The following is a 57671-nucleotide window of genomic DNA, read 5'->3' as shown; positions in this document are numbered from 1 at the left end:
CGATTGGTCGGGATGGATTGATGCGGTTTTAAACATCGAAGGACTGAAAATGGCCGACGCGGCTTTTTCACCACAAACCGATCCCGGGGCAAGCGACAAACTGGAGGCTTTTCATGCATTTGCCAATACCGGGGTGGTTTTAAATGCCCGTATTGTGGGTGATGTTGAAACCATCGAACAGCAGGTGAAAAGGTTGTGGGTGCCGGGTATGAAACTCATTGTGGTTACTTATTGCGAAACTCCCGAAGAGCAGGAAACAGCTTATCAAAGAATAAAAGAAATCTGCATTTAATTTGATGACAATTAGTATTTAGCATGCTTACAGCAGAAAAACAAAGAATTGGAAAATACAGATGGCGCATAGTAGTTTTGCTTTTTTTTGCAGCAACCATTAACTACATCGACCGTCAGGTGCTCGGTATTTTGGCACCTGAACTTCAGGAAACCTTTAACTGGTCCGAATCCGATTACGGCTTCATCATTATGGCATTCCAAATGGCTTATGCCATTGGTTTGATTACCACCGGAACCATACTTGACCGGATTGGTACCAAAAAGGGTTTTTCCTTCGCGGTTATTTTATGGAGTATTGCGGCCATGGTTCATGCTGCGGCCCGCACTGTTTTTGGTTTCGCAGCATCGCGTTTTCTACTGGGAATTGGTGCATCAGGCAATTTCCCGGCATCGGTTAAAACGGTGGCTGAGTGGTTTCCCAAAAAAGAACGTGCACTGGCTACCGGTATTTTTAATTCAGGAACCAATGTTGGTGCTATTCTTACGCCCCTGCTTGTTCCGCTTATTGCCCTGACCTGGGGCTGGAAATGGGCTTTCATCAGTACTGGTGCACTGGGTTTTATATGGTTGGTTTTTTGGCTTTATTTCTACGTACGACCCGAGAAAAACAATAAACTGACCAAAAGCGAAAGGGAATATATTCTGCAGGATAGCAGTGAGCCCGAGCAGGAACGGATTCCCTGGAAGAAAATTATCCGTCATCGTCAAACACTGGGTATTTGCCTGGCAAGGTTTGTTACCGACCCGATATGGTGGTTTTTTCTGTACTGGCTCCCAAAATTTCTATATTCAAACTACGGCATTGATCTCACAAACATTGGTTTGCCTTTAATCACCATTTATGTAATTTCAATCGGCGGCTCAGTTTTCGGTGGCTGGTTGTCGTCACGCCTGATTGAAAAAGGAAGGGAACCGGTTTCGGCCCGGAAATTTACCATCCTGATTATGGCTGTTCTGGTGCTTCCTGTATTTTTTGTGTCAGGAATTTCCAATATGTGGGGAGCCGTAATTTTAATAAGCATGGCAACTTTCGCCCATCAGGGGTATGCTGCCAATATCTTCACCATCGTGTCCGATATTTATCCTAAAAATGCAGTGGGCTCGGTTATTGGCCTTTCCGGTTTTGCAGGTGCCATGGGCGGTGTAATTTTTTCAGCCGCAGTTGGTTTAATTTTGGAATTTACAGGAAGCTATTACAGCGTATTTGCAATTGCCAGCATTGCCTACCTGCTATGTTGGCTGGTACTGAAAATATTTGTTCCTGATAATAAAACAATTACAATAAATAGTTGAGATGACTAAACTACAATTGCTCTATTTTGTCCTGATTAGTACTTTGGTAGCTTGTGAGCCTGCCGGACAGGATCATGAGAACCACGATGTGCGAAACAATCTTCTTCTGAATGAGGGATGGTCAACCATTGCTGATGATTCCGATCAGCAGGCTTACGACGGATTCGAAGCAGCAACTTACAACACCGATGGATGGTTGGACGTAAATGTTCCGCATAACTGGGACGATTATGGAGGTTACCGCCGCTTAATGCACGGAAACCGTCATGGCTATGCCTGGTATCGTAAAAAATTTATGGTTGAAAATCCCGATGTCGATAAGCAATACTTTTTGTTTTTCGAAGGGGTTGGCTCGTATGCTACGGTCTGGCTCAATGGCGACTCGGTGGGATACCACGCCGGTGGTCGCACCACCTTTACACTCGACATTACGCCTTTTGTTCATCTTGACCAAGAGAATATTCTGGCCGTGCGTGCCGACCATCCGGCCAATATACGCGACCTTCCATGGGTTTGTGGGGGTTGCAGTCCCGAGTGGGGCTTTTGCGAAGGCAGTCAGCCCATGGGGATTTTCCGTCCGGTACATCTTGTCGCCACCAATAAAGTACGGGTTGAACCTTTTGGGGTACACGTATGGAACGATGAAAGCACCAATGCCGAAAAGGCCGTGTTGAATTTCACCGCTGAAATTAAGAACTATCACAGCGAAGCTGCAGACCTTTTGATTAAAAATATTCTGAAGAATGAAAACGGGAAAACGGTCGTTTTATCCGAAATATATACGACCATTGCGCCCGGTGATACCGATACGCTAAAAGGCCAGCTTCCAGTGGTGAAAAATCCGACGCTCTGGTCGCTCGAAAATCCATACCTATATACCCTGAATACCGAAGTCTGGCAAGATGGCAAATGCATCGATCGCCTGGAAACACCTTACGGAATCCGAACCATCAAATGGGACATCTTTGGCGAAAGCCCCAGCAACCGCTTCTACCTGAACGATGAACCGGTGTTTATCAACGGAACCTGTGAGTACGAACACATGCTGGGGCAGGGACATGCCTTTAGCGAAGTTCAGGTTCAGGCACGGGTTGAGCAGATGCAGTCCATGGGTTTTAATGCTTTCCGCGATGCCCACCAGCCCCATAATTTCCGTTACCACGAGCAGTGGGACAAAACTGGCATGTTGTGGTGGACACAAATGACTGCCCACATCTGGTTCGACAATCCAGATTTTCGAAAAAACTTTAAGCAATTGCTGCACGACTGGGTGAAAGAGCGCCGCAACAGTCCTTCGGTTGTTTTGTGGGGACTTGAAAATGAAAGTACACTGCCCGAAGATTTTGCACGCGAATGTACCGAACTGATTCGTGAACTGGATCCTACATCACCATCACAGCGCCTGGTAACTACCTGTAACGGGGGTAGCGGTACCGATTGGAATGTAATTCAAAACTGGTCGGGAACCTACGGTGGAAACCCCGATATTTACGACGAGGAACTTTCGGAACAGCTCTTAAACGGTGAATACGGAGCATGGCGCAGCATCGATTTTCATACCGAAGGTGGCTTTGTGCAGGATGGACCATGGAGCGAAGACCGCATGGCTTTGCTGATGGAATCGAAAATATTTTTGGGAGTGAAAGCTTCTGAACAAAGTTGTGGCCAGTTTCACTGGTTGTTCAATTCACACGATAATCCCGGCCGGGTGCAGAGTGGCGAAGGCTTTCGCGATATTGACAGACTTGGTCCAATCAACTACAAAGGGGCAGTTACCATTTGGGGAGAGCCGCTCGATGTTTTCTACATGTTCCGCTCAAATTATGCCCCCAAAGATACCGAACCCATGGTTTACATTGCATCGCATACCTGGCCCGACCGTTGGATAGAACCCGGTATGAAAGATGGAATTCGCGTGTATTCAAATTGCGACGAGGTGGAGCTGTACAACAGTGTCGATGGTGAACCGCTTGGAAAACTACAACGCGGACCAATCGGAACCCATTTCATCTTCGACAATATTGACGTTCAGTATAATATTTTGAAGGCCGTTGCTTATGTTGATGGCAAAGAAGTGGCAAGCGACATCATAATGCTGCATCATTTACCCGAAGCACCGGATATTGAAAAGCTGGCTGGAAATATTTCTCCACTCACAAGCGATGATGCCAATTACATTTACAGGGTAAACTGTGGTGGTGCCGATTATACCGATGCCGATGGAAATGTTTGGATGGCTGACCGCAAACAAAGCAGCTCCCATAGTTGGGGCTCGCGTTCGTGGACCGATGATTATGATGGGATGCCTGCCTTTTATGGCAGTCAGCGCCAAACGTACGATCCTGTTGAAGGAACAATAGATTGGCCACTTATTCAATCGTTTCGTTATGGCCGCCACAAATTGTCTTACCATTTTCCCATACCCGATGGCGAGTATCAGGTTGAACTTTACTTTGTTGAGCCCTGGTACGGAACTGGTGGTGGTCTTGATTGTGATGGCTGGCGCATGTTTGATGTAGCCGTCAACAATCAGTTGGTGATTGACGATTTGGACATTTGGAAAGAAGCCGGACACGATCAACTGTTGAAGAAAACCGTAAGCGTTGAGGTGGAAAATGGAGAACTGATCATTTCATTCCCCGAGGTAAAATCGGGACAGGCCGTGATTTCAGCCATTGCAGTTTCAACATCCGGCAAAACGGTTCAGCCGGCACCGGCTTCCGATGGACTTTTAACCGGGTTGGAAGCTCCCGAAGGTTGGAAGCTGAAAACCTGGCTGAATACTGGTGATCAGCAATATTCGGACAATAAGATTGCATTTTCGGGCTTGCTGCCTGTTTTGTATGGCGCCGAATGGATACAAACTTCCGCTGTAAATAATACAAATGCCAGCGTTAAGCTGAATGGCAGTGCAACTGTTTTTGCCGGAATTCACAGTGAAGTTAAAGAACTTCCAACCTGGCTGACCGACTGGGTGAAACTGGAAGGCAACATTTCGAACAACGCAGGAGAGGTGTTTACGATATACCAAAAAGATTTTAATGCCGGTTCAGTGCTTGAAATAGTACCCTATCAATGGAATAATAAAAATAGCGTGCCAATTATCGCAGCTTTGCCTGCCACTACGCTCGACGATCCCATCGATATGCGCACGGCAAAAACCTGGCAGGCTGAAGACGGGGTGGTGTTTGGCAATGCCCGCAAAACGACCTGGCTCGATAAAGAGGTGCTGATGGTTCCCGATCAAAAGGGTGCTATTGGTCCGCAGTTTAGCGTTGGCCTGGCTTCGAAATATGGCTTGCAATTCCGGTTTGTCAATTTAGCGGGAAAAAACCTCGAAGCCGATGTTGAAATACTGGCAGCCGATGGGCGCTTGATGTGGAAGGGCGAGTGGGTATTTCCGCCTACACCGCCCAATTGGAAAAGTTATGTGACCAACACTCAAACGGTAATCAATGCCGGTACTTATACCATTAAGATAACTCCCCGCGAAAAGGGGCCGCTTTATATCGACTGGGTGAAAGTGCAGTAAAAAAGATATGAGATAATAGATATTAGATGTTAGATTTTTGGGTGATGCGAGTTTCGACTCACAATTTATGAGTGTTCGTCTCCAATATTTAGTTGAGATTTTGAATTAAAATGATCGAAATTATGAAAGTAAGTTCAAAGCTTTTTCCCCCTTCAGGGGGAACTAAAGGGGGTTCTTTTCCCCCTTTTGGAGGAACTAAAGGGGGTGTTTTTCACTCTTCATGGGGAATTAAAGGGGGTATTTTATTTCTACTGGTTCTCTTTTTTGCAGCCTGTACTGCCGAGCTGCCTAAAACGGTTGCTCCCGAAGTGATGCAGGAGATTTATGAAGAGGTGAAAACACCTCATAAATATGGACTTATTTTGGTGCCCGACAGCAACAAGTATAAAATGGATTGCCCCACCATTTTCAGGCACAATGACCGATGGGTAATGACTTACATTGTTTTCGACGGTCGTGGCTACGAAACCTGGCTGGCACACAGCGAAAACCTGATTGATTGGGATGTGCAGGGACAAATTATGCAGTTTACCGATACCACCGACTGGGATTCGAACCAAAAGGCCGGATATCCTTCATTAATCGATTACGAGTGGGGAGGCGATTATGCGATAAACACATACGATGATAATTACTGGATAAGTTATTTTGGCGGTAATACCCGCGGCTACGAAAAAGGACTCCTTTCGCTGGGAATGGCTTATACCAAAAATGATCCCGGAGCCTTGCACGAATGGAGTCGCCTTGAAAAGCCGGTGCTGATGTCGACCGACGAGGATGCAGGTTGGTACGACAACAGCACCATGTACAAAAGTTTTATCATCGAGGATAAAGAAAGGCATACCGGCCATCCTTTTGTGATGTACTACAATGCACGTGGCGACAGTATTAATCCCAACAGGGGAGCTGAACGCATCAGCATGGCCGTTTCCGACGACATGGTGAACTGGCAACGTTATGCGAATAATCCTTTACTGAATCATCACAAAGGAATTACAGGTGATGCGGTGATCCAGAAAATTGGTGATGTGTATGTTATGTTCTACTTCAGGGCATACTGGCCCGAGGGTCGCACCGTGGTGTACAACAGTTTTGCCTGCTCGTACGATTTGCAAAACTGGACGCAATGGGACGGGCCGCATTTAATTGAACCGTCCGAAAGTTACGACAACCTTTTTGCACACAAGGCTTATGTGATCAAATACGACGGGATGGTTTATCACTTCTATAATGCCGTTGATCAACTTGGAAACCGTGGCATAGCGCTCGCTACCTCAAAAGATATTGGCAAAAGCAATATTGAATTTAAATCGAAAGAAGAATCGGAGATAAAATAGCAGAATGAAGAAAGAAATGTTTGATAGGAAGTTGAAAGCAATAAGACGAAATATGAAAGACAGAAGTCAAAACCTCTTCGGATGGATATTGGCTTTTGTGTTGCTTTCTTCAATTCAGTTCTCGTGTAGTTCACCTCAAACGGGACGCCGGATTGCTGATTTTAACGCTGACTGGAAATTTTATTTGGGCAACGATTCACTGGCTTATCAGCGCGATTATGACGACTCCGACTGGCGGGTATTGAACCTCCCACACGATTGGAGTATCGAGGGCGAGTTCAGCAAAGATCATTCAACGAGGCACAATGGTGGTTTTCTTCCGGCAGGAATTGGCTGGTATCGTAAAGCATTCACCCTTGGTGAAAATGAGCGGGATAAAAACTTCTACATCGATTTTGAAGGGGTCTACCGCAACGGTGAAGTGTGGATTAACGGTAATTACCTGGGCAAACGACCCTTTGGGTATATGGGTTTCAGACACGAACTGACCCCGTACCTTCATTTTGGCGATTCGTTGAATGTGATCGCCGTTAAAGCCGATAACAGCCTCCAGCCCAATTCGCGCTGGTACACCGGCTCTGGAATATACCGCAATGTGTGGCTGGTGTCAACCGGCGATGTGCATGTCGATCAGTGGGGTGCTTTTGTGCATTCCGAAAAAATAGATGAGCAGAACGACCAGCTTACAGTTGAAGTGGAACTTATCAATAAAACCAAACAAGCTCATGAGGTAAGTGTACAGGTCAAAATTGAAGAGTCGGGACAGGTGATTGCTCAAAATACCGGCGGACTTATCGTTGAGGATGAAGCGCTTTACAAGACTGATTTTACGATCAAAAATGCTAAACGCTGGTCCTTCGATCATCCATTGATGTATAAAGCGCACATTGAAATAAAGAATAAGGCCACAGGTGAAATCACCGACAACTATACCGTGGATTTTGGTATTCGCGATTTTCATTTCGATAGCGAAAAAGGCTTCTTTTTGAATGGCGAGAACATTAAACTTCACGGTGTAAACAACCACCACGATTTGGGGGCGCTGGGGGCAGCGTTTAACCGGCGTGCGGCTCAGCGTCAGCTCGAAATTCTGAAAGAAATGGGCTGCAACGCCATACGTATGGCTCATAACCCACCCGCTCCTGGCTTGCTCGATTTGTGCGATGAAATGGGCTTTTTCGTAATGGACGAAGCTTTTGATGTTTGGGCCAAAAAGAAAATGAAACACGATTATCACGAGATATGGGAAGAATGGCACGCAACCGATCTGCGCGACATGGTGCGCCGTGGACGAAATCATCCGTCGGTAATGGTGTGGAGCATTGGCAACGAAATACGCGAGCAGTTCGATAGTACCGGTCTGACCATTACGCCCGAACTGGTGAAAATAGTGAAAGAAGCCGACCCTACACGGCCTGTAACCTGCGGGCTTACCGAGAATATTCCCGAAAAGAATTACATCTGGCAAAGCGGGGCGCTCGATGTGTTGAGTTTCAATTATAAACATAAAGATTACCCCGATTTGCCCAATCGCTTTCCCGGAGAGTCGTTTATTGCCAGCGAAAATATGTCGGCATTTGCTACACGTGGCGTCTATAATCAACCTTCCGACAGTATCAGGGTTTGGCCCGAGGCATACAATGTGCCCATCAAAGATCCGAATCCCGATTACACCTGCTCGGCTTACGACCATGTGCATGCCTACTGGGGTGCCACCCATGAGGAAACCTGGAAACTGGTTAAAAAGCTCGACTTCATGTCGGGAATGTTTATCTGGTCGGGTTTCGATTTTATTGGCGAACCCGAGCCGTTTATGGAATGGCCTGCCCGCAGCTCCTACTATGGTGTAATCGATTTGTGTGGTTTCCCCAAAGATGTGTATTACATGTATCAGAGCGAGTGGACCGACAAAACCATGTTGCACCTGTTTCCGCACTGGAACTGGACCGAAGGCGAAACCATTGACGTGTGGGCTTACTACAATAATGCCGACGAAGTGGAACTTTTTCTGAATGGAGAGTCAATGGGCATAAAAAGAAAAGAAAATGACGATTTGCATGTAATGTGGCGTTTGGAATATACCCCGGGAGAATTGAAGGCCGTATCACGAAAAGATGGAAAAGTAGTCCTTGAACGCATCATCAACACCGCCGGAAAAGCAGCCAGGGTTGAGCTTACTGCTGATAGGACATACATTAAGGCCGATGGCAAAGACCTATCGTTTGTTACGGTGCGTATTTTAGATAAAGAGGGTAACCTGGTGCCGCTGGCCGACAACATGGTGAATTTTGAGATTGAAGGAGAGGGTTTTATTGCCGGTGTAAGTAATGGTTATCAGGCAAGCCATGAGCCATTCAAAGCCAGCTACCGTAAAGCATACAACGGCATGTGCCTGGCAATTGTGCAAACCAACGGGAAAAAGGGAACCATCAGGTTAAAAGCCACCTCCGATGGGTTGGCTGCTACTGAAATAGAAATAAATGCAGAATAAAATAGTCATTGGTCATTAGTCATTAGTCAATGGTGATCAGTCACAAATGAGTTCATGACTCATTAGCCCCAACGGGGCAAAAGCAACAGCATAGGGCATCGCCCTATGGTAATATAAAACAAAAATAATGATTAGATATTTCTCCCCCTTGGGGGGAGTCAGAGGGGGCCATTTATGAAACAAACCAATTATCAACCAATAGATTTTCTTGATCTTGATCCGTCGTTTTCGGGTGAAGAAAAAATATGGAAAGTGGGAAAACCAAGCCAAATAGAGGTGAAAGGCACAGATGCTGTTCTTACCATTCCTTTTCAAAAACAGCTGTGCCAGTTAGAATATGCACCCGATATGGATGTCCCTCGTCGCGAATTTCAATTGGTAATGAGGGCCTATGGCGATAAAATCCTTCGGGTGGCTGTGGCTTTCGATGGTCAGGCAATGCCCAATTCGGTAATGCTCGAAATGGATGCCAAATTATCGGTAACGCAACTATTGGTTGAAAAAAATGATGAAGAGTGGCTGGTAAAAGACAATTCGGGTGTTGTACGCGCACGTTTTATACGGAAAGACAACAAAATCGATCACTGGAGCGACCTGCTTCCTGAACCGCAGGATTCACTTGAAGCTATTTTCTATCCCGACGGTGAAAAAGCCATCGAAATCAGTGCCTGGGACCAGTTCTTCCCGGCGCGTATCGAAGCGCTGGCCATGGGGTATATCGAAAATCAGCAAGGCATTGACCGTAGCACAGTTTCATTTCATGCACAGCCCGATGAAGTATTTGTTGGAACCGGCGAACGATTTGCCAAAATGGATCTTTCGGGTCGTACTTTTCAGCTTAAAAACCAGGACGGGCAGGGCGTAAACAACCGGCGTACCTACAAGAACATACCTTTCTTCATGTCGAGCCGTCTTTATGGCATCTTCATGCACACGTCGGCATTCAGCAAAATATCGCTGGCCGACCACTCAAGCCGTTCGGTACAATTGCTTATTGAAGAACCGGCAATCGATCTTTTCCTGTTTGGTGGCAATACCTTCGAAGAAATTTTATACAGTTATCGTCAGGTTACTGGTTTTCCATCTATGCCCCCGTTGTGGAGTTTTGGAACCTGGATGAGCCGAATGAGTTACTTCTCAGCCGACGAGATTGATACCATATGCACCCGTCTTCGTAAAGAAGATTACCCCTGCGATGTAATTCACATCGATACCGGCTGGTTCCGTACCGACTGGCTTTGCGAATGGAAGTTTAATCCTGAGCGTTTCCCCGATCCGCCGGCATTTATTAAAAACCTGCGCGATAATGGTTTTAAGGTGAGCTTATGGCAAATGCCTTATGTAGCTCAGGAGGCCGAACAACTGACCGAAGCAAAGGAAAACAATTACATTGCCCCGCTAAAAGCTTCGAAACAACAGGGCGGTTCAAACTTTAGTGCCCTCGATTATGCCGGAACCATCGATTTTACTTCGGAAAAAGCGACCGCATGGTACAAGAATCTTCTGAAAGAATTGCTCGATATGGGTGTGCTGTGCATCAAAACCGATTTTGGTGAAGAAATTCACATGGAGGCTGAATACCAGTCGATGAGCCCCGAAAAACTGAACAATATTTATGGCTTGCTTTATCAAAAGGCAGCCTACGAAATTACCAAAGAAGTTACCGGCGACGGCATTATTTGGGCCCGTGCCGGATGGGCAGGCTGTCAGCGTTACCCCTTGCATTGGGGGGGCGATGCCGCTGCTACCTGGGATGGCATAGCCGGATCGCTTAAAGGCGGATTGCATCTGGGACTATCGGGTTTCGGGTTTTGGAGTCACGATGTTCCGGGATTCCATAGTTCGCCCAATTTTATGAATTCAGTAGTGCCCGATGATTTGTATGTGCGCTGGACCCAGTTTGGTGTGTTTTCATCGCACCTTCGTTATCATGGAACTTCAAAACGCGAGCCATACGAATACCCTGCTGTTTCGGGTATTGTGCGTAAATGGTTGAAGTTGCGCTATGCCCTGATTCCATATATTGTAGAACAGAGTAAAAAATCTACTCAAACAGGGTACCCGGTTTTGCGTGCCTTGCTCATGCACTATCCCGGTGATAAAATGTGTTGGCACATCGATGATCAGTATATGTTTGGCGATGATATTTTGGTAGCACCGGTAATGAACAGCGAAAACCAACGCGATGTTTATCTCCCCGAGGGTCAGTGGATAAATTTCTTCACAGGCGAAAAGCAAAAAGGTGGAAAATGGATGAAAAACGTTGAAGTTCCACTTGACGAAATGCCTGTTTGGGTTAAAGCCGAAGCTGAAATTTCGGTTTACCCGTTACCTGTTCAAAGTACCGACGATATGGATTGGAATAGAATTGAAAAAATGAAATTTAATGATTCGTACCATGGCTTAAACAACAGTGTGCTGGGTGAGCTGCTTGGTGAAAAAAAATAGGAGTTTGATATGGATACCTGGAAATTGAATTGGGAAGAATCGAAGAAAAATTACATCGATTGGTGGAATAATAAAGGCATGGTGTTGAGCATGTGGGAACATCTTTATAAAAAAGGTGACCCACACGCTGGTGTAAAAGCACCAGCCGAAGCTAAAAGCCTTGAACAACAGTGGTTCGATCCGGTATGGCGTGTAAAATATTTGCACTATCAAATGTCGCTTTATTCGTATAAAGCCGATATTCCGCCGGTTGCCAACACGCAATTAGGTCCCGGGTCGCTTTCGGCTATTTTAGGCTCTGAGTTGGGTGCCGGCGAGGATACCATCTGGATTAAGCATATTGAAGAAGCGGGCCATGAATTGAAACTCGATCCCGACAACAAGTGGTGGAAATTGCATGTCGATTTGCTTACCGAGTGCAAAAAGTTGTCGAATGGCAACTACTACGTTGGCATGCCCGACCTGATCGAAGGGCTCGATACCCTGGGCGGGCTGTATGGATCTGATAATGTTTTGCTCAAAACCATGATGGATCCTGACGGCTTAAAACAACAGCTTCAAACCATCAACGATATCTATTTTGAGGTGTTCGATACCCTTTACGACATAATTCGAGAAGGCGATGAAATGGCTTTTTGTTACTTTTCACTTTGGGGACCGGGCAAAACCTCAAAGTTGCAAAGCGATATCTCGGTCATGGTTTCCGAAGAAGATTATAGAGAGTATGCCTTGCCCTACCTGCGTGAGCAAGCTCAAAAAATCGATTATACCTTGTATCATCTCGACGGGGTTGATGCCATTCGTCACCTCGATGCCATTCTCGAAATTGAAGAGCTGAATGCCATTCAGTGGACTCCGGGGTATGGCGAGCCTCAGGGCGGCGACCCTAAATGGTACGATTTGTACAAACGCATTCTGGCTTCCGGTAAATCAATCATGGCCAACTGGGTAACACTCGACGAATTGAAGCCTTTGCTCGACAACGTAGGCAATCAGGGTTTACATATCAATGTTGATTTCAAAACAGAAGATGACATTGAAAAAGCATTGAAGATAGTTGAAGCGTATCGATAAACGAATATGAAAATAGGAATTTTAGGTTTAGGAGAAGGACGCAGCACCATGTCGGCTGTCCTGGCGAGCGACAAGCTGGAATTGCAAAGAGTTTGTGATTTGAACGAAGATTTGTGCCGTAAACGTGCCAAAGAATTCGATTTTCATCATTACACCACACGTTACGAAGATTTACTCGAAGATGCAGCCATCGACATCATTGCGATTTATACCCCCGACCATTTGCATGCGCAACACATCAAAATGGCGCTTGAGCATGGCAAACACGTGGTATGCACCAAACCGCTGATCGATGATTTATCAGTGGCCAACGAGCTGCTGCAACTCAGCAAAAAAAGTGGAAAGAAGGTCTTTGTCGGGCAGAGTTCACGTTTTTTTGAACCGGCAAAACGCCAACGCATCGATTATGAAAAGGGGATGATTGGCGAGCTGGTAAGCATCGAAACACATTACAATGCCGACCATCGCTGGTTTCTGGGAAAAGGTTGGTCCTTAAGTGCTTCGTTTAGCTGGTTATATGGCGGCTTAAGTCATCCGGTTGATTTTATCCGCTGGTATTTGCCCGATATTGAAGAAGTGATGGGCTATGGAATGCTAAGCCCCAATGGCAAAGCTGGCGGCTTGAAAAACCCCGACACCATGCATTTCATCTTTAAAGCAGCCGATGGGCGCATTGCCAGTACCAGTGGTACCTATAGCTGTCCCGTACAACCTACTCAGCGTGATAGCGAAATGACCTGTATCCTTCGAGGGACAGAAGGAGCCAGTCAGGCCGATTATCAGGAACTGCGCTATGCCATTACCGATAAAAGGGGTGAAGAACGCATCCACACCTTCGATCACCTGGAAAAATATTATTTCCGTTTTGAAGGGCGTACACATCATGCCGGTGAATACCAAAACTACCTGGAATATTTCGTTTCATGCATCGAAAAGGGAGAAACTGCTTTTCCCGATTTGCGCGAGGGAATAGGAACCATCGCCGTTTTGCATGCCATGAACGAAGCCCTCAAACTGGGTCGCCCTGTAAAAGTGAAGGACATACTTGGGAAATATGGATTGAAGGGATTGATAAAGATTGAAGAGGATTGATGACCTATGACTTTTTCCTTAATGACTATTTTTAATGACTAATGACTTTTTTCTAATGACTAACTAAATACTATGGAAAGCATACACAGTTTTTTACAACCTCTCGATTTTGCAGTAGTCGGACTCTATCTGATTGTACTGGTTGCAATTGGCTACTGGGTCAGTTTCATGAAAAAGAAGGACGAGAACGAAAACCTTTTTCTGGCCAGTCGTTCTCTTAAATGGCACAGCATCGGATTAACCATGTGGGGAACCAATGTGGGACCGTCGATGTTGATTGCATCGGCCAGTATTGGCTATACCACCGGTGTGGTGGCCGGTAATTTTGCCTGGTATGCCTTCCCTTTTATCTTTTTGCTGGCGGTGGTTTTTGCACCGCGCTATCTTAAGGCCAATGTACAAACGCTTCCCGAATTCATGGGAAAACGCTTTGGACAATCCACCCGGAATATTCTGGCCATGTACACCCTGGCAACCATCCTGATTTCATGGCTGGCACTAACCCTTTTTGCAGGAGGAATATTGGTGAGCCAGATTCTGGCACTTCCACTTTGGCTTTCAGTAATCATTTTGGTGACCATTGCTGCTTTCTTCACCATGGCCGGCGGATTAAAGGCCATTGCCTATACCAATGTTTTTCAAATGATTTTGCTGATCGTTGTTTCCTTTGCCTTAACCTGGGTGGGAGTGAGCAAGGCGGGTGGTATAATGGCCATTTATGAAAATACACCCGGAGAATATTGGAACCTGTTAAAACCAATGAGCGATCCCAACTATCCATGGCTGGCCATTGTGCTGGGCTATCCCATTATGGGCATTTGGTTTTGGTGTACCGATCAATCGATGGTGCAGTCGGTGTTGGGTGCAAAAAACCTGAAGCAGGGACAGCTCGGCGCCAACTTTACCGGATGGCTCAAAATATTCGATGTGGCTTTGTTCATTATTCCCGGCATCGTTTGCTTTATACTGTTCCCCGACTTGTCGAACCCCGATGAAGCCTACATGACCATGGTGACCCGTTTGTTTCCGGTGGGGATGACCGGCCTGGTAATGGCGGTGCTGATTGCGGCGCTGGTAAGTACCATCGATTCGGCTTTGAACTCCTTGAGTACCGTTTTTACCATGGACATTTATGTGAAGAAATTTAAGCCCGAAGCCAGTCAGAAGCAAATTGTGAAAATTGGACGTATCGTTACCGTTGTGGGGGCTTTGGTGGCCATTGTAATGGCTTTGGCCATCGATTCAATAAAAGGACTGAATTTATTCGATGTATTCCAGTCGGTACTGAGCTTTTTAGCTCCACCAATGGCAGTCGTTTTCCTGTTTGGAGTGCTGTGGAAGAAAACAAGCACCAAAGCAGCCAATTATGCTTTGTCGGTCGGTACCTTCATTAGTATCGGTACCGGTATTTTGTACCTCTGGGTATTCCCCTCCGAAGTGTACGACTTCTGGCCGCATTACTTGTTGCTCTCATTTTACCTCTTTGTGGTGATTGCCATAATGACATGGGCGGTTACACTTTACGACCGTAAAAAAGGAGGTGGCGATGAAAACACACTCGACTATGGAAACATTCCCAAACCCACGCGTAAGGTATGGATTGCCTGGATTGTGCTGATTGTGTTTATGATAGGAATGTACGTTCTGTTTAATGGGCACTGAAGAGATTGATGGAAGATTGATAGGAGATTGAAAAGATTGAATGAGATTGATGGTAAAATGGATTTATTTACAATATATGAGAACACTTATAAGCTTTGCTAACACTAGCCACCCCTTTAGGGGGCTGGGGGGTTTAACTTTTAACTATGAAAATGAACCATAAAGACAGATTTTTAGCAACGATACACCACGCACCGGTCGACAGGCCGGCATCGTGGCTGGGCTTGCCGGTTCCCGATGCCGAAAAAGCATTGTTCAGCCATTTTGGTGTCAACTCGGTCGACGCGCTGAAAACGCTGATCGACGATGATATATATCCCATTGAGGTGCCTTACAATTATCCGCCATCGAACCACATTGCCTGTGCTTTTAAGTTTGCCAAGGTAAGTCACGACGATAAACCCGATGAGCGAACATTAACAGCACCCGGCTTTTTCGAGGATTATTCCGATCCGCTTGATGTGGATCAATTCGAATGGCCCGACCCGGAAAAATACCTCGATCGAAAAGAATCGACGCGCAGGGCAAAAGCAGTTGACGACCGTTATGCTCGCATGGGCATACTCTGGAGCGCCCATTTTCAGGATGCCTGTTCGGCTTTTGGGATGGAGCATGCCCTCATTAACCTGATGATGAACCCTGAAATGTTCAAAGCCGTGATCGATAAAATCACCGCTTTTTACCTGCGGGCCAACGAGCTGTTTTATGAAGCAAGCAAAGGGCATCTCGATGTGGTGCTGATTGGCAACGATTTTGGTAGTCAGAATGGTTTAATGGTCGATCCTGAAAGCCTTCGTGAATACGTATTCCCGGGGACAAAATTGCTCATCGATCAGGCCAAAAGTTATGGTCTGAAAGTGATGCATCATTCCTGTGGCTCTATTTTCCCCATTGTTGATGATCTGATTGACCTGGGAGTCGATATTATTCACCCCATTCAGGCACTTGCTGCCGATATGGATGCCCCCAACCTGAAAAAGCATTTTGATGGCAAAGTGGCTTTTTGTGGCGGGGTCGATGCACAATACACCCTGGTGAAGGGCGCTCCAACCGATGTGAAAGGCAAAGTTGAAATGCTGAAAGAATTATTCCCAACCGGACTGATCATTTCACCCAGTCACGAAGCCGTTTTACCCGACATCCCTCCGGCCAACATCGAAGCCCTTTTCAAAGCAATAAATAAAGTTTAAGCAGTAACGTAACGCTTTTTACTTAATGACTAATGACTATTTTATTGACTTATGACTTTTTCCTTAATTCCTATTTATGAAACGATTTGGACAAACCATACAACTCAAACCCGAAGGGGCCGAAGCTTATAAAAAGCACCACGCAGCGGCCTGGCCGGGAGTGCTGAAAACCATCGCCGATTGTAACATTCAGAATTATTCGATTTGGTGCAGGGGACTAACACTGTTTGCTTATTTCGAATACGTGGGCCATAATTTTGAGGCCGACATGGCAAAAATGGCTGCCGACCCCGAAACACAGCGCTGGTGGGATACGGTAAAACCATTAATGGAACCTTATGACGATCGCCAACCCGGTGAATTCTGGAGCGATATGGAAGAGATTTTCTACTTCAACCCGCAAGAACTATGATAACACCAAATCCAATATTAGGAACCGGCTTGCATGCCATAGGCGGCATGGCCGCATCGGCATGTTATACGCCCGAGAAAAACGTAAAGCAATGGTCGTGGGGTACTTTTTGGCTCGTACAGGCCCTTTTTGCCTGGATTTTAGTGCCTTTGCTGGCAGGCTATTTTACAGTGCCCGGCTTTTTTAAAATACTTTCTCAGGCACCTTCGGAGGTTGTGTGGGGGGCTTTTGCACTCGGAGCTGTTTATGGTTTTGGCGGAATGTCGTTTGGCCTGGCCATTAAGCACATTGGTTACTCGTTAACATATACCATCGCCATTGGCTTATCGGCCGTAATAGGTACGCTTACACCCCTGCTTCTTAACGGACGACTGTCTGAGTATTTTTCGCAACAGGGTAGCGAAATCATCATTTTGGGTATGGTGCTTTCGGTAATTGGAGTGGCAATTTGTGGCTGGGCCGGTTTTAAAAAGGAAAAAGATTTAAAACTGCTCGCTAACGGAAATAAGGATTTCAAAATGGGAATCGGACTTTTTCTCGCCATTGTGGGCGGCGTCTTATCGGCCGTTTTCAATATTTCGCTGGAGCATGGTCAGCCCATTGCCGACATGGCAGCCCAAAATGGTGCCGGTCACTTCGAGCAAAACGCCAAAATGATCGTTTCCACGGCAGGGTGTTTTGTTACCAACCTCATCTGGTTTGTGGTGCTGGGTATCAAACAAAATACACTGAAAGAATTCACAAAACGTAGTGGCTTGCCTTTCAACTTACGAATCAGGAACTTTGCATGGTCGGCTTTGGCCGGCACCCTGTGGTTTGGCCAGTTCTTCTTCTACGGTCTGGGCCACGTTCGTATGGGCAACTTCCAGTTTATCAGCTGGGTGCTGCACATGTCGATGCTCATATTTTTCAGCTATGTGGTGGGTGTGCTCATGAAAGAGTGGCGAAATGTGAGAAGGGATACCTACATCGTGCTCATTGCCGGACTGGTAATTCTCATCGCTTCGTTTGTGATTATTACCTGGGGAAGTGTAATTGGAAATGCGTAAAAAAACCTGAATGATGAACCGGATCAACGATAGAAAGCAGATGACTGCCATAGGGATAAAGCAATTTAAAATGAAGGTGATGCAAAAAAGTAGTTTTTTAATGGTGATACTGTTAGGCTTCAGTTTTTGGAGTTTCGCACAAACGGTTACAGGCGAACCAGCCGGTATTCCGCGCCCTCCTCAGTTGTATCAAACCGAACCCTGGGAAGATCCGCTGGTAACATCGATCAACCGCGACCGTGCAAGGGCAACAGCCTATTCATTCAACAATATTGACGATGCGATTGAAGGCGATCGTGAAAAATCGGGCCGTTTTCTGAGCCTTGATGGCGAGTGGGATTTTCATTTTGCCATCAAACCGGCCGATGCCCCATCCGATTTTTATCAATCGAAGGTTACGGGCTGGGATCAAATTGAAGTTCCCTCGAACTGGGAACTGAAAGGTTACGACATTCCCATTTACAAAAGTGCGGTTTACCCATTCCGTCCGGTAAACCCACCTTACGTTCCGCGCGATTACAATGCGGTGGGATCTTATCAGCGTTCGTTCCATCTGCCTAAAAATTGGGACGGCATGAATGTCACCCTGCATTTTGGAGCCGTCAGCTCTGCTTTCAATGTATGGGTCAATGGTCAGTTTCTGGGTTATGGCGAAGACAGTTTTCTACCTTCTGAATTCAATGTTACTCCTTATTTAAAAGTAGGCGAAAACATTGTCTCGGTGCAGGTAATCCGCTGGAGCGACGGAGCTTACCTCGAAGATCAGGATCACTGGAGGGTGAGCGGTATTCAGCGTGAGGTTTTCCTGATGGCAGAACCCACACTTCGCATTGCCGATTTTCATGTTCAAACAAAATTGATTAACGATTATACCGATGCCATTCTGAGCATCCGCCCCCGCCTCGACAACTTTACAGGCGATATCGTGAAAGGTTATTTTGTAAAAGCACGTTTGTTCGATGCAAACAATCAGGCTGTTTTTGATGAACCTTTATCAATTACCGCCGAAGCAATTATTAACGAGAGCTATCCGCGACTGGATAATCCCAAATTCGGATTACTGGAAACCCGTGTTGAATCGCCAAAATTATGGAGCGATGAAAGTCCTTATTTGTACACGCTTACCTTATCGCTCGAAGACAGTCTGGGTAATATTTCAGAAGTAAAAAGCTGCAAAGTAGGCTTCCGTTCCATCGAATTTCGCGACAGCGACAACAAGCTGCTGATCAACGGAAAACTTACTTATTTGTATGGAGTGAACCGCCACGACCACCATCCTGTAAAAGGAAAAGCGCTTTCGCGCGAAGACATTGAAGCCGATGTGCGTCAGATCAAACAGTTTAATTTCAATTGCATACGAACCAGTCATTACCCCAACGACCCTTATTTCTACGACCTGTGCGACCAATATGGCATTCTGGTAATGGACGAAGCCAACCACGAGACGCATGGAATTGGCGGGGTTTTAAGTAACGATCCTTTGTGGACGCATGCATTTCTGGAAAGGATGACGCGCATGGTCGAGCGCGATAAAAACCATCCGTCGGTGATCATTTGGAGCCTGGGCAACGAAGCCGGCCGCGGGCCCAACCATGCGGCCATGGCTGCCTGGACCCACGACTTCGACATTACCCGTCCGGTTCATTACGAACCCGCGCAGGGAACTCCGCAGGCCGAAGGTTATACCGATATGAGCGCTTTGCCCAATGTGGGACGTTTGCCCAATCCCATCGATCAGCCTTGGGTTGATATGGTGAGCAGGTTCTATCCGTCACTTACTTTCATCGAGAACCTGCTGGAACATCCCGGAGACAAGCGCCCCATCATCTTTGTTGAATATTCACACTCCATGGGGAACTCAACAGGAAACATGAAAGAACTGTGGGATATTTTCCGTTCGAACGATCGCATTATTGGTGGCTGCATCTGGGATTACAAGGATCAGGGCTTGTTGAAGACCAATTCCGACGGAACTGAATTCTTTGCTTATGGTGGTGATTTTGGCGAAAAGTTGCACGATAATAATTTCTGCATCAACGGAATTGTGGCTCCCGACGGACGCCCCAAAGCGGCCATGTACGAATGCAAAAGGGTGTATCAGCCCATTGAATGTACCTGGAAGGATGAAGAAAACCTCATCATACAAATTGAAAACCGTCACAGTGTTAAAAACATCAATGAATACGAAGCAAGATTGGTTTTTCTTGAAAACGGGCTGTCGCTTGCATCACTTAGTCTGCCTGACTTCGATCTTGCGCCGTCGCAAACATTTGCCTTCGACCTGAAAAAATACCTGCCTAAAATGAAAAATGGTCGTGAATACCTGGTCAACATCAGTTTTCACCTAAAGGAAAATACAAGCTGGGCAGCCCGGGGCTTCGAAGTGGCATCGAATCAGTTTCAGCTTTCCAGCTGGAAGACGGATATTGCAATGAACGGAAAAGCAGGTGAACTCACAGTGAAGCAGAACGAGGACACTTTTGTGCTTTCAGGCGCTTCTTTTTCAGTGGCTTTTAACCGGGAGAACGGAGCCCTCAGTTCCTATCTGCTGAAAGGAGAGGAACAACTGTATGCCCCATTAATGCCCAACTTTACCCGCCCCTTAACCGATAACGATCGCAAAGGGTGGAAACCGCATCAGCAATTGAAAGAATGGTACGAAAACCAGCCTGTAAAAACCGGTTTTGAAGTGCTGCATTCCGATCAGGCATTGGTTGAGGTAATTGTTGATTATGCCCTCATCCCCGATGGGGCCGATGTAAAGGTGAAATACCAGATCGCAGCCAGTGGTTTGATCAAGGTAGATTTCTCCCTCGACGTACAGGGACAATTGTCCAACATCCCAAAGGTGGGAATGCAGTGCGGTATCAGGGCCGACTACAAGGTCATCAGCTGGTATGGCCGTGGTTTGTACGAAAACTACCTCGACCGGCGTTATGGCTTCGATGCGGGTATCTACACCCTGCCACTCAACGAGTTCATCGAATCTTATGTAATGCCACAGGAAAACGGTAACCGCACCGATGTACGATGGATGTTTCCCAACAACGGGGAAGAAGCTGGTTTACTGGTAATTGCTGATAGCTTGCTGAGCATGAGTGTTTGGCCCTACACCGAAGATAACCTGAATGAAGCCAAACACACCTACGATTTAAGGAATCCTGGTTTTCTTACAATGAATATCGATCTGGTACAAATGGGAGTAGGCGGGAACGACAGCTGGTCGGCGGTGGCAGCACCCCTCGAAATATACCAGGTGCCTGCCGGTGATTATCATTATTCCTTCTACCTGAAACCTGTTAATAATACCATTCATGAAATACCGTCAATAATAGAGAAAATGCGTAGAGACGCATTTTAATGCGTCTCATTTTAATGCGCGTCAATTGATTAAGAAAATACATCAATAAAACATACAATGAGAAAATTTAAAAGCACACATCTGATCATCCTTCTGGGATTCCTGTTCTTTTTACAGGGTACTGCCTTATTGGCCAACGAAAAAGAAACACAGATCGTTTATCTCTCGGGAACCGGCAGCGACGATGCCGTTGAATGGGATTTCTTCTGCACGGCCGGGCGCAACAGCGGCCACTGGACAAAGATTGAAGTTCCATCTTGTTGGGAACAGCAGGGTTTTGGAAACTATAACTATGGTGTGAATTTTTATGGCAAAGCCACGCATCCGCTCATCCCAACCGAACAGGGGATGTACAAGCATCGCTTCAATGTGCCTGACGAATGGAGGGGAAAAAGCATTCACCTTGTGTTTGAAGGTTCGATGACAGATACCCGCGTGGTAATCAATGGCAAAAGTGCCGGCGAGGTTCATCAGGGTGGTTTCTACCGTTTTCAGTACGACATCACCAACTACCTGAAGTATGGAGCCGAAAACCTGCTCGAAGTAACAGTAAAGAAAGAATCGGATGACGAAAGTGTCAATCTTGCCGAACGTCGTGCCGATTACTGGAACTTTGGCGGGATCTTTCGTCCTGTCTTCCTTGAAGTGATGCCGGCTACTTACATCGACCATACAGCCATCGATGCCAAAGCCAATGGAGCTTTCCTGGCCGAAGTGCACCTGGGCGTGGCCCCAACAGAGCCGCTTACCGTCTCTGCACAGTTGACGGATGCCGCAGGTAAAAAAATTGGAAATGCATTTTCTGCATCCACCCGCGCGGCAAGCGATAAAATTGTATTGCGCAATCATTTTGAAGGGATGAAAACATGGACACCCGAAACGCCCGAGTTGTACTTTGTGCAGTTCAAATTGGAAAAGAACGGCGAAATTCTCCACGAAGTGACAGAGCGTATTGGTTTCCGTACCATCGAAATTAAAGAGGGCGACGGAATTTATATCAACGGCGCCAGGGTGAACATGCGCGGAGTAAACAGGCACAGTTTCCGTCCCGAAACTGGTCGCACCTTAAGCAAAGCAGCCAATTATGAAGATGTGCGTCTGATCAAGGAAATGAATATGAACACGGTCCGGCTTTCGCATTATCCTGCCGATCCTGAATTTTTGGCTGCCTGCGACGAACTGGGGCTCTATGTGATGAACGAAGTGGCCGGATGGCACGGACGTTATAATACCGCTGTGGGACGTAAACTGGTTCGTGAAACGGTGCAGCGCGACGTAAACCATCCATCGGTGGTCTTCTGGGCCAACGGAAACGAAGGGGGCTGGAATGTTGAACTCGATGACGACTACCATCTTTACGACCCGCAAAAGCGTCCGGTGGTTCACCCGCAACAGGATATGAGCGGTTTGGAAACCATGCACTACCGTTCGTATGGTCAAACACAGGAGTACCTGCGTGGAGAAATGATTTTCTTCCCTACCGAATTTTTGCACGGTTTATACGATGGCGGCCATGGTGCCGGGCTTTACGATTACTGGAACATGATGTATGATCATCCGCGTTGTGCTGGTGGTTTGTTATGGGTTTTGGCCGACGAAGGGGTGATTCGCACCGACCTCGGTGGTAAAATCGACTGCGACGGCAACCATGGTGCCGACGGCATTGTAGGCCCGCACCACGAAAAGGAAGGCAGCTTCTTTACCATTAAAGAAATATGGTCGCCTGTTTATATCGATATGGAAACCCTTCCTGCCAATTTCGATGGAAACATTCCTGTAGAAAACCGCTATGACTTCACTAACCTCAATGAATGTACCTTTCAATGGAAATTGCTCCGCTTTGGTCAGGCCGACGAAGTAGAAACCAGGGAAGTAGTCGGTGAAGGTACTGCAAAAAGTCCCGACATCGCTCCACACGCCAAAGGCTTTGTAAAAGTCCCGGCCAGCTTTTCAGGTGCCGATGCGCTTCATCTTACAGCCCTTGGTCCCGATGGAAAAGAACTATTCACCTGGTCGTGGAATCTTGCACCACAGCAGGGAGTTATTGCCGAAAGAACAAGCGAAGGGGAGGCTTTTGTTGAATTTGCCGGTTATTATCTGAAGGCGCAGGCCGGTGATCTGGAATTGCGTTTCGATCGGGATAATGGCCTGCTCACCAGCGTGATCAAAGGCGGAAAAACCATTTCGTTTGGCAACGGCCCGCGCTTTGTTGCCCAACGTCGTGCCGACCGCTCACCCGACGGCTGGGTGGTGGAATACGAGACCAAAGGCATCGATCGCCTTTATGAAGATATTTCAGACCAAAGTAAACTCACCAACATTGAGTATCGCAACGAAAATGGTCTGGCTATTATTGAAACCGAATTCTTTGGCCCGCTGAAAAAAGTTACCTGGATCTTAAACGGCGATGGTCAGGTTCAGTTAGATTATACCTATGAATACGATGGTGTGGTCGAATTGATGGGAATTCAGTTTGATTATCCCGAAGAAAAAATGCAGGCGATCAGATGGCTGGGCGAAGGTCCTTACCGCGTATGGCAAAACCGTGTGCACGGCACGGTTCTCGATGTATGGGAAAACGATTACAACGACCCGATTCCAGGGGAAACATTCGAATATCCTGAATTCAAAGGCTTCTTTGGAAACTGGCGCTGGGCTTCGTTTAAAACCGACGAAGGAAATATCCGCATCGCCACTTCATCGTTTAATAACTACCTGGGCGTTTATACCCCGCGCGACGGACGTGACACCCCGCTTTACACTTTTCCCGAAACAGGAATTGCGGTACTCGATGTAATTCCGGCACTTCGCAACAAGGTGAATGCAACCGATTTGCTTGGACCTTCATCGAAAGCACACGATGTGAATGGCGAACAATCGGGTACCATTTGGCTGAATTTTGAATAAAATATAGAAAATGAGAGCATATCTGATAACACTGATCGCACTGGTTTTGATGGCTTCTTGCCAGCCTGAAACCGCTGTTTCCCCCAGAGAGGTATTCCAGTCGCCACCCGAATCGGCCAAACCATGGGTTTTTTGGTACTGGATGAAGGCTGCCGTTTCAGCCGAAGGCATTACGGCCGATCTCGAAGCCATGAAGGAAGCCGGAATTGGCGGTGCCTACCTGATGCCCATCAAAGGAGCCGATCAGACGCCGCTCATCGATCCACCGGTGGTTCAGCTCACCCCCGAATGGTGGGAAATGGTGAAACATGCTTTTGCCGAAGCCGACCGACTGGGACTCAAACTGGCCATGCATGCCAGCGATGGTTTTGCCCTTTCGGGTGGTCCATGGATCACACCCGAACTGTCGATGCAGCAGCTGGTGTGGTCTAAAACAAATGTTTCGGGCCGGCAGCAGCTAATAATGCAGTTGCCACAACCATCTTCCAGGGAGAATTATTACAAGGACATAGCCGTGTATGCTTATCCAACACCGGATGATGCAGCTTTTTCGACACATCAAATTAAACCGGTGGTTTCTGCCAGTAACGGCGAAAATGCATCTTTCCTTGTTGAAAATCAGTCTGATCAAAGTTTTCGCAGCGACGATCCCTGTTGGATTCAGTATGCCTTTGAAGAGCCATTTACCTGTCGCAATATTAAAATTGAAACCAATGGGAACAATTATCAGGCACAACGGCTGGAAGTACAGGTCAGTGATAACGGAAAGGATTTCCGTTCGCTGGGACGCCTGAATACCCCGCGTCATGGCTGGCAGGATACCGACGCCGCTTATACCTATGCCATTGAGGAGGTATCGGCCACTTATTTCCGTTTTGTGTTCGATCCCGAAGGAACCGAGCCGGGAGCCGAAGACCTGGATGCTGCAAAGTGGAAAGCCAGTCTTAAAGTGGCCGGAATACATTTGTCGGGCGAGCCGGTCATAGGCGGTATCGAAGGAAAGAATGCTACGGTTTGGCGCATTGCAGAAGCAACCCCCAAAACTGTAATTCCGGATGAAGCATGCATTAATCCTGATCAACTGATCAATATTTCGGAATACATGGACGAAACGGGAAATCTGAATTGGAATGCTCCCGAAGGAAACTGGACCATCATCCGTATGGGCCATACTTCAACCGGACATACCAACTATACTGGCGGAGGTGGTCTTGGTCTCGAAGTGGATAAATTCAATCCCGAAGCAGTAAAGTTTCAGTTCGACCAATGGTTTGGAAAAATAATTGACACCGTGGGTGAAGAGGAAGCTCAAAAGGTTCTGAAGATCTTTCATGTCGACAGCTGGGAGTGTGGCAGTCAGAACTGGTCACCGGTTTTTGCAGCCGAATTTGAAAAACGACGGGGATACAGCCTGCTTCCCATGCTTCCGGTAATGGCAGGAATTCCTGTAGAAAGTGCACAGGCTTCTGAACGTTTTCTGAAGGATGTACGTCAAACCATACTCGATTTAACACTTGCTTCTTTTTATGAAGTGTATGCTGTCGAAGCGCATCAGAAGGGATGTGAATTCAGCGCAGAATGTGTTTCGCCAACCATGACAAGCGACGGCATGTTGCACTACCAAAATGTAGATATTCCCATGGGGGAATTCTGGCTGCGTAGTCCAACCCACGATAAACCCAACGACATGCTCGATGCCATCTCGGGAGGACATATTTATGGAAAACAAATCATTAAGGCCGAGGGTTTTACTGAGCTGCGCATGGCTTGGGACGAACATCCCGGCATGCTGAAAACGCTTGGCGACCGCAGTTTTGCCCTTGGCTTCAATAAATTTTCAATTCATGTTTTTACCCATAATCCGTGGATGGATCGAAAACCGGGAATGACACTCGATCCCATAGGACTTTTCTTCCAGCGGAATCAAACATGGTGGAACCATGGAAGGGCATGGGTCGATTATCTTACTCGCTGCCAGAGCTTATTGCAATTGGGAAGACCGGTGGTTGATATTGCTGTTTTTACCGGCGAAGACATTCCCCGTCGTTCGGTGTTGCCCGATCGGCTGGTGCCCGTATTGCCCGGTATTTTTGGTGATGATGTGGTGGAAGCTGAAAAAATAAGGTTGAAGAACGAAGGACAGCCTCGTCGTGAGCTGCCCCGTTTTGTTCATGGTTCAGCCAACATGGCCGATCCGGAAGATTGGGTCGATCCGCTGAACGGATATGCTTATGACTCATTTAACCCCGATGCCTTATTGCGTTTGGCTAAAGTTGAAAATGGCCGTATCGTATTGCCTGGTGGTGCATCATACGCCATGCTGGTTATTCCCGGCAAACGCCGCATGAACCCTAACGGCGAATACATGTCGGGTGAAGTGGCCAGCAAAATTGAGCAGCTAATCAACGATGGTGCCACCGTTTTGTTTGCACAAAAACCCATTCCGGTGAAAGGAGATGCCGAAGCTGAAAAAGCACTCCAAAATATATTTAATAATGCAGATCAATCACGGGTATTGGTGGGTGCTTACAATAAAAGCACTTTTGAACCAGTTGGCATTGCGCCCGATTTGATGGCTTTTGATGAAACCGGGAAAAGGATCAAAGGACTTGCCTGGAACCACCGGTCAATGCCCAATGCTGAAATATATTTCATTGCAAACCAACAGGAGCATGAAAAGATCATCAATTGCTCATTCAGAACTGAAGGTAAACTTCCTGAAATCTATAATCCGGTAACAGGAGGAACAGAAACGGCTAAAAGCTGGGCGATGAAGGATGGCAGAACCACTTTGGCCTTAAAGTTTCCGGCAAATGGTTCTTACTTTGTTGTTTTCGAAAAGGATACAAAACAGCACAAGGCCGATGAAGGGAATAACTGGACAGATATTAAACAGGTAAAAGCAATAACCGGCAACTGGGAATTGAATTTTGATCCTGTGTTGGGGGGCCCGGCTGAAGTGGTGAAAACCGATCAACTTAAAAGTTGGACTGGTTTCGACACCTTTGGAATTAAGCACTACTCAGGTACTGTGGCTTACAACAACCGCTTTGAGTGGGAGAAGAAAACAGACGGGCGCGTCTTCATCAACCTGGGAGAGGTGGCTAACATTGCCGAAGTATTTGTCAACGACAAGCCCTGCGGCATTGCATGGACAGCTCCTTACCGTGTTGAAATCAGCGAAGCGCTGCGTCTGGGCAATAATAAGTTGCGCATCGAGGTGACCAATACCTGGGCCAACCGGATGATTGGAGATCATGGTGTTCCTGAAGAAGAGCGAATCACATGGACCACTGCTCCTTATGTGCTCGAAGGAAAGCCCCTGCTCGATGCAGGTTTGTTGAGCGAGGTGAATATAGAAGTTGAATAAACCCTTTGTGTCCTTAGTGTCTTTGTGGGATAAAATTACCTCCCACAAAGCCACGAAGGTCACCAAGGAAAAAAATAACCTTTTGTGTACTTTGTGCCTTTGCGGGAAAAAAATTAAATTCACTTGTAAACTCTAATGGTATGACAGAAAATGAATTAGCCAAAATTGCAGTGGATGTATCTTTTAAAATCCATACGACCTTGGGCCCTGGGCTATTGGAAAGTGTATATGAATCAGCGTTTGCATATGAATTGGAAAAACGTAATATTCTTTATACACGCCAACAGGGTATTATCGCAAGATATGAAGACGTTGTGCTGGATGTTGGTTTCAGGGCCGACATCATTATGGAGAACAAGTTAATTGTTGAACTTAAATCAGTTGAACACATTGAAAAAGTTCATCATAAAACCTTATTGACCTATATGAGATTAACTAACATTAAACTTGGACTTTTAGTGAATTTTAATGTCAACCTGATTAAGGAAGGTATTCATCGAAAGATTTTAGGTGAGTTATCGGAATAAAAAACAGCTCTCACGAAGCCACAAAGTTCACTAAGAAAAAAATAACACTTTGTGTACTTTGTGTCTTTGTGGGAAAAAGTATCCCACTAAGCCACAAAGATCACTAAGAAAAATAACCCTTTGTGTAATTTGTGTCTTTGCGGGAAAAAATTACCTCCCACTAAGCCACAAAGATCACAAAGATCACAAAGAAAGTAATAACTAACTCAATAGAAATGAATAACCGCTTATTATTGACAATTGTAATTGTACTTACATCATTTTTAAGTAGCCATGCTACCATAAAACTACCTTCTATTTTTACCGATAACATGGTATTGCAACAGCAATCGAACCCTGCAATTTGGGGCTGGGCCGATGCTAAAACAACGGTTAAGGTTACCACATCGTGGAACAACGAAACCTACGAAACAACGTCGGATAACGATGGAAAATGGAAGATTGAAGTAAATACCCCCGAAGCCGGTGGCCCTTATGCCATCGCCATAAGCGACGGCGAAATGCTGACCCTGAATAATGTGATGCTGGGTGAGGTGTGGCTTTGCTCCGGTCAGTCGAACATGGAAATGCCCATGAAAGGGTTTACCGGTCAGCTGGTAACGGGGTCAAACATGGACATACTGAAGTCGAAGAATCCCACCATTCGGATGATTTCAGTACCCCGCAAAGCCGATGTTGTACCTCAAACCGATTTTGAAGGAAGCTGGAAAGAGGCTTCGCCCGAAACTGTGGCGAACTTTAGTGCCACCGGGTATTATTTTGGTCGCCTGGTTAACGAAATGATGGATGTACCCGTTGGGCTGATCGATGTAAGTTATGGCGGTTCATGCATACAGGCATGGATGAGCCGTGAATCTTCTGTGCCATTTGAAGATAAGGGGCTGCCCGAAACCAACGACGATTTTAAAAAGGAACGCAATCGTACACCTGTTGGGCTTTTTAATGGCATGTTGAACCCTGTTATAGGATACGGCATCAAAGGTTGCATTTGGTACCAGGGCGAAACCAACTACCGCGAACCCGATTTGTATGAAGAATTGTTTACCACCATGGTGGAAGAATGGCGTAACTTGTGGGGTGTGGGAGAATTTCCGTTTTATTACTGCCAGATTGCCCCGTTCAACTACGCTCAGTTTACCCCACACGACTTAAAAGAAAAAGACAATTCGGCGTATTTGCGCGATGCACAGCGTAAATGTGCTTTAACTATTCCTAATGTGGCCATGGCCGTATTAATGGATTGTGCCGATTGCGAAAATATTCATCCGGCTGATAAGCATCTGGCAGGCGAGCGGCTGGCCTTGCTGGCTCTGGCTAAAACTTATGGTTTGAAAGGTTTTGGATATGCCAGCCCTGAACTCAACGACATACAAATTGAAGGCAGTACGGTTACGGTATCGTTCAACAATGTGCCCAACGGCATTACCAGTTTTGGCGAAGAAATTACCACTTTCGAAATAGCCGGCGCCGACAAGCGTTTTTATCCGGCAACGGTTTTTAAACGCAACAAGTCGGTGGTGTTATCGTCGCCACAAGTGAAAGAACCGGTAGCCGTGCGCTATGCATTTCACGATTGTGTGAAAGGGCAGTTGTTTGGAACCGAGGGCTTGCCCTTGTCATCGTTCCGTACCGATGATTGGTAAATAGACTTTGCAAGAAAACTCCGATAACTGCGTTACGCTCACCTTTCTTTTCAGTCATCCCGAAAGCATTCGGGACTCCTGAAAAGAAAGGATCGCAAGCCTTGTTCTCGAAGTTTTCTTATCAAAGTCTTAAGAAACGAGCATAGCTTGCCATTACAACCCCAATTTGATCGGGGGATTTGGATTGCTTCGTTTTTGTTTCAAGACAAAAATGAAGAGCCCAGCCGGCTTGAGGCGAGCTAGTAGTAAAGTAGTCAGGATGCTTATTGATAATGCTTTATAGGTATTTAATGAAAATAAAATTTAATAACGGGTAGTGAATGTTATAATGAATAGATATGAGTAAAACAAAAATACTTACAGTCATTATTCTACTGTTGGCTTTTCAGCTTTCAGCAGCGGAACATTATATACACAAATATAATCCGGTGTGGAAATCGTCCAGCCAAAATTCATCGGAGTCGATGCCATGCGGGGGTGGCGATATTGGCTTGAATGTATGGAGCGAAAAGGGCGACATCCTGTTCTACATGCAGCAAAGCGGCGCCTTCGACGAGAACAATTCTTTTTTGAAAGCAGGTCGTGTTCGCTTGCAGCTTACGCCCAATCCTTTCGATGAGGGTACTTTTCATCAGGAGTTGGTGCTTGAAGAGGGGCATGTGTTGTTTAAAGCCGAAAAAGATGGGATTGCAGCTGAAGTAAACATTTGGGTCGATGTTTTTAACCCCGTGATTCATGTCGAAATTGAGAGCAATAAGGCGATGAAAGCCACAGCTACCTACGAAAGCTGGCGCTATGCCGACCGCGAAATGGAAAAGAACGAAAGTTTCCAGAATAGCTACAAATGGGCTCCTCCCGAAGGATTGATGATGAAAAAGGACGAAGTTGGTTTTGATGATGAGCGGATTCTGTTTTATCATCAAAATAAAGGTGAAACCGTATTCGATGTTACTGTTAAGCAGCAGGGCATGAGTGCCGTAAAAGATAGTCTGTTCAATCCCCTGGAAAATTTGATTTCGGGTGGATGCATGTTGGGCGAAAACTTTAAACCGGCCGGAACGACCCATGGTAAATATGTAAATGCCGATTTTAAAGGCTGGAAGCTGCAATCGGTAAAAGCAGCTAAAAAACAGTCGTTTGCAGTGGTTTTGAATTTGCAAAAAGCTTCGTCGGCTCAGGAATGGAAAAGTGTGTTGGCTCAAAAAGCCGATGGAGCGTTGAAAAATGCCAGAAGCACTAAAAAAGCTACGCAGGAATGGTGGAACGCCTATTGGAACCGCAGTTTTATTCAGTTTGATTCCGCGCTAACCGACACCTTGCTTAGCGGTGATGTAGCCCGCAATTATCAGCTGTTTCGGTACATGCTTGGCTGCAATGCTTATGGTAGCTATCCAACCCGTTTTAACGGCGGCCTTTTTACATTCGATCCGGTTTTTACCAACGAGAGCCGTGCCTTTACGCCCGATTTTCGCAACTGGGGTGGTGGTACTTTTACCGCTCAAAATCAGCGATTGGTTTATTTTCCGATGTTCAAAAGCGGCGATACCGATATGTTGAAGCCCCAGCTCGATTTTTATAAGAATTTGCTGGGCAACGCCGAAATGCGCAGCCGCTTTTACTGGGGGCACGATGGTGCTAGTTTTACCGAGCAAATTGAAAACTTTGGATTGCCCAACCCCAGTGAATACGGCTGGAAACGCCCCGACTGGTACGATAAGGGAATGCAGTACAATGCCTGGCTCGAATACCAGTGGGACACCTCGCTCGAGTTTTGTTACATGGCCATATTGTGGCATCAATATACCGGGAAAGACATTGCAGAATACATACCGATGATACAAAGCTGCCTTACCTTTTTTGATGAGCACTATCAATACCTTGCCCGTAATAGGGGGCGGAAAGTGCTTGATGATGAGGGAAAGTTGGTGCTGTACCCGGGCTCGTCGTGCGAAACCTATAAGATGGCCACCAATGCGGTTACCACTGTAGCGGCGCTTAAAGTGCTTACCCGTGAATTGCTTGCATTATCGGAAAGCTATTTGAGTGATGAAGCGGTTGAAAAGTGGAATAATTTTGTAAATCGCATCCCCGATATTGAATTTCGGGAAATTGACGGACATAAAATGATTGCACCCGCCCGAATGTGGGAGCGCATAAACAATACCGAAACACCGCAATTGTACCCCGTTTTCCCGTGGGGAATGTATGGTGTGGGAAAACCCGGTTTGGAGCTTGCTGTAAATACGTACAAGTACGATCCTGACGCACAAAAATTCAGGGGGCATGAAAGCTGGAAGCAGGATGCGATTTGGGCTGCCCGTTTGGGCTTGACCGATGAAGCTGCTCGTTTGGTACAGTTGAAGTTGGGTGATTCGGGGCGACGCTTTCCGGCATTTTGGGGACCCGGGTTCGACTGGGTACCTGATCATAATTGGGGCGGATCGGGAATGATTGCCCTGCAGGAAATGTTGCTCCAAACAGCCGGCGATTCGATTATTCTGTTTCCGGCATGGCCTAAAGGGCATGATGTGCATTTTAAATTACATGCACCGCAAAACACGGTAGTTGAAGCCGGGATGAAAGACGGGAAGCTTGTTAAGTTGGAGGTAAGCCCGGCAGAGCGAAAGGAAGATATTATTATTTGGGAATAATGAGCGAAGTTTCGGGCCGGGCGGAGGTGGAAAGCCTGCCGTTGTAGCGCCCGACGTGGAGCAGGAGGGCAGGGGCGATTTTATGAGCCCCCTGCACGACAGGCGGAACGCGGGAGGTACAATGGCAGCTTGGAGCCGAAGACCGATCAGCCCGCCAAAAAATTAAAAATTGTAAAAAAATAGCTATGATGCGATGGATTTCGAAAATGGCCTTTTTGTTGGCAGTGATGGTGTTAGCGGCGTGCTCGTCGCCTGAGTTGGAAGTGCTTAGTACTTCGTGCGAGTTGAAAGCCGAACCGGTAGGAATGCCGCTAAGCGGGTTCAGGTTGGGGTGGAAACTGGGATCGAAACAGCGGGGTGTGGTGCAAACGGCTTATCAGGTGCTATTGGCTGACGATGCCGGGAAGTTGACCGAAGATGCAGCTTTGTGGGATTCGGGACAGGTAGCATCGGATGCGAGTATTTTGGTGAAATATGACGGAACAGCGCTTGAGCCGGGGGAACGCTACTTTTGGAAAGTGAAGGTTTGGGATAATCATGGAAATGAATCGGCATGGAGCAAAGTGGCGTCGTTTGTGACAAAGCTGGATACTCCGGATTGGGAAAAAGCCGAATGGATTGCCTACGACGAACTGGAACAGGAGCGGCGCATAGTGCCTGGAGTACATTTACCCGGGAGCGATAAAAAATGGCGCGATGTTAAGAGTGGCGACCATGTTTTGCCTCTTTTGCGGAAGGATTTTTCGACGGATAAAAAGGTTGAACAGGCTTTGGTGTTTGTGTCGGGGCTTGGCCATTACGAGCTTTTTTTAAACGGGAGCAAGGTGGGCAACAGCTTTTTGGCCCCGGGATGGACGCACTACGACGATTTCGCATTGTACAACACCTACGATATTACCGATGCCTTGCAAAAGGGGAGTAACGCCTTTGGTGTGATGCTTGGAAATGGTTTTTATAACATCCCGAACGAGCGTTATCGTAAACTGATGACAGCCTATGGCAAGCCCATGTTGCGCATGGTAGTGAAACTGACCTACAGCGATGGGGAGGTAGAAGAACTGGTGACCGACGAAAGCTGGAAAGTGGCACCGGGACCGCTTACTTTTAGCAGTATTTATGCAGGCGAAACCTATAACGCGATGCTGGAGCAAGATGGATGGAACCGCCCTGGATTTGACGATTCGGGTTGGCAAAAGGCAATGGTGGTAAAATCGAATGTTGCAGCGCTGCGTCCCGAACTGGATTATCCGCTTGAAATTACCCGCGAAATAGCGTTTGATTCGATCATGACGATTGATGAAAAGGACGGTATTTACTTATACGATTTCGGTCAGAATGCTTCGGGGGTACCATCCATCAAGGTGCAGGGGCAAAAAGGCGATACCATTTATTTTTATCCTGCAGAGTTGAAAACCGATGACATGAGGGCCAATCAGCGGGCTACCGGTCGCTGGCATTATTACACCTACATTTGTAAAGGCGATGGCGTTGAAACCTGGACACCACAGTTTACCTATTATGGTTTCCGGTACGTTGAAGTGAGAGGTGCCCATCCGGAATCAATGCCCGGAAACCGGGAATTACCCGTGGTGCTCGACATGGTTCACAAACACACCCACGTGAATGCACCCAGGCAGGGAAGCTTTGAAACTTCGTTTGAGCTGTTTAATGATGTCTACTCGTTAATCGACTGGGCAATACGCAGCAATTATGCAAGCGTGATGACCGACTGTCCGCACCGCGAAAAACTGGGCTGGCTGGAACAGCTTTACCTGATGGGCGGCGGTATTCATTACAACTACGATATTTACCATACCTACCGCAAGCAGGTGGAAGATATGATGGCAGCTCAAACCCCCGAAGGGCTTGTGCCCGATATAGCACCTGAGTATGTCGAATTTTGGGAGTGGTTCCGCGATTCGCCCGAGTGGGGCAGTGCCTCAATACAAGTGCCGTGGTTGTTGTATAAGTGGTATGGCGATACCGAAATTATTGAGCAATCGTGGGACATGATGGGTCGCTATGCCGAATACCTGCGAGATACATCGGTGAATCATATTCTCGACCATGGTTTGGGCGATTGGTACGACCTGGGGCCCGAGCGACCGGGAATTGCACAACTAACACCCCGAACGATAACCGGAACAGCAATTTATTACTCCGATATAAAACTGATGTCGGAAATGGCAGGTATTATTGGTAAATCGGATGAGCAAACCAGGTATGCCAACTGGGCTGCCGATATTAAAAAGTCGTTTAACGAAACTTTTCTCGACCCCGAAACAGGAATTTATTCAACCGGCAGTCAAACTGCTATAGCCATGCCACTGGTGGTAGGCCTGGTAGATGATGAAGACAAACCGGCTGTATTTAAAATCCTGGTCGAATCCATTGAAAAAGATAACAAAGCGCTCACGGCCGGCGATGTGGGTTTCCATTACCTGGTAAAAGCCTTGCAGGAAAATGGTGGTGGACAATTGCTGTTCGAAATGAATGCCCGTGACGATGTGCCCGGGTATGGCTACCAGCTTAAAAAAGGAGCTACGGCTTTAACCGAATCGTGGGCTGCACTTAAAGAAGTATCGAACAACCACCTGATGCTGGGCCACATTATGGAATGGTTTTACGGCGGATTGGGTGGAATTGACCAAACACAGCAATCGCTTGCTTACAAGCAGCTTAAAATAGCACCGCAAATGGTGGGCGACATCAAACAAGCCCGTGCAACCTTCGATTCGCCGTATGGTAAGGTGGTATCGGAATGGGAGCGCAGTGACGGAACAGTAAAACTGCATATTGAGGTGCCTGTAAACAGTTCGGCCCTTGTTGAAATACCTTATGCCGAAGGGCAGCACCTGCTCGAAAAGGGCAAGGCTGTAAATGAGGCCGAAGGTGTTGATGGTTTGGCTGTAATCGAAAATAAATGGGTGCTGACCATTGGATCGGGCAGCTACACTTTTGAAGTTCAATAAAACAATTGTACCATGTTGATACGAAAAACCAATAGCATTGATGCTTTTGCAGCAGGTGACGAAACCTTGCTGAAAGAAATCATCAACCCGGCAACTGCGGGGGCAAAGGTTCGTTACAGTCTGGCGCACGCCTTAGTAAAGCCGGGGCAAACAACTTTGCCACATCGTTTAAAGTCGTCGGAAAGCTACTATGTGTTGCAAGGCGAAGGCGAGGTGAGCATTAACAACGAAATAGCCATGCTCGGAGTGGGCGATCTGGTGTATATTCCGCCCCGGGCACTTCAGTGTATTCGCAACACTGGTACTACCGATCTGGTTTTTCTTTGCATTTGTGATCCCTCCTGGCGAAAAGAAGATGAAGTGATAGAATGATACGATGAACAAATTATAGGATTATTTATAAATCAAATCAATTGTTTAACATAAACCTAACAACGTATGGAAAATTTATCGAAAGCAAGAGATTTGCTCAGCAGAGCAATCCGATTAAAGTTATTTGTAGTTGCAAAACTAACGGTCTTTATGCTTCTTATTACCGTTTTTTCGTCGTTTGCAGCAAAAAATACTGCTGTAAAGCCGAAAAAGGAATCGATAACCAGTAACGATGTGCGCAAGGAAATTGTTATTTCTTCCCGGTCTGAGTTTACGAACTCTGTAAGTCAGCAAGCCCATCGTATTTCAGGAAAGGTAAGCGATTCAAAAGGTATTCCGTTGCCGGGCGTAACCATTGTGGTAGTGGGTACTACCAATGGAACAATTACCGATGCCAATGGATTTTTCTCACTGTCGGGTGTCTCAGACGACGATGTACTGAAAGTCTCCTTTATAGGCTATGCTTCTCTTGAAGTGGCAGTAGCAGGAAAAGACGAGTTACAAATTACCCTCAGCGAATCATTGATCGATGTGGATGAAGTGGTGGTGGTAGGATATGGAAGCATTAAAAAACGTGATCTTACCGGAGCGGTTTCGTCAGTAAGCAGCGACGAACTGGTCGCAGTTGGTACCTCCAGTGCCATGGCAGCCATGCAGGGCCAGGTGGCAGGTGTTAACATTACTGCCCGTAGTGGTTTGGTGGGCAGTGAATACGACATCCAGATCAGGGGGGTGAACTCCCTTTCGGGTGGCCAGCCACTTTATGTGGTCGATGGTGTAATGATGGACAATATCAACTTTCTTAATCCAAATGATATTCAGCGCATTGATGTTTTGAAAGATGCCTCTTCAACAGCCATTTATGGTTCGCGTGGTTCCAATGGCGTTGTGATCGTTACTACCAAAAAGAGTGAAATGTCGGGTGCATCAAGAGCTTCAGTGAGTTATTCCGGTTCTGTGGGGCTGCGCGCCATCGCCAACATGCCCGACTTTTTAACTTACGAAGAAGGAATTTTGTACACAACGAATCGTGACATTACCAAAAAGTTGTATCGTGGCGATGAACTGGTTTCACCCGACGATATGTTTGGCTTCCCTGCTGAGGGCGATGCCCACGCATACTGGAAAGAAGTACTTGCCAGTGGCCGGCATACCGACTGGATTGACCTGATGACCAAACCCGCTGTTAATACCAATCACTTTGTAAGCGCCAGTGGTGGAGCCGAAGGGGTGAGCTACATGATTGGTGCCGGCATCCTTTCCGACAATGGTAATGTGAGTGGTCAGTATTACAACAAATACAACTTCAAGGCCAACATCGATTTCTTTGCGCTCGAACAATGGAAAATGGGAGCCAATATCAACCTGGCTTATACTGACCTGGAACTGGGGAGCAAGAACATTATGAAACAACTTTTCAGAATGCCGCCATGGACGCCGGCCTACAACCGTGATGGAGAAATGATTCAGGTTCCCATGGTGGGAATATCGGGCAATGTGAGTCCGCTGGCTGTTATGAAATATGATAAATACAACAAGCAGGACTACTACGTTATTTCTAATTTCTATCTTGAATATTTGCCTGTGAAGTGGTTAAGCCTGAAAACAACCTTCTCACCCAACATGACTTTTAACCGGCTGGGTGAATACTGGGATCCACTTTCTACAAAGAGTTCGGGTGGAGCTTATATGAGCATGTCGAACAATTTGTCCTATATATGGGATAACCAGTTACATGCCGATCGGGAATTTGGTTTGAATACAGTGAATTTCGATTTTATTCATTCGATCCAGATGAATCGTTATGAGTACCTATATGGTTATGGATGGGGCCTTCCGTTTAACTCCGAATTTTACAATGTGGGAAGTGCCTCCAGTCTTTCGGCATCAAGCGCTTTCCAGAAAAGTACACTGATGTCGTATACCGGCAGGGTGAATTATGATTATGCCGATAAATACATGTTTACCGGATCGGTACGCTGGGATGGTTCGTCGAAACTGGCCGAAGGACACAAATGGGCTTTTTTCCCCTCGGCAGCTGTGGCATGGCGCCTTAGTGAAGAGGACTTTATGAAGGGACTTGAAGCGGTCGATAACATGAAGCTGCGCTTGAGCTATGGTTATACCGGTAATAACAACATCAATGCTTACGAAACGCAGTTCGCTGTAAGTACTCAAACTTATTACGACTGGGATGGTGAGATAGCAAACGGTTTTCGTCCAAGTGCCATTGCCAATAAGGAATTAACCTGGGAACGTACCCGCGAGTGGAACCTGGGGCTTGATTTTGGTTTCTGGGACAATCGGGTTTCAGGAGAGCTGAACCTTTATGATAAGCTATCGCTGAACCTACTGATGGAGCGCAAACTGGCCATTCCAACTGGTTGGGCCAGCATGATGGACAATGTGGGATCGCTTAAGAACCAGGGGATCGAATTACAATTGCGTACCATTAATATTCAACGTAAGGATTTCTGGTGGGAAACCAATTTCACCTTTGCGAAAAATAACAATGAAATTATCGAATTATACGGAAAAAAAGAAGATGACGTAGCCAATCGATGGTTCATTGGTCAACCCGTCGATGTGGTGTATGCCATGGAATTTGATGGTGTATGGCAAAAGGATGAACTGGCAGCCGATCAATTGCAGGAAATGGAAGGCACTGCCAAAGTAAAAGACCAGAACAACGATGGTAAAATCGATATCGATCATGATATGAAGATTCTGGGTTCTCCTATTCCCGACTGGACAGGTAGCTTGTCGACCCGCTTTAAATACAAGGGTTGGGATTTGTCGGCCACTATTTACACCAAGCAAGGTGTGTTTATCTACAGTCCTTTCCATCGTGAGTTTACCGATTTTAACAGCAAGCAAATTCTCGACGTTCCCTATTATATGCGCGAGAATCCGTATACCGAAGCCCGTTACACCAACGAATATCCCCAACCAACCTATCAGGGCGATTACTGGGGCGAAGATGCCGAAGATTATGGTTATCCCGGTTTCAACAAGGATGCCTCGTTTGTTCGACTGCAAAACATCGCATTGGGTTATACACTGCCTTCCGAATGGATTAAAAAGGCTGGTATCAACCGTTGTCGCTTTTATGTGAATGTTGTTAATCCGTATGTTTGGACCAAATATGAAGGATTTGACCCGGAATGGGCCGGAGCTTCCATTTCGGGAGAGAACCAAAATTCTAACTCTTTTACCGTTTATCAATTTGGTGTTAACTTAACTTTCTAAGAATTATGAAGAAACTGATTTATATCTCAATCGCTTTTTTTCTCCTCCTGAACAGTTGTGCCGACTTTCTGGTTGAAGAAAATAAGAGCAGTGCAACTGCCGAGAACTTCTATGTTACAAAGAATGGCTATGAAGCCCTTGTGAATTCTGCTTATGCTACGCTTCGTGATGTTTATGGAGGTACACCCTATATGTATTGTGCCGGCACCGACCTGTTTTTCGGTGCTCATCAGGATGCCCCACTGGCATTAACTACTTATTTGTCATTAACCCCCGGATCTCCTCATGTATCGTCTTTCTTTGAAAAGCTTTACCAGAGTATTCAGGTGTGTAATACAGCAGTTTATTATAACGGCGTGACCGAAGAAAGTGTAAGTCTTGAGTCCCGGTTGGGCGAGGTCAAGTTCCTGAGGGCCTATTATTATTTCTTATTGGTTCAGACCTTTGGCGACGTAACCCTGGTAGAGAATATGGTATCGGAACCCATTACACATTTTGAGCGGAATGCTGCTTCCGAAGTGTATGACTTCATTATTGCTGAACTCGAAGAGGCAGCATTATTGGTTCCTGAAAGCCAGGAAGATTTTGGAAGAGTAACACTCGATGCGCTTAACCATATCCTGTCGAAAGTTTACCTTACCCGTGCCTATGAAGAATATGGACAGGAGAATGATTTTCAAATGGCAGCTGATGCGGCCGAGAAAGTGTTGGCACGTCGCAACTTATATCCAAATTATGCCGACATCTTCAAGTACATGAACGACAATAACAGCGAAGTTTTGTTCTCTATTCAGTACGACGAAGTATCGTTAATGAATGGCGGGGCTCATAACTGGGACTATCCCTGGGGACCACTCATTCAGGGAGCAGGCGAAGGCGTGTCGAAGAAAAATTTACTGCATCCTACCGAGTATCTCTACCGAGTTTACGACGACTATGATTCCCGTTTTGAGGGTACTTTCTGGAACATTCTCACCAATCCTTTTTACAATGCGGTACTGGCGACCTATACTTCCGACATTGCCTACTATTTCCCGCGAACGGATGAGGAAATTGCCAATGTTGACAACTGGGTAAAGGAGCGCCGGCGTTTTCGTGAAAATGCTGTGATTGTTCCCATGGGCGAGAGCTGGTGGGATGGCAATAACCAGGCGAGCTTTCCTCCACTGAAGAAATTTGACCGTTTACAGACCGATGACAAACGGTATACACACGATTTGTTTTTATGTCGAGTGGGTGAAACTTACCTGAATGCAGCTGAGGCATATTGGCAATTGGGTAATGTGAACCGGGCCCTGGAACTGGTGAATGCGGTGCGTCGCAGGGCTGCAATGGACGGTCATCAGACCGACATGGAGATTGAAGCTGCGGCTTTGGATCTCGATTTTCTGCTTGACGAAAGAGCCCGTGAGCTGGCAGGTGAAGGTCACCGCTGGTTTGACCTGAAACGTACTGGAAAACTCATGGAACGTACGAAAATACACAACCCCGATATCCGTTCGCTGTACAATTCAGGTACCGATCCTTTTCTTGGGAATAACGGAACCTATAAAATATTGAGACCTATTCCGCTGGGAGCCATTGCACTCGACTCGGGCGAATATCCTCAAAATCCGGCTTATGCCGACTAAATGCACCTTTTGTGGAATTCAATATGAAAAAAAGTTGGAAGGGGCTGCCGGGAGCAGCCCTTTTCTTATTGCAATAACGGAAGAGTAGGTAGCTTAGCTTTTCCCTTTTCTTAAGCTGACAGTTCTTTCTGCCAGTTCTTTTAATTCCCTTGGGGTGAAGCCGCCAAATACAATCAATTCATTGGGGCCGGGTGCGACTTCAATTTCCTTCATTTCAATATTTTCAAAAACACTTTGCGCCGATACGGTTTCTCCTGTTGTCAGGTGAAAAATGCCCTTGGCGCGGATACTTTGTGCTGCTATTTCCTGAAAAAGTATTTCCAGTTCCGGCATCGAAAAGCGGACATTGTTTCTCAGTACACTTACCTGCAAGGGTGGCCTGCCTCCCGAAGCTTGTCCAATGGAAACATATTTCCTGACGGGTTGACTTTCGGGCTCAAAATCGAAGATGCCAAAACGGGTCTGAACAATCTTTGCAAAGGGATTTTTGGATGAAATGGCTTCCTCGATGGCAGCCATGTTCTGCGGCGTAACCAGGTCGCTTTTGTTAATGATCACTGTATCGGCAATCATCAGCTGATGCTGAAAGCGGGTAATCAGTTTTAATCCCTTGAAATAATTTTCGCCATCGGCAAGGCAGAAAATATGCCGCAATTGCATTTGCGAAACAAGTGAAGGACTTTGCAAAATTTCGGCCATGTTAATCGGGTCGGCCAGGCCCGAAGCCTCCAGAAAGACCAATTCGGGTCGGTAGTGTTCAAGCAGCCTGAGCAGTGTTGCTTCGAAATTGCTGAGCTGGCAGGCACAAAAAACCGAGCCGTTATTTATTTCAACAAGCTGAAAGTCGGGAGAATTTTCTTGTAGCAGCTTCCCGTCAATGCCCGTCGGGGCAAATTCATTCTGGATGATGGCAATACGGTGCCGCTCTCCAAGCGTACTCAGGAGGTGTTTCAGAAAAGTAGTTTTTCCACTTCCCAGGAAGCCGGTAATGAGATAAAAGGGAATCATATTCGTCCCGTGTTAATAGAAGGCCGGCAGACCTGTGCCGGCCTTCATTGTTTAATTTTTCTTTTTGCTCAGATAATGCTCAATTCGTTCCTCAATGGTATGAATAGGAGGGATTTGTGAGATGAACTCGATGTTTCCGTCCATCACAATGGTCGGCAGATTTCGCACTCCCAGGGTGAACATCATCTGCACTCCTTCGGCATCTTTAATACGGTGTTCTTTAAACTGAACCTTTCCGTTGAACCTTCGGGCGGCACGTTCAACGGCATCGACCATGTACTGACAGGGCGCGCATGATGATGAGTCGAGGGTAATCACGTCAACAATCACCTGCTCATCGGACCAGTGGGAGCTCAGGTCAAGTTGTTCCACTTCGTGGATGGTGGCTGTGCTGGCTCTTAATTCACCTTGAAGTAGCTCATCGTGATTTAACCGGCTTACGGCTTTCAGGTTCTCAGAGGGTGTGGCCATGGGAAGGTCGCAGCCAGGCGCCAGAACAAAGCCTTCTTTTCCGCCAAGGTCCATACATTCGAGTGCTTCCCGCTGAGCATCTTCGGTACTTCCCATCAACAATACCACTGTCAGGCGCATGTTACCGCCAAAACTGAGCTGGTATTTTTCAGCCATCTCTTTTACATAAGTGAGATCGATATTTTCATCAATCGATATATTGTCGGGCTTGCACTGGCACATCACCTCGATATTCTGGGTGGCATTGCCGCACACAAAATAAGAACTCAGCGCTCCGGCTTCACGGATGTGTTTGAATACGCGGGTACTGGGCTCCTGTATAAAGGTGGAAAACGAATCAGGATCGATCTGGCTGATCATGGGATCGACTACGGCAATAACATCGCAGCCCGATTCGATGTATTGTTCGGCCATTTTAGCAGCAACATCGCTGGTGAAGTTCATTAGCTGATGCACATAGTCGGGGTCTTCAAACATTTTCATGAATATATCGGTTCCCAGCAAATGGAGCGCCAGTGTAAACGGTCCGGTTATCAGACCGTAAAGGGCCAGTTCGGGATGCTTTTCACGCAGCAGTCGGGCGGTTTCAAGTACGACCGGAATGCGGCCATCGTTGGCATCAGGAAGCTTTAGCTCACTCAGTGCAATGCCTTCCGAAAGTGGATGCGATATAACCGAGGGCGGATTGTCATCGGCCCAGTGCAGCCGGCAACCCATGGCTTCGGCTTCAATTTGCAGGTCGAAAGCCACCGGTATGCCATCGGGCTGATATAATTCAACGGCTTTGTTGACTCCCTTGAGCATCAGCGTTGCCGATTGAAGATATTCACCGGCCTTTTTACCGGTGAGCTGCGCAGCGTGGCAACCTACAAAGGGTACCCAGGGGATGCGTTCGACATGCTGACGTTGAAATGCTTTATTTATTAACTCTTTTCCTTGCATCGTTGATTTTATTTAATGTTTCAGGTTTTTCTGATGATTAATTCAGGTTGAATGATGTGTTGTTCTGTGATTTGATTTTTCTGAATCTTCACTGTGAGTGCTGCGGCCCTGGCTGCCAGTTGTTCGTATTTACAGTCGATGGCGGTTATGGCCGGTGTAAAATAGCGGGTGAGTGAAGTATTTCCGTAATTGATTAGCGACAGTTCACCGGGAAGGACCATTCCTTCGGAAGCGAGCTTACCAACCAGTGTTGCCGCATGATGATCGTTGTTACAAATAATGGCATCAATACCATGTTCTCGGCAATAAGCAGCATCGATTTCCATTACAGTGGCCGTACTGATGTTCTGAAACTGCCTGTTTGTTGCATGAACATACAAGCTGTTTTCGATGTATTCATGCAAGAGGTTCCTGCCTTTCCACTGTTCGTTTTTTACCAGCAGAATGTTGCTCTTTCCCTGCTGCTGGAAGTATTCGAGCGCCCTTTTGATGCCCAGTTCGTAGCTTTGTATTACACAGTTAAAAGTGCTTTGCGTCATCGTGTTGTCGAGCAGGATTAAGCGGGTTCGGCCGGTAATCAGGCGGGAATAAAAGCCGGTGGTGAGCGTTTCGTCGTAATTGGGAACCACCATAATGCTTTCATAGCCTTCGTGAATCAGTTGCCTGACGAGCCGTTGTTCTTCTTCGGGCTGATTGTAATGCAGGTAATAACTGAAGTCGCGCTGTACTGCAAGTGCTTCGCTGTGCAGGTTGCTCAGCAATTGCTCCATGTTCGACGAATACAGCGGAATGATTACTGCCCAGGCTTTTTTAATTTCCCGTTGAGGTGTGGCAAAAGTTCCCCGACCGGCAATGGTGGTGGCCCAGCCTTCGCGGTTAAGCTGCTGCAATACCAGTTTGGCCGTGTCGCGCGATACTCCATGCCGTGATACAATCCGGTTGATGGAATCGATCTGTTCGCCCGGCTGGTAATGCCCGCCAGCAATACGTTCCTGATAGTATGCTGCCAGTTGCAGGTACAGGTGCTCAAATTGTTTGCTCATCATGGTGCTTTAAAAATCTAAAAATAATCAATTCAAACCACACACAGCATCACACTTAATGAGCCAGCATCACAGCTATTTTTAAAATGAAGCGGAAAAGCAGAAAGAATGCAATGAAAATGTGACGGTCAAACCAGTGAATTTCTTAAAACAATTTTAAGAAAGAAGGAGGTATGGGTGTTTGAAATCGGAGCAATTTGCCTGTCAGCGGATGTTTTATTGAAAGTACACGGGCATGAAGTCCAAGTCGCCCGATTGGGTTGGTTTGTGCACCGTACTTCTTGTCGTTGATGATACTGTGCCCGGCATCCTGCATGTGAACCCTGATCTGATTTTTACGCCCCGTTTCGAGATGCAGTTCGATCAGGGTATGCGTTGATGAACGTTTGATTACCTTAAAATGAGTAATGGCCAGTTTTCCGTCTTTGGCTTTCTGGCCTGAATAAACCTTCATCGACTTGTTCTCGTGCAGGTACGAGCGGATGCTTCCGTGTTCTTTTTCAAACACACCTTCAACTACAGCGATATAGCTCCGTTCAGCAAGCACCTGGTTCCAGTTTTCCTGAAGCAGTTGCTTTACTTTCTGGCTTTTGGCAAACACCATAACTCCCGATGTTTCGCGGTCGAGCCGATGTACGATGAATATTTTATTTGCCCGGTTCTGCTGTTTTACATGCTGGCTTAGCTGAAAGTAAACGGTATGTTCCCTTTCTCCTTGTGTGCCCATACTCAGAATGCCGGCTTGTTTATCTACAATGATCAGGTGTTCGTCTTCAAAAATTATTGAAAATTGTTTAGAAGCACGTGGCAGTTCCTGCGTCCGTTGATTGGAGATGGTGATTTGATCGCCAGCTTTAAGGTGATGATTAAACTGGCTGATCTGTTGCTTGTTAACTAAAATCTGCTGATGCGACAAAAGGCTTTTTATGTTGTTACGCGATTTTCCTTTCAGGCTGATGAGCAAATACTTCATAAGCTCCTCGTCGCGATCAACATTCAGAATGGTTGTATTAGCCGGTTTAAACGAAGCTGGTTTATCGTGCTTCATTCGATTATTTTTTTTACCCGGCCAACTTGTCCGTCCTCCAGTCGTACCTTAATGCCATGCGGGTGTTGGGGCGAGTTGGTCAGAATATCTTTCACGATGCCTTCAGTGAGTTGTCCACTGCGCTGATCGGCTTTAAGTACGATCAGCACCCTGCTGCCCGAACTGATATTTTTACGGATGTTACCTTCCATGTTCGTTTCTGGTGTGCACGCCAGTTTTTTTTTTGTAAAATTGTATGGCGCTAAAAGTAAGAAAAACGATGACAAAGGTGAAAGAAAATCCTTCAAGAAATCCTCTCATGAAATCGGCAATGATGCCGGGTAAGAAATGTTCGATAATTCTCACCAGTACGAAAATGAAAATTCCGCTAAAACCAAGATTTCTAAAAAAGTTATTCATGCCATTCAGTTTTAATGTTTTAAGTCGTTAAGCATTTTAAGTGCCGCGTCGCGTAAGGGCTTCTGCCTTTTTCTCCAGATCATGCTCCCGATGAAAAAGCCAATGCCGGCCGATGGAAGTATCAGTGCCTGGGTAATCAGGGTGATTCTCAGCAGATGTCCCGGAATTTCGGGTTTGTACAATATGAGTATCATCGCCAGTTCAAGGATCAACATAGGTGGAATAACCAGTAAGATTTTCCGCTGAAATAACTTGTAACGCCTGGCAACCTGGTTAAGCATCTGTACGGTGGGAAGTCCATAGTCGACCATGCGGTATTCCTTATTGAGCCATTTCATAATGAAGCCAAACAGGGTAAACGATACAGCATAGGCGAGGCCTCCGGCTTTTTCATACAGGGTATTATTCTGTGGAAGTGCAAAAAGGAGAAGATAGACAGGTGCCAGTACCCACATTACCCACTGTAAATTACGGGTCATTTTGCGGTTGCGTTCATCTTCTTTTCTAAGGCTGTTGATAAAGCCTGGCATATTGGTCGATGGATCGATATTTCTATATTCTTTAGTCATTCTGGATTTGTTTAACAGGTTCATCAATCTTATTTTTCGTCCTGGTTTCAGAAAGCTTTTCGCGTAGTTCTTCTTTAATCCGGTGAATTTTAACCCTTACATTGCTTTCGGTCAATCCGATTACATTGGCAATTTCGCGGGTCGATAATCCTTCGAGTACCAGCGATATCAGGGCTTTGTCGATTACCGACAACAAGTTTAGCTGTGTTTGCAGTGCTTCGAGATCGTTTTCGAGTTGTTGTTTCAGCAGCAGCTCATCTTCCAGGAGTACATGCAGGTTTTCAAGTTCACGACTGACGGTCATTTTCATCTGACGGAATACCTTTCCTGTGTAGCTCAACGAAGTATTTACCGCCACACGGTACACCCAGGTGCTTATTTTCGAGTCGCCTCTGAAATGATCGAGGCTTTTCCATATGTTGATCAGAATTTCCTGATACATGTCCTTCTGATCTTCACTGTTGGGATTGTAGTAACGGCAAATACGCATGATCCGGTCGCCGTTATCTTCAATGATTTGTTTGAACTGTTCTTCCTTGTTCACTTTCATTGTACTACTTTTGTCATTTAGTAGGGTTAAAGTTGATTTGTTACATTTTGCAGGTATTTTTTTCGCAATGTTTTTACTTGAATGTTTGATTTTCGATCGTGTAGTAGACACCGATAGAAAGGAAATACTAACTTTGCACCTGCTTTTAACACACTACCTGACTGTATTTCTTTGTGTCTCCAGGCTTTTAGTTTGCATCCGACCCTGGCGCTTGCTTTTTATATAGAAACAATGGATCAAAAAAATTCAACCCTTGCTTTGGGTACCGACAATGTGTGGAAGCTCTTGTTGCAATATGCCATTCCTTCGGTGATTGCCATGACGGCCGCTTCGCTTTACAATATTACCGACAGTATTTTTATCGGTCAGGGCGTTGGTGCACTGGCCATTTCCGGTCTGGCCATTACTTTTCCGCTGATTAACCTGGCAGCCGCCATTGGCTCGCTCATTGGTGTGGGAGCTGCTACCCTGATGTCGTTGAGACTGGGGCAAAAAGATTATACAACTGCCAATCATATTTTGGGTAACGTTTTTGTGCTGAATCTTTTAATGGGCACTGTGTACTCCATTCTGATTCTCCTTTTTCTCGATCCCATTCTGTATTTTTTTGGTGCAAGCAGCGTTACCATAGGATATGCACGCGATTACATGGTAATTATTACGCTGGGGAATGTAATTACCCACATGTATCTGGGATTGAATGCCATGTTGCGTGCAATTGGAAAACCCCGTTTCTCGATGTATACGACCCTGGCTTCGGTGGTAATCAATATTCTTCTCACCTGGTTGTTTATTTTCGTTTTCGATTGGGGAATCAAAGGCTCAGCATTTGCGACTGTAATCGCCCAGGCACTAATGCTGGTGTGGCAGATTAAAATGTTTAGCAAGCGCGACAGTTTTATCCACATCCAATGGAGTGCCATGCGGCTGAAGACCAGAATTGTAAAAGATTCGCTTTCAATTGGGATGGCTCCCTTTTTGATGAACACAGCCATGTCGGCCATTGTCATCATCGTGAATCAGCAACTGGTCAAATACGGAGGCGATCTGACTGTGGGGGCTTATGGAATTATCAACCGGGTGGTTATTTTCTTCCCAATGATTGTGTTGGGCTTAACCCAGGGAATGCAGCCCATTGCAGGCTATAATTACGGAGCACGGAATTTCGAACGGGTGAACAGGGTGCTTAAATTCACCATTATTTTGGGCACAGGAACTGTTTTACTTGGTTTCACCATTGGTGAGTTGTTTCCACATACAGTGGCATCGATTTTTACAAGCGATCAGCAGTTGATCGATATTGCCGTGCCTGGCTTGCGCATTGTGATGATGTTCTTCCCGATTATTGGTTTTCAGATGGTCACTTCGAGTTTCTTTCAAAGTATTGGTATGCCGCGAAAAGCCATCTTTATGTCACTTTCGAGACAGGTACTTTTCCTTTTGCCCGCTTTGTTATTTCTGCCTTTGTTCTTCGGGGTAAAAGGGGTGTGGTACAGTATGCCTGTGTCCGATCTGCTTTCAGCGATAATTTCGGCCGTGATGCTTTATCGCTATTATCAGCAAACAAAAAATAAACAGTAAATTTGAAGCAATTCAGTTACTTATGAAATATCATCCTATCATTACACTGGGCAGAATGCCCGGAAGTGGCGGCCATCTTACCGGTCAACTTGTTGCACAGAAGCTGGGCATGGCTTTCTTCGACAAGGAGTTGATCCAACTGGCCTCGATGCAAAGCGGTTTGGGAAGGGACGTGTTTGAAAAGGCCGATGAAAAGTCGGGGCACAGCATTTTTGGAGGTATGTTCGGAATGCGTAATTCCCTCTTCAACGAAGTGTACTCGGGTTATTTGCTGAGCAACGAAGGACTGTTTCAGATTCAAAGCGATGTAATCAGGGAACAAGCAAGGCTGGAAGCCTCGCTCTTTGTTGGCCGTTGTGCCGATTATGTATTGAAAGATCAGCCCTTGTGTCTCAATGTTTTTGTTACAGCCAATAAGAATGATCGTATTGCACGCATTGTAGCCTTGCATCAGCTCAGTGACAAAGAAGCTTTGGCCTACATTGAAAAAGAAGACAAACGACGTTCATCCTATTATAATTATTTCAGTAACAAGCAATGGGGTGCTGCTGCCTCGTACCATCTGTGTGTCAATACCTCTGTTGTGGGAATTGAAAATGCGGCTGAGCTGATCGTTGCTTTCTCTGAAACCTGGATGAAAAAGGCAGCCTTGTAAAATGCACATATGCAATTAAGGGAAAGAAGAAGTCGTAATTTGCCAAACACAGGAGCTTGTTGCGAAATTGCTGCATAGTGAACTAACAATAAAAATATCAGTAAGGGTAAAAATCGTTTCATCAGCGGTTTATGTTCATTGTTTTCAACGTTCGAGCCATTCGTCGGGTACATGAATGATGCAAATGTTCATCGATCTGTCGTCGTCCGACAACATGGCCGACTGAATTTGTATGCGTGTTCCATCGGGGCTGAACGTGGGGTGCGGATGGTCGGCAGCAGTGCGCTTATGACCAGTCGAAAGCAACATCATTTCGTTGTTGCGCCGGTCGATCAGGTAAATATCGCGCTTAAAGTTATCGCCGACCACAAAACGTTTGTCGGGCGAGCCGCTTACGTGCCAGAACCCGCTTCCGTAGGGTATCTGTCCGGCGATGTGCATTTCGCGGGTGTTGATGTTTACAATGCCCAGCCCTGTTGGTTTTTCGCGTGTGCCCGAAGGTCCCCAGGCAGCTTCCTGTCCGGGGTTCGCACCTTTCACCCCGGTGCCTTTGATGGTGTCGGCTTCGGTTTCAGGAATGGGGCGATGCCCCATAATGGCAAAGGCTACTTCATCGTTGCTGATAACAGCCTCGTGGGTTACCCATTCGTATTCGGCCTCGGGATACAAGGGGCGTAAGCCGGTTCCGTCAGCGTTCACGATCCAGGTTCGTTGAGGTGATTTTCCCCCGGTTTCCCAGCAAAATACAATTTGCCCGGGTATCCAGGGATTGCTTTGGATATGGCCAACCTGAAAAGGTACCGAAACCACATATTTTATCTCTCCGGTATGGATGTTAATGCCGCCGATTCCTCCCGGGCCTGCACCCATGTTGCGTGGGCCAAAGTCTTTTTCAGGCTCAAGCCCTTCGGGCAGGTTCTTTATGGCCATATCGCGTCCGGTACGAAACCATGCCCATTCCTCTCCGCCGTCGAGCGCCAGGTCGCCCCCTGCACCCCATTCGGGCGGTATCGTGCCACAAATGCGTTCGTAGGCGTCTACTCCCTTTAATTTTCCGGCTTCGCTATCGGCAAAAAGTTTTTCGAGATTGACCTCTACAATTTGTATGGCATCTTTTTCATTTTCAACCCTGCGCATAAAGTACAGCATCATCGAATTTCGGGCTACGTTGAGCATGCCGGTGTAGCCCCCTTCGCTTACTTGCACCAATGTACCTGTTTTCTCATGTACCGCCATGGCTTCACCTTCCACCCGCTTCGACCGGAAAATAAGCCATTCGCCATCGGAGGTCCATTGGTTGTGGGTTTGATAAATTTTGTGATCGCCGGCCGGTGTACTGGTTAGAAATACCAGTTTGGCTCCGGTTACCGGGTCAGTAATAACTTTTCGCTCCGACGGGAAACGGGTTCCAATTTGTGAAAATGCAGCGAATCCGAACAGAACAAGAAGAGCGCTAAGAAGGATTAATCGTGGACTTATCATCGTAGTAAGTTTTAAAAGTGCATGAGAGCCCGTTGAGACCCAGGTACCGTATTTTATCCAAAGATGCATAATTTAATGCAAAATCCAGTGCAGCATCACGACTTCTAAAAGTAGATAAGCGCTTGGGAGCGAACGATCGTATTTTGTGCCAGCGTCAGATGTTAAACTGCTTTTTGACTGTTCAGTGTTTCATTTTACTCATTTGTTTCACAATTAGGTTGACTGCCATCTTAGGATGGAAACGGTACAGCCAATCGAGCATTCGGGCATCTTTTCCAACCATCACCCTGAATTTATTTTTTTCAATGGCATCGATCATGATGGAGGCTGCTTTGTCTGCTGCCAGGGTTTTATGGCTTGCGCTTTCTTTGGCATCTTTTTCAGCTTCGGGGCTTGTCAGTCCCGAATTCAACATAATATTGGTATTGATGGCCCCGGGGTGAATGATGGTCACACCAACATTGCTTTCTTTGAGTTCGGAATACAATCCTTCGGTTAAAATTTTCACAGCAGCCTTTGAGGCGCTGTACATTGTTTGTCCTGGAAAGGGAATAAATCCGCCCATGCTCGAAACATTCGCAATATGTGCTTCCGGTCGTTTGAGCAGGTGGGGCAGAAAGGCTTTTGTCATGTAAATGGTCCCATACAGGTTGACATTGATAATTCGTTCAATGATCTCATAGTCCAAATCGTTCATGTCGGTAAAAGGTTGGATGATGCCTGCGTTGTTGATGATTCCATCGACCGCACCATGGTGAGCAATTACAGCTTCGGGTAGTTGTTCAACAGCTTTCCGGTCGGCAATGTTAAGGGTATGAAGCGATACCTTGCCTGCTCCCGCCATTGTTTCGGTTTCCTTTAAACCCTTTTCATTGAGGTCTGCCATGGCGACTTTGGCACCTTTTAATACCAGCTGAATGACCAGTTCACGGCCCATTCCACTGCCAGCTCCACTTACAACGATTACTTTTTTGTTTATTTTCATTGATATATGTTTAACTATATAAACAGGCTTTGTTTACCTTTGTTTGCCTGTTTGTTTACCTGCATGTTTTAAATTGCATGTTTTCGAAAAAAAATGCCATCTGGGTGCAACCTTTCTATTCTTCTGCATCCTTATGTTGGTTGACCAAGCAAAACCAGATTATTTTGAAGACGATAAATTGGGAAAAACTCTACCGGGAAAATGCTCCGGCCCTGAAAGGCTTATGCCGAAGGTATGTTGGAGATGAAAGTCTTGCCGAAGATTTGCTTCATGAAACGTTTATCACGGCAATTAACAAAGCCGATACTTTTCGTAACCATGGAAGTATTGAAGGATGGATCCGTAAGATTGCCCTTAACAAGGCTTTGCTTCACCTGCGTCAAAAGCAACATGTCATGTGGCTCGACGAAAAGCTTGATCAAACTGTACACGAAACAACAATGGAACAGGCGCGAAATAAGATAAGGGCTGCCATCGAGCAGGCATCGTTTACAGCGGGTGAACTTCTTTCGGTAATCGATCACCTTCCGCTGCATCATAAAACGGTGTTCAATCTTTATGTGATTGAAGGATACAAACACGAACAAATTGCTCAAATGCTGAGTATTAGCGTGGGTACATCAAAGTCGCATCTGAGCAGGGCCCGCAAGAAGGCACAGGAGCTGCTTTATGCCAGGGCGCTGGAGCAGCAGTCGCTGATTCAGCGACGCAATATAGCGTGGTTTTTGCTTTTGTTATTACCCGGCCGCCCCGTTGATCGCATTTTCAGACGAGGGCTTAAAGGTTTCGAAATGAGTACCGCAATCCCTGCCTTTGTGCAAAATGCCACAACGCAAAATGCCATAAAATGGACAGCGACTCTTGGCGGCAAGGCAGTTCTTTACGGCTCGGCTGCCACACTGATGGCCGCAAGCTGTTGGCTGGCTTTCGGTAAGCGTGAGAACGAATCGGTGCAAACTAGTCCACAGCCAGCCGTTTTTTCCGCTCTTCCCGATACAGTAAAAACCAATGAACCCGACACCCTTTCAGGCGGAGTGCTTGAGCTACTTGTCGAAGAGGCAACTCAGGAAGAAAAGAAAGAAGAGCGAAAGCCGGCCAATGCAGAAGCAGTAATTATCAAAAAAACTATTGTAATCCATGATACCATCCGAATTGAAAAACCTGCAAACTAAAATTCTTTTGCTGCTCTTATTGACTTTAAATCTGCAATTGCCGGCACAATCCGACACACTGGTGGTGTATGAATACCAGTATGTTACCGATACGGTGTGGCTTGAACCAGAGATGGAACAGCTCATGGCCAATGCCCAAAGTAGTTTGAAGTTGGTCGCTTCAGAACATGCAATGAAGCCGGGAATTTCTGTATCGGTGAAGAACGAAAACCGGAGCACAGACAACCTTGCCCCGAATGTGCTTCCTGCAGAAGAAGAGGTAGATGCAAAGAAAAGCCTGCTTTCAAAGCCCTTGGTCAGTCTCAGCATTGGCTATTCCTGGGCGGCTGTTAAACCTAACCCTTATGGGGTCACAGGCATGTCATTGCTTAACCGATATGGGATCGAACTTAGATTTCCGCTTCATTCAGACCATTGGTCGTTCTCGGCCGGAATTCAGTCAAGGGGGAAACCCTATTCAAGCACAAGTAGTTTTACCAGCAGTTCGCTTGTCGACCTCGACACCATGGATACAAGAATTGAATACAATGTATCCTTTCCGTTTTTGCTCCATTATCATAGCGGCAAATGGATTCTTTTTGGTGGCATTGAGTTTAAAAGGGCGCTCCTGGAGGAAGATTATGAATTGATGCTCCCGGCCTACCAATGGAATGAAAGCGGTTGGACACTGGGCTTTGAATACCTGATTAAACCAAAGTTTTCCTTAACAGTAAAGGCCTATTCAGGCAGTTTTGCCGCAGCAAACAAGCGTTTAAGCACCAATTTGTATTCCTCGGCAAGCCATTCTCTTAGTTTAAGATTTTATTTAATGCCGCAAGGCGACCATGAATAATGATCCTTTTCTCTAAACCTGTCAAGCTAATCATTGCACTGCTCCTAACGGGCAGTGCATTTTCACAAACCCCCGATACGCTGGTGGTTTATGAATACATTCATGTTACAGACACGGTTTGGATAGAATCTCCATTGCCTGAAAACTTATCAGCAGAAAAAATAATTCTATCTGACACGATGTATTCGAAAACACCTCCTGAAATATTTTTTAATGAAGAAAGTGCCACCCTTTCCAAAATGAACATCATTAAGGAAAACAATCTCAAGAATGAAAAGATGAGCAAAACAGGATGGATTACTTTTTTATTACTCAGTATGAACACAACAATTTATGCTCAACAGAAATGGAACCTGAAGGCAGGCGCTGAGGGTATGTGGTTACAACACCATACAAGCACCATAGGCAACCCGATGTGGAGCGGGGCCTATTTGGGGGTTGAACGACAATTCAACTTTAGCAGAAGCCGGGTGAGTATTTCAACAGGACTTAAGGCAGCCTTCATGTCACCTCCTTCGGAGTACAAACAGCTGAAGGAAATCGATGAAACCCTGCCTGCTATTGAATACGATTATGCCAAAATATATACCCGCATATTGCTCGATGAATTGAATACCGGGCTCTTTACACTCAACTATCTTCAGGTTTCGCTGCCTTTAAAATTTAATGTGAAGCTGGGAAACTGGCAGCCCTTTGCCGGATTTGAGTTGAGTCATATGGAGTTTTTAAATAGCCATCGGGTAATAGGAACCAGTACCTGGCATCATCAGATAAAGACCCGATTTAATCTGATTGCCTTTCAGGGGGGGGTAACTTGCCGCATCAAGAGTCATTTAAGCGTAAGTGCGAAATTTGCAAAATCAGTCAACAGCATTTACAACAGCTTAAACATCCCCGAGGGGCTTGTGCTGGGCAATAACGATTATTATTTCAAAACCATTGGAGCATCTTTGGGAATTAATTATGTGTTTTAAAAGAAGTGGACATGAAGCAGATTCGAATAGGAACTTTAGCATTTACCGCTGTTTTATTGGGGCTTTTCATGCTGTCGTGCTCCAACGATGCGCTTGAACCCAGGCTTCGGGCCGGCGATGGAATCAACATCGTCATTGGTGATCACCTGTTGATAGCATCGGACGATATTGCCTGGTACGACAGTTCGTCACGACAGTTTTATCTGAATAAGTCGGTTGAGGCGGAACTGGAACAGATTAATTATACAAAGTATTGGATAGTATACAACGGAGCTATTATTTTTGAGGGCATGTTCAATGATTGTAAGCCCTGCGATGGTCCGTATACCGATTCCCTGCTGATTTACAACCGGCTCGACATGGCTGACTTTGTAGTCAAACTTGAACGATCGCAGTGTTGGTACATGGGCGACCCGCTTGTTCATGATCCGCGAAACAGCCCACAGCTCATTGATGCACTGAAGCAAAATGGCCAACTCAAAAAAGGACTGTCGCTTACCATCGAAAACCTTGTTCTGAAGAACGATTCGGTACTCAATGTCCGTTTTTTACTACACAACAACGACGACTGGAATTATTACGTTCTCAATCCCAATGTTTTAACCGACAATGGCCTGTACGACAACAAGTGGAGGATTACCTTGATTGACAGCAAGAAAGAAAGGTCATGGAATTCAATAAATGATCTTAGCCGGGTTTATAAGTACGATAGCTATTACGATATCGATAAGCTGTTGCTGTTAAAGGCTGGTGAAACCTACCAGTATGAGAAAGAATATACTTTCAGGGGATTCATTGAACCCGGTTCTTATTCAGTCTATTACAAATATCCCGGATTGGGAGTTGAATTTAAAACCATTGATGAAACCTTGCTCGACGATGGCCGCATATGGCTGGGCAACAATGAAAATTTGGTGGAAATTGAAATTGGTAAATAACACACTGACGAACTAATACCATGAGCTTTAAAAACCTATTATGTGTACTTTGGGTACTTGTTGTGTTTTCGGCCTGTAATAAAGAACCTGACGAAATCGAGCTGATCAGACCGCGAATTGATCTATCGCATGCAGATCTTCCTGCGCTTGAGAAAATGGGTGAAATCCAGTTTGATTATTTTGATGCCAGTATCATCGAGAACAGAGCATATTACGGGTATCGGTGGAGTAGTGATTCGGGTTATTGCCATGTACAAGTACGGGTATTTGAAAGCAGCAATGAAGCATACGATTTTTTTATCTCAAACAAGAATGGCTTTTCGAACGAAAGAAACAGCTATGACAGGCAAATCGACAACCCTGCAGTAGTGGGAAACTGCTCTTACAAGCAAGGGCAGGAATTTATCCGGAACAACCTGTATGTGCAAATTTATACCAACGATGAACTTGCCCATCTGGTAAATGAAATCGCACAAAGTGTCGACGAGAAAATACTCGAAACGGAAAGCTATCTGAATATCGATCACCTGAAAGTCCGCTTCGACAGTCTTTGTTTTAAAGAAAACCCCGCTCCAAAGAACAAGGAAATCCCAATCATTATCAGTTTCAAACCCAACATTGAGGTTTATGCCACGCATAGTACAATTCATTTTGAAGAGCTTGTTGTAAAAGGAGTAGATTTCGGTGAGCATTTTGGCATTATTTACGATTCTACACTGGCCGATCCCGATAAAACAAAAATAGGAATTGAAGTAAGTGTACTATCAAATTACGGCTTTTGCAGCGATTCGACCATTTACATCCAATTTGAATAATGAACCCTTTCATCAAACTAAATAGTTTACTATCGGCACTGCTCTTAACGGGCAGTGCTTTTTCACAAATACCCGACACAATTGTTGTATATGAATACATAATTGTTACCGACACTGTTTGGATGGAACCTGAAGTTTCTGAGATGGAAAGCATCGAAACCGCCATACTCCATCTCGACACCTTGAAGATGAAAGGAAACATTGAATTGATTTATCCCGAAAAAAGTGCCACCATTCCTATAAATCACATCATACTAGCAAACAACAATTATAAAATTGAAAGTATGAAACGGATCACCTTTTTAGGACTTACTTTTTTGGTGCTTAACGGGAGTATTTTGGCACAGCCAAACATCGAAAATGCAATTGGTTTGTACCTTAAAGGCAACAGCGGCTGGCAGACGGCCTACTATTATGAAATGGAGCAATACGGAAAAAGTGTTGCCAAACAGGAAGCAAGTATTGAAAACAATATTACCGGTGGAATAAAAGGAAATTTTCCAATTAGTTCTTCATTTTCATTTTCTCCCAGATTCAGTTTTACTCATTTGAAAGGGCTTCGAAATCAATATACATTTTATTTCTCCGAATCAAACAAGAGTTATGCTGGTTACACAAGTAATAATTTTGAATCAAAATTCTACTTCCTGTCAACCGACTTTCTTATCAATTATTATTTTCCCGTTGTACAAAAAGCCAACTACCGGGTGTATGGTGGTTTGCGGTTCGATTTTTTGGTATTGCAACGAAGTGAAATAGTTTTTGACGATCCACAATATTCCAATTTTGGCAAAGTAATGCTTAATTATGTTGGCGGCATAGGATTTGACTTTGCAAAGCGTTTTTTCTTTGAGCTTGAATATTCCAATCATATCAACAATTTCGTAAATACCAATTACATGCGTGTGCGAAACGGAGCATTTTCAATGAACATAGGGTGGTACTTCTGGTAATTGAAAGAAATAGAACTTCTTTCAATGGCTTACCCTTTATCTTTCTGGATTTTCAAAATTAAAGATCATACCACAACAGTTGCTGTAATCATTATCGAGAACAGGCTCCCGGCGCAAACAGAATCTTACCCGATCGGGCAGAATGAAATTATCCGTTCTGCTAAGGTAAAATTACTCGGAGGGGTAAGATAGAATTACTCGGAGGGGTAAGATTATTTATCACTGATTTTCTGAAACAAATGATGCTTGGTGGGAAAATGTTTCCTATAATTTCTGTTGTCGATATCCGATGTGAATCCGATATAGATGGATCAAGCCAAAAATTTGGGGAGTAACTTGATAAGTTTTTAATTTGTGGTATGAACTATGATGAAATTATAAGTTTAATGTTGCCCGATGGCATGTTGAACTACTTTACAGTTGTAAAGACCGAAAAGAACAAAGAATATTATACGATTTATCTCGAAGAAAATAATGTTCCTCCCGAAGAATACTCAAAACAACGTCTGATATCCAAGGGATTTTATGACGCAGTCACAGTGCAAGATTTTCCTCTGCGGGGCAAAGCATGTTATTTAAATGTGAAGCGACGAAGATGGACAAATATCGATACCGGCCAGATCGTTTGCAGGGATTGGACGATTGTAGCAAAAGGAACGCGAATGACACAGGAATTTGCGTCTTTTTTAAAAGCAAT

41 protein-coding genes (1 of these 41 running past the window's edge) are annotated in these 57671 nt (G+C 45.8%); 31 read left to right on the top strand and 10 right to left on the bottom strand.

The features are described from left to right. From FHS86_RS14230 to FHS86_RS14125, 22 genes are all read left to right on the top strand, one after another. Positions 1 to 292 carry the final stretch of a uroporphyrinogen decarboxylase family protein gene (locus FHS86_RS14230; protein WP_429414981.1) on the top strand. The gene continues 833 nt to the left of window position 1, outside the view, so 292 of the gene's 1125 nt are visible here — the last part of the coding sequence; its start codon lies off the left edge, out of view; its stop codon occupies positions 290 to 292. A 23-nt stretch (positions 293 to 315) separates the two neighbouring features. After that, positions 316 to 1587 carry an MFS transporter gene (locus tag FHS86_RS14225; protein ID WP_429414978.1) on the top strand — a complete coding sequence of 424 codons (1272 nt, stop codon included), beginning with the start codon at positions 316 to 318 and terminating at the stop codon, positions 1585 to 1587. A 1-nt stretch (position 1588) separates the two neighbouring features. Then, a complete protein-coding gene (locus tag FHS86_RS14220) occupies positions 1589 to 5119 on the top strand; it encodes a malectin domain-containing carbohydrate-binding protein (protein ID WP_429414975.1) in 3531 nt (1176 codons plus the stop codon). Between the two features lie 122 nt (positions 5120 to 5241). Next, positions 5242 to 6456: a hypothetical protein gene (locus FHS86_RS14215; RefSeq protein ID WP_429414974.1), complete on the top strand. Its 1215-nt coding sequence runs from the start codon at positions 5242 to 5244 to the stop codon at positions 6454 to 6456. A 52-nt stretch (positions 6457 to 6508) separates the two neighbouring features. Further along, positions 6509 to 8947, top strand: coding sequence for a glycoside hydrolase family 2 TIM barrel-domain containing protein (locus FHS86_RS14210; RefSeq protein ID WP_429414972.1), 2439 nt, complete (start codon positions 6509 to 6511; stop codon positions 8945 to 8947). A gap of 174 nt (positions 8948 to 9121) precedes the next feature. Further along, on the top strand, positions 9122 to 11395 hold the full coding sequence (locus FHS86_RS14205) for a glycoside hydrolase family 31 protein (RefSeq protein WP_429414969.1): 2274 nt from the start codon (positions 9122 to 9124) through the stop codon (positions 11393 to 11395). Positions 11396 to 11404: 9 nt separating this feature from the next. Next, positions 11405 to 12469, top strand: a complete 1065-nt coding sequence (locus tag FHS86_RS14200) for a uroporphyrinogen decarboxylase/cobalamine-independent methonine synthase family protein (RefSeq protein WP_429414967.1) — start codon at positions 11405 to 11407, stop codon at positions 12467 to 12469. Between the two features lie 6 nt (positions 12470 to 12475). Then, positions 12476 to 13561 carry a Gfo/Idh/MocA family protein gene (locus FHS86_RS14195; protein ID WP_429414964.1) on the top strand — a complete coding sequence of 362 codons (1086 nt, stop codon included), beginning with the start codon at positions 12476 to 12478 and terminating at the stop codon, positions 13559 to 13561. A 72-nt stretch (positions 13562 to 13633) separates the two neighbouring features. After that, complete coding sequence (locus FHS86_RS14190; RefSeq protein WP_429414962.1) at positions 13634 to 15223, top strand: sodium:solute symporter; 1590 nt, start codon at positions 13634 to 13636, stop codon at positions 15221 to 15223. A 152-nt stretch (positions 15224 to 15375) separates the two neighbouring features. Continuing rightward, complete coding sequence (locus FHS86_RS14185) at positions 15376 to 16413, top strand: uroporphyrinogen decarboxylase family protein (RefSeq protein WP_429414959.1); 1038 nt, start codon at positions 15376 to 15378, stop codon at positions 16411 to 16413. Positions 16414 to 16489: 76 nt separating this feature from the next. Next, positions 16490 to 16825, top strand: a complete 336-nt coding sequence (locus FHS86_RS14180; RefSeq protein ID WP_429414957.1) for an L-rhamnose mutarotase — start codon at positions 16490 to 16492, stop codon at positions 16823 to 16825. After that, a complete protein-coding gene (locus tag FHS86_RS14175) occupies positions 16822 to 17874 on the top strand; it encodes an L-rhamnose/proton symporter RhaT (RefSeq protein WP_429414954.1) in 1053 nt (350 codons plus the stop codon). The genes FHS86_RS14180 and FHS86_RS14175 overlap by 4 nt, the downstream gene beginning before the upstream one ends. Positions 17875 to 17884: 10 nt before the next feature. Next, positions 17885 to 21235, top strand: coding sequence for a glycoside hydrolase family 2 TIM barrel-domain containing protein (locus FHS86_RS14170; RefSeq protein WP_429414951.1), 3351 nt, complete (start codon positions 17885 to 17887; stop codon positions 21233 to 21235). Between the two features lie 57 nt (positions 21236 to 21292). Then, positions 21293 to 24142 carry a glycoside hydrolase family 2 TIM barrel-domain containing protein gene (locus tag FHS86_RS14165; RefSeq protein ID WP_429414948.1) on the top strand — a complete coding sequence of 950 codons (2850 nt, stop codon included), beginning with the start codon at positions 21293 to 21295 and terminating at the stop codon, positions 24140 to 24142. A 10-nt stretch (positions 24143 to 24152) separates the two neighbouring features. Then, positions 24153 to 27512 (top strand): glycosyl hydrolase, encoded by a 3360-nt coding sequence (locus FHS86_RS14160; protein ID WP_429414945.1) that lies wholly within the window; start codon positions 24153 to 24155, stop codon positions 27510 to 27512. Between the two features lie 140 nt (positions 27513 to 27652). Beyond that, a complete protein-coding gene (locus FHS86_RS14155; RefSeq protein ID WP_429414943.1) occupies positions 27653 to 28039 on the top strand; it encodes a GxxExxY protein in 387 nt (128 codons plus the stop codon). A 215-nt stretch (positions 28040 to 28254) separates the two neighbouring features. Further along, positions 28255 to 29682, top strand: a complete 1428-nt coding sequence (locus FHS86_RS14150; RefSeq protein WP_429414940.1) for a sialate O-acetylesterase — start codon at positions 28255 to 28257, stop codon at positions 29680 to 29682. Positions 29683 to 30020: 338 nt separating this feature from the next. Further along, on the top strand, positions 30021 to 32333 hold the full coding sequence (locus FHS86_RS14145) for a DUF5703 domain-containing protein (protein WP_429414938.1): 2313 nt from the start codon (positions 30021 to 30023) through the stop codon (positions 32331 to 32333). Positions 32334 to 32518: 185 nt separating this feature from the next. Further along, positions 32519 to 35305 (top strand): family 78 glycoside hydrolase catalytic domain, encoded by a 2787-nt coding sequence (locus FHS86_RS14140; RefSeq protein ID WP_429414935.1) that lies wholly within the window; start codon positions 32519 to 32521, stop codon positions 35303 to 35305. A 12-nt stretch (positions 35306 to 35317) separates the two neighbouring features. Continuing rightward, positions 35318 to 35677 carry a cupin domain-containing protein gene (locus FHS86_RS14135; RefSeq protein WP_429414932.1) on the top strand — a complete coding sequence of 120 codons (360 nt, stop codon included), beginning with the start codon at positions 35318 to 35320 and terminating at the stop codon, positions 35675 to 35677. Positions 35678 to 35827: 150 nt separating this feature from the next. Continuing rightward, on the top strand, positions 35828 to 38926 hold the full coding sequence (locus FHS86_RS14130) for a SusC/RagA family TonB-linked outer membrane protein (RefSeq protein ID WP_429414929.1): 3099 nt from the start codon (positions 35828 to 35830) through the stop codon (positions 38924 to 38926). 5 nt (positions 38927 to 38931) lie between these two features. Further along, the gene (locus FHS86_RS14125) at positions 38932 to 40557 is read left to right on the top strand and encodes a RagB/SusD family nutrient uptake outer membrane protein (protein WP_429414926.1); all 1626 of its coding nucleotides are present in this window, start codon (positions 38932 to 38934) and stop codon (positions 40555 to 40557) included. A gap of 93 nt (positions 40558 to 40650) precedes the next feature. Here FHS86_RS14125 and FHS86_RS14120 read toward each other — a convergent pair whose 3' ends face one another. From FHS86_RS14120 to FHS86_RS14085, 8 genes are all read right to left on the bottom strand, one after another. Beyond that, on the bottom strand, positions 40651 to 41565 hold the full coding sequence (locus tag FHS86_RS14120; protein ID WP_429414924.1) for a GTP-binding protein: 915 nt from the start codon (positions 41563 to 41565) through the stop codon (positions 40651 to 40653). Positions 41566 to 41616: 51 nt separating this feature from the next. Then, positions 41617 to 42978 (bottom strand): uroporphyrinogen decarboxylase family protein, encoded by a 1362-nt coding sequence (locus tag FHS86_RS14115; protein WP_429414921.1) that lies wholly within the window; start codon positions 42976 to 42978, stop codon positions 41617 to 41619. A gap of 20 nt (positions 42979 to 42998) precedes the next feature. Further along, positions 42999 to 44021: a substrate-binding domain-containing protein gene (locus FHS86_RS14110; protein ID WP_429414918.1), complete on the bottom strand. Its 1023-nt coding sequence runs from the start codon at positions 44019 to 44021 to the stop codon at positions 42999 to 43001. Between the two features lie 145 nt (positions 44022 to 44166). Next, positions 44167 to 45069, bottom strand: a complete 903-nt coding sequence (locus FHS86_RS14105; protein WP_429414915.1) for an RluA family pseudouridine synthase — start codon at positions 45067 to 45069, stop codon at positions 44167 to 44169. Further along, positions 45066 to 45260: a YwbE family protein gene (locus FHS86_RS14100; RefSeq protein ID WP_429414913.1), complete on the bottom strand. Its 195-nt coding sequence runs from the start codon at positions 45258 to 45260 to the stop codon at positions 45066 to 45068. Before FHS86_RS14100 ends, FHS86_RS14105 begins: the two co-directional genes overlap by 4 nt. Further along, positions 45250 to 45468: a hypothetical protein gene (locus FHS86_RS14095; protein WP_429414910.1), complete on the bottom strand. Its 219-nt coding sequence runs from the start codon at positions 45466 to 45468 to the stop codon at positions 45250 to 45252. Before FHS86_RS14095 ends, FHS86_RS14100 begins: the two co-directional genes overlap by 11 nt. Before the next feature lie 11 nt (positions 45469 to 45479). Continuing rightward, a complete protein-coding gene (locus FHS86_RS14090; protein ID WP_429414907.1) occupies positions 45480 to 46037 on the bottom strand; it encodes a hypothetical protein in 558 nt (185 codons plus the stop codon). Further along, positions 46030 to 46587, bottom strand: coding sequence for an RNA polymerase sigma factor (locus tag FHS86_RS14085; RefSeq protein WP_429414904.1), 558 nt, complete (start codon positions 46585 to 46587; stop codon positions 46030 to 46032). The genes FHS86_RS14090 and FHS86_RS14085 overlap by 8 nt, the downstream gene beginning before the upstream one ends. 231 nt (positions 46588 to 46818) lie before the next feature. Between FHS86_RS14085 and FHS86_RS14080 the strand changes: the two genes are divergently transcribed. Together FHS86_RS14080 and FHS86_RS14075 are read left to right on the top strand one after the other, a co-directional pair. After that, positions 46819 to 48168, top strand: coding sequence for an MATE family efflux transporter (locus FHS86_RS14080; protein WP_429414901.1), 1350 nt, complete (start codon positions 46819 to 46821; stop codon positions 48166 to 48168). Between the two features lie 22 nt (positions 48169 to 48190). Beyond that, a complete protein-coding gene (locus tag FHS86_RS14075) occupies positions 48191 to 48823 on the top strand; it encodes a cytidylate kinase-like family protein (protein ID WP_429414898.1) in 633 nt (210 codons plus the stop codon). 144 nt (positions 48824 to 48967) lie between these two features. Here the strand turns inward: FHS86_RS14075 and FHS86_RS14070 are convergent, their stop codons facing one another. Together FHS86_RS14070 and FHS86_RS14065 are read right to left on the bottom strand one after the other, a co-directional pair. Continuing rightward, positions 48968 to 50305, bottom strand: coding sequence for a TolB-like translocation protein (locus FHS86_RS14070; protein WP_429414895.1), 1338 nt, complete (start codon positions 50303 to 50305; stop codon positions 48968 to 48970). Between the two features lie 181 nt (positions 50306 to 50486). Further along, entirely contained in the window at positions 50487 to 51290 is an 804-nt protein-coding gene (locus FHS86_RS14065) for an SDR family NAD(P)-dependent oxidoreductase (RefSeq protein WP_429414892.1), read from the bottom strand. A 164-nt stretch (positions 51291 to 51454) separates the two neighbouring features. Between FHS86_RS14065 and FHS86_RS14060 the strand changes: the two genes are divergently transcribed. The 7 genes from FHS86_RS14060 to FHS86_RS14030 all read left to right on the top strand — a co-directional run. Further along, complete coding sequence (locus FHS86_RS14060; RefSeq protein WP_429414889.1) at positions 51455 to 52462, top strand: RNA polymerase sigma factor; 1008 nt, start codon at positions 51455 to 51457, stop codon at positions 52460 to 52462. Continuing rightward, positions 52428 to 53294, top strand: coding sequence for a hypothetical protein (locus tag FHS86_RS14055; RefSeq protein ID WP_429414886.1), 867 nt, complete (start codon positions 52428 to 52430; stop codon positions 53292 to 53294). The genes FHS86_RS14060 and FHS86_RS14055 overlap by 35 nt, the downstream gene beginning before the upstream one ends. Continuing rightward, the gene (locus tag FHS86_RS14050) at positions 53294 to 54268 is read left to right on the top strand and encodes a hypothetical protein (RefSeq protein WP_429414883.1); all 975 of its coding nucleotides are present in this window, start codon (positions 53294 to 53296) and stop codon (positions 54266 to 54268) included. The genes FHS86_RS14055 and FHS86_RS14050 overlap by 1 nt, the downstream gene beginning before the upstream one ends. 11 nt (positions 54269 to 54279) lie before the next feature. Beyond that, positions 54280 to 55206, top strand: coding sequence for a hypothetical protein (locus tag FHS86_RS14045; protein ID WP_429414880.1), 927 nt, complete (start codon positions 54280 to 54282; stop codon positions 55204 to 55206). Positions 55207 to 55226: 20 nt separating this feature from the next. Next, positions 55227 to 56021: a hypothetical protein gene (locus tag FHS86_RS14040; RefSeq protein WP_429414878.1), complete on the top strand. Its 795-nt coding sequence runs from the start codon at positions 55227 to 55229 to the stop codon at positions 56019 to 56021. After that, the gene (locus FHS86_RS14035; RefSeq protein ID WP_429414875.1) at positions 56021 to 56974 is read left to right on the top strand and encodes an outer membrane beta-barrel protein; all 954 of its coding nucleotides are present in this window, start codon (positions 56021 to 56023) and stop codon (positions 56972 to 56974) included. The genes FHS86_RS14040 and FHS86_RS14035 overlap by 1 nt, the downstream gene beginning before the upstream one ends. Before the next feature lie 359 nt (positions 56975 to 57333). After that, the coding region (locus tag FHS86_RS14030) for an ISAon1 family transposase N-terminal region protein (RefSeq protein WP_429414873.1) at positions 57334 to 57671 on the top strand (338 nt) is incomplete at its 3' end.

The sequence above is a fragment of the Roseimarinus sediminis genome (genome assembly GCF_050433125.1).
In the GTDB taxonomy this organism is placed as follows: Bacteria; Bacteroidota; Bacteroidia; order Bacteroidales; family Prolixibacteraceae; genus Roseimarinus; species Roseimarinus sediminis.
Note: the sequence above shows the minus strand (reverse complement) of the source record. Positions and strands in the feature narration are given on the sequence as shown.

Excerpts from the sequence above, each read along its gene's own strand:
- FHS86_RS14185 (WP_429414959.1), top strand. The coding sequence starts at position 15,376 with ATGAACCATAAAGACAGATTTTTAGCAACGATACACCACGCACCGGTC.
- FHS86_RS14140 (WP_429414935.1), top strand. The coding sequence starts at position 32,519 with ATGATGCGATGGATTTCGAAAATGGCCTTTTTGTTGGCAGTGATGGTG.
- FHS86_RS14175 (WP_429414954.1), top strand. The coding sequence starts at position 16,822 with ATGATAACACCAAATCCAATATTAGGAACCGGCTTGCATGCCATAGGC.
- FHS86_RS14105 (WP_429414915.1), bottom strand. The coding sequence starts at position 45,069 with ATGAAGCACGATAAACCAGCTTCGTTTAAACCGGCTAATACAACCATT.
- FHS86_RS14135 (WP_429414932.1), top strand. The coding sequence starts at position 35,318 with ATGTTGATACGAAAAACCAATAGCATTGATGCTTTTGCAGCAGGTGAC.
- FHS86_RS14210 (WP_429414972.1), top strand. The coding sequence starts at position 6,509 with ATGAAAGACAGAAGTCAAAACCTCTTCGGATGGATATTGGCTTTTGTG.
- FHS86_RS14200 (WP_429414967.1), top strand. The coding sequence starts at position 11,405 with ATGGATACCTGGAAATTGAATTGGGAAGAATCGAAGAAAAATTACATC.
- FHS86_RS14070 (WP_429414895.1), bottom strand. The coding sequence starts at position 50,305 with ATGATAAGTCCACGATTAATCCTTCTTAGCGCTCTTCTTGTTCTGTTC.
- FHS86_RS14215 (WP_429414974.1), top strand. The coding sequence starts at position 5,242 with ATGAAAGTAAGTTCAAAGCTTTTTCCCCCTTCAGGGGGAACTAAAGGG.
- FHS86_RS14080 (WP_429414901.1), top strand. The coding sequence starts at position 46,819 with ATGGATCAAAAAAATTCAACCCTTGCTTTGGGTACCGACAATGTGTGG.
- FHS86_RS14085 (WP_429414904.1), bottom strand. The coding sequence starts at position 46,587 with ATGAAAGTGAACAAGGAAGAACAGTTCAAACAAATCATTGAAGATAAC.
- FHS86_RS14120 (WP_429414924.1), bottom strand. The coding sequence starts at position 41,565 with ATGATTCCCTTTTATCTCATTACCGGCTTCCTGGGAAGTGGAAAAACT.
- FHS86_RS14145 (WP_429414938.1), top strand. The coding sequence starts at position 30,021 with ATGAGTAAAACAAAAATACTTACAGTCATTATTCTACTGTTGGCTTTT.
- FHS86_RS14035 (WP_429414875.1), top strand. The coding sequence starts at position 56,021 with ATGAACCCTTTCATCAAACTAAATAGTTTACTATCGGCACTGCTCTTA.
- FHS86_RS14180 (WP_429414957.1), top strand. The coding sequence starts at position 16,490 with ATGAAACGATTTGGACAAACCATACAACTCAAACCCGAAGGGGCCGAA.
- FHS86_RS14110 (WP_429414918.1), bottom strand. The coding sequence starts at position 44,021 with ATGAGCAAACAATTTGAGCACCTGTACCTGCAACTGGCAGCATACTAT.
- FHS86_RS14090 (WP_429414907.1), bottom strand. The coding sequence starts at position 46,037 with ATGACTAAAGAATATAGAAATATCGATCCATCGACCAATATGCCAGGC.
- FHS86_RS14095 (WP_429414910.1), bottom strand. The coding sequence starts at position 45,468 with ATGAATAACTTTTTTAGAAATCTTGGTTTTAGCGGAATTTTCATTTTC.
- FHS86_RS14055 (WP_429414886.1), top strand. The coding sequence starts at position 52,428 with ATGATACCATCCGAATTGAAAAACCTGCAAACTAAAATTCTTTTGCTG.
- FHS86_RS14075 (WP_429414898.1), top strand. The coding sequence starts at position 48,191 with ATGAAATATCATCCTATCATTACACTGGGCAGAATGCCCGGAAGTGGC.
- FHS86_RS14170 (WP_429414951.1), top strand. The coding sequence starts at position 17,885 with ATGATGAACCGGATCAACGATAGAAAGCAGATGACTGCCATAGGGATA.
- FHS86_RS14115 (WP_429414921.1), bottom strand. The coding sequence starts at position 42,978 with ATGCAAGGAAAAGAGTTAATAAATAAAGCATTTCAACGTCAGCATGTC.
- FHS86_RS14190 (WP_429414962.1), top strand. The coding sequence starts at position 13,634 with ATGGAAAGCATACACAGTTTTTTACAACCTCTCGATTTTGCAGTAGTC.
- FHS86_RS14195 (WP_429414964.1), top strand. The coding sequence starts at position 12,476 with ATGAAAATAGGAATTTTAGGTTTAGGAGAAGGACGCAGCACCATGTCG.
- FHS86_RS14050 (WP_429414883.1), top strand. The coding sequence starts at position 53,294 with ATGATCCTTTTCTCTAAACCTGTCAAGCTAATCATTGCACTGCTCCTA.
- FHS86_RS14040 (WP_429414878.1), top strand. The coding sequence starts at position 55,227 with ATGAGCTTTAAAAACCTATTATGTGTACTTTGGGTACTTGTTGTGTTT.
- FHS86_RS14165 (WP_429414948.1), top strand. The coding sequence starts at position 21,293 with ATGAGAAAATTTAAAAGCACACATCTGATCATCCTTCTGGGATTCCTG.
- FHS86_RS14150 (WP_429414940.1), top strand. The coding sequence starts at position 28,255 with ATGAATAACCGCTTATTATTGACAATTGTAATTGTACTTACATCATTT.
- FHS86_RS14225 (WP_429414978.1), top strand. The coding sequence starts at position 316 with ATGCTTACAGCAGAAAAACAAAGAATTGGAAAATACAGATGGCGCATA.
- FHS86_RS14100 (WP_429414913.1), bottom strand. The coding sequence starts at position 45,260 with ATGGAAGGTAACATCCGTAAAAATATCAGTTCGGGCAGCAGGGTGCTG.
- FHS86_RS14205 (WP_429414969.1), top strand. The coding sequence starts at position 9,122 with ATGAAACAAACCAATTATCAACCAATAGATTTTCTTGATCTTGATCCG.
- FHS86_RS14160 (WP_429414945.1), top strand. The coding sequence starts at position 24,153 with ATGAGAGCATATCTGATAACACTGATCGCACTGGTTTTGATGGCTTCT.
- FHS86_RS14065 (WP_429414892.1), bottom strand. The coding sequence starts at position 51,290 with ATGAAAATAAACAAAAAAGTAATCGTTGTAAGTGGAGCTGGCAGTGGA.
- FHS86_RS14130 (WP_429414929.1), top strand. The coding sequence starts at position 35,828 with ATGCTTCTTATTACCGTTTTTTCGTCGTTTGCAGCAAAAAATACTGCT.
- FHS86_RS14155 (WP_429414943.1), top strand. The coding sequence starts at position 27,653 with ATGACAGAAAATGAATTAGCCAAAATTGCAGTGGATGTATCTTTTAAA.
- FHS86_RS14045 (WP_429414880.1), top strand. The coding sequence starts at position 54,280 with ATGAAGCAGATTCGAATAGGAACTTTAGCATTTACCGCTGTTTTATTG.
- FHS86_RS14220 (WP_429414975.1), top strand. The coding sequence starts at position 1,589 with ATGACTAAACTACAATTGCTCTATTTTGTCCTGATTAGTACTTTGGTA.
- FHS86_RS14125 (WP_429414926.1), top strand. The coding sequence starts at position 38,932 with ATGAAGAAACTGATTTATATCTCAATCGCTTTTTTTCTCCTCCTGAAC.